Source organism: Roseicyclus salinarum (assembly GCF_029624655.1).
Classification (GTDB): Bacteria; Pseudomonadota; Alphaproteobacteria; order Rhodobacterales; family Rhodobacteraceae; genus Roseibacterium; species Roseibacterium salinarum.
Genome location: NZ_JARRSA010000003.1, coordinates 54096 through 110849, shown reverse-complemented (window position 1 = coordinate 110849; position 56754 = coordinate 54096). Strand labels below are relative to the sequence as shown.

General features: G+C 70.0%; 53 protein-coding genes (2 of these 53 running past the window's edge). 39 read left to right on the top strand and 14 right to left on the bottom strand.

All coding sequences use genetic code 11. The features are described 5' to 3' along the window. The 4 genes from ileS to P6F26_RS02955 all read left to right on the top strand — a co-directional run. Positions 1-2030, top strand: the 3' portion of a protein-coding gene (gene ileS / locus P6F26_RS02970) for an isoleucine--tRNA ligase (protein ID WP_278027154.1). Its footprint begins 895 nt before the window's first position; 2030 of the gene's 2925 nt are visible here — the last part of the coding sequence; the start codon falls outside the window, past its left edge; its stop codon occupies positions 2028-2030. A gap of 187 nt (positions 2031-2217) precedes the next feature. Continuing rightward, positions 2218-3285, top strand: a complete 1068-nt coding sequence (locus tag P6F26_RS02965; protein WP_278027153.1) for a sodium-dependent bicarbonate transport family permease — start codon at positions 2218-2220, stop codon at positions 3283-3285. Positions 3286-3415: 130 nt separating this feature from the next. Then, a complete protein-coding gene (gene yghU / locus P6F26_RS02960; RefSeq protein WP_278027152.1) occupies positions 3416-4285 on the top strand; it encodes a glutathione-dependent disulfide-bond oxidoreductase in 870 nt (289 codons plus the stop codon). Next, positions 4282-4518, top strand: a complete 237-nt coding sequence (locus P6F26_RS02955) for a DUF3253 domain-containing protein (protein WP_278027151.1) — start codon at positions 4282-4284, stop codon at positions 4516-4518. The genes yghU and P6F26_RS02955 overlap by 4 nt, the downstream gene beginning before the upstream one ends. Before the next feature lie 23 nt (positions 4519-4541). Here the strand turns inward: P6F26_RS02955 and ygfZ are convergent, their stop codons facing one another. Further along, positions 4542-5309, bottom strand: a complete 768-nt coding sequence (gene ygfZ / locus P6F26_RS02950; protein WP_278027150.1) for a CAF17-like 4Fe-4S cluster assembly/insertion protein YgfZ — start codon at positions 5307-5309, stop codon at positions 4542-4544. A 130-nt stretch (positions 5310-5439) separates the two neighbouring features. Here ygfZ and P6F26_RS02945 point away from each other — a divergent pair, with 130 nt between their 5' ends. Next, positions 5440-6639 (top strand): pyridoxal-phosphate-dependent aminotransferase family protein, encoded by a 1200-nt coding sequence (locus P6F26_RS02945; protein WP_278027149.1) that lies wholly within the window; start codon positions 5440-5442, stop codon positions 6637-6639. A 9-nt stretch (positions 6640-6648) separates the two neighbouring features. On the opposite strand, the gene P6F26_RS02940 is transcribed toward P6F26_RS02945, so the two are convergent. Further along, positions 6649-7767, bottom strand: coding sequence for a pyridoxal phosphate-dependent aminotransferase (locus P6F26_RS02940; protein WP_278027148.1), 1119 nt, complete (start codon positions 7765-7767; stop codon positions 6649-6651). Positions 7768-7859: 92 nt separating this feature from the next. Between P6F26_RS02940 and P6F26_RS02935 the strand changes: the two genes are divergently transcribed. Continuing rightward, on the top strand, positions 7860-9143 hold the full coding sequence (locus P6F26_RS02935; protein WP_278027147.1) for a cation:proton antiporter domain-containing protein: 1284 nt from the start codon (positions 7860-7862) through the stop codon (positions 9141-9143). Here P6F26_RS02935 and P6F26_RS02930 read toward each other — a convergent pair. From P6F26_RS02930 to P6F26_RS02915, 4 genes are all read right to left on the bottom strand, one after another. After that, positions 9059-9286: a DnaJ family domain-containing protein gene (locus P6F26_RS02930; RefSeq protein ID WP_278027146.1), complete on the bottom strand. Its 228-nt coding sequence runs from the start codon at positions 9284-9286 to the stop codon at positions 9059-9061. The two genes, P6F26_RS02935 and P6F26_RS02930, sit on opposite strands and share 85 nt — an antisense overlap. Positions 9287-9349: 63 nt before the next feature. Next, on the bottom strand, positions 9350-12484 hold the full coding sequence (locus tag P6F26_RS02925; protein ID WP_278027145.1) for a valine--tRNA ligase: 3135 nt from the start codon (positions 12482-12484) through the stop codon (positions 9350-9352). Positions 12485-12760: 276 nt separating this feature from the next. Next, entirely contained in the window at positions 12761-13828 is a 1068-nt protein-coding gene (gene mnmH / locus P6F26_RS02920) for a tRNA 2-selenouridine(34) synthase MnmH (RefSeq protein WP_278027144.1), read from the bottom strand. Between the two features lie 7 nt (positions 13829-13835). Then, positions 13836-14720 (bottom strand): NAD(P)-dependent oxidoreductase, encoded by an 885-nt coding sequence (locus P6F26_RS02915; RefSeq protein ID WP_278027143.1) that lies wholly within the window; start codon positions 14718-14720, stop codon positions 13836-13838. 162 nt (positions 14721-14882) lie between these two features. Between P6F26_RS02915 and P6F26_RS02910 the strand changes: the two genes are divergently transcribed. Continuing rightward, positions 14883-16532: a tetratricopeptide repeat protein gene (locus P6F26_RS02910; protein WP_278027142.1), complete on the top strand. Its 1650-nt coding sequence runs from the start codon at positions 14883-14885 to the stop codon at positions 16530-16532. Positions 16533-16572: 40 nt separating this feature from the next. Here the strand turns inward: P6F26_RS02910 and P6F26_RS02905 are convergent, their stop codons facing one another. Continuing rightward, positions 16573-17154 (bottom strand): VOC family protein, encoded by a 582-nt coding sequence (locus tag P6F26_RS02905; RefSeq protein ID WP_278027242.1) that lies wholly within the window; start codon positions 17152-17154, stop codon positions 16573-16575. A gap of 193 nt (positions 17155-17347) precedes the next feature. Here P6F26_RS02905 and P6F26_RS02900 point away from each other — a divergent pair, with 193 nt between their 5' ends. Continuing rightward, a complete protein-coding gene (locus P6F26_RS02900) occupies positions 17348-18193 on the top strand; it encodes a fumarylacetoacetate hydrolase family protein (RefSeq protein ID WP_278027141.1) in 846 nt (281 codons plus the stop codon). Between the two features lie 47 nt (positions 18194-18240). Here the strand turns inward: P6F26_RS02900 and P6F26_RS02895 are convergent, their stop codons facing one another. Next, positions 18241-21864 (bottom strand): hydantoinase B/oxoprolinase family protein, encoded by a 3624-nt coding sequence (locus P6F26_RS02895; RefSeq protein ID WP_278027140.1) that lies wholly within the window; start codon positions 21862-21864, stop codon positions 18241-18243. A 203-nt stretch (positions 21865-22067) separates the two neighbouring features. Between P6F26_RS02895 and P6F26_RS02890 the strand changes: the two genes are divergently transcribed. The 5 genes from P6F26_RS02890 to P6F26_RS02870 all read left to right on the top strand — a co-directional run bounded on the left by P6F26_RS02890 (position 22068) and on the right by P6F26_RS02870 (position 26457). Then, entirely contained in the window at positions 22068-23048 is a 981-nt protein-coding gene (locus P6F26_RS02890; RefSeq protein WP_278027139.1) for a TRAP transporter substrate-binding protein, read from the top strand. A gap of 79 nt (positions 23049-23127) precedes the next feature. Continuing rightward, positions 23128-23688 carry a TRAP transporter small permease gene (locus tag P6F26_RS02885; RefSeq protein ID WP_278027138.1) on the top strand — a complete coding sequence of 187 codons (561 nt, stop codon included), beginning with the start codon at positions 23128-23130 and terminating at the stop codon, positions 23686-23688. 1 nt (position 23689) lies between these two features. Continuing rightward, a complete protein-coding gene (locus P6F26_RS02880) occupies positions 23690-24994 on the top strand; it encodes a TRAP transporter large permease (protein ID WP_278027137.1) in 1305 nt (434 codons plus the stop codon). Between the two features lie 6 nt (positions 24995-25000). Next, a complete protein-coding gene (locus P6F26_RS02875) occupies positions 25001-25531 on the top strand; it encodes a winged helix DNA-binding protein (protein WP_278027136.1) in 531 nt (176 codons plus the stop codon). Continuing rightward, positions 25531-26457 carry a hypothetical protein gene (locus tag P6F26_RS02870; protein WP_278027135.1) on the top strand — a complete coding sequence of 309 codons (927 nt, stop codon included), beginning with the start codon at positions 25531-25533 and terminating at the stop codon, positions 26455-26457. The genes P6F26_RS02875 and P6F26_RS02870 overlap by 1 nt, the downstream gene beginning before the upstream one ends. On the opposite strand, the gene modC is transcribed toward P6F26_RS02870, so the two are convergent. The 4 genes from modC to P6F26_RS02850 all read right to left on the bottom strand — a co-directional run bounded on the left by modC (position 26437) and on the right by P6F26_RS02850 (position 29493). Beyond that, a complete protein-coding gene (gene modC / locus P6F26_RS02865) occupies positions 26437-27534 on the bottom strand; it encodes a molybdenum ABC transporter ATP-binding protein (RefSeq protein WP_278027134.1) in 1098 nt (365 codons plus the stop codon). The two genes, P6F26_RS02870 and modC, sit on opposite strands and share 21 nt — an antisense overlap. After that, positions 27534-28226 (bottom strand): molybdate ABC transporter permease subunit, encoded by a 693-nt coding sequence (gene modB / locus P6F26_RS02860; protein WP_278027133.1) that lies wholly within the window; start codon positions 28224-28226, stop codon positions 27534-27536. Before modB ends, modC begins: the two co-directional genes overlap by 1 nt. Before the next feature lie 9 nt (positions 28227-28235). Beyond that, the gene (gene modA / locus P6F26_RS02855) at positions 28236-29033 is read right to left on the bottom strand and encodes a molybdate ABC transporter substrate-binding protein (RefSeq protein ID WP_430736714.1); all 798 of its coding nucleotides are present in this window, start codon (positions 29031-29033) and stop codon (positions 28236-28238) included. 76 nt (positions 29034-29109) lie between these two features. Beyond that, complete coding sequence (locus P6F26_RS02850) at positions 29110-29493, bottom strand: winged helix-turn-helix domain-containing protein (RefSeq protein ID WP_278027132.1); 384 nt, start codon at positions 29491-29493, stop codon at positions 29110-29112. Between the two features lie 110 nt (positions 29494-29603). Here P6F26_RS02850 and P6F26_RS02845 point away from each other — a divergent pair, with 110 nt between their 5' ends. The 10 genes from P6F26_RS02845 to P6F26_RS02800 all read left to right on the top strand — a co-directional run bounded on the left by P6F26_RS02845 (position 29604) and on the right by P6F26_RS02800 (position 39686). Further along, positions 29604-30152, top strand: coding sequence for an RNA polymerase sigma factor (locus P6F26_RS02845; RefSeq protein WP_278027131.1), 549 nt, complete (start codon positions 29604-29606; stop codon positions 30150-30152). After that, complete coding sequence (locus P6F26_RS02840) at positions 30149-30715, top strand: anti-sigma factor family protein (RefSeq protein ID WP_278027130.1); 567 nt, start codon at positions 30149-30151, stop codon at positions 30713-30715. Before P6F26_RS02845 ends, P6F26_RS02840 begins: the two co-directional genes overlap by 4 nt. 7 nt (positions 30716-30722) lie before the next feature. Next, positions 30723-32006 (top strand): S8 family serine peptidase, encoded by a 1284-nt coding sequence (locus P6F26_RS02835; RefSeq protein ID WP_278027129.1) that lies wholly within the window; start codon positions 30723-30725, stop codon positions 32004-32006. A gap of 144 nt (positions 32007-32150) precedes the next feature. After that, complete coding sequence (locus P6F26_RS02830) at positions 32151-32618, top strand: hypothetical protein (RefSeq protein ID WP_278027128.1); 468 nt, start codon at positions 32151-32153, stop codon at positions 32616-32618. A gap of 144 nt (positions 32619-32762) precedes the next feature. Further along, a complete protein-coding gene (locus P6F26_RS02825) occupies positions 32763-33749 on the top strand; it encodes an aldo/keto reductase (protein WP_278027127.1) in 987 nt (328 codons plus the stop codon). A 167-nt stretch (positions 33750-33916) separates the two neighbouring features. Next, a complete protein-coding gene (gene argE / locus P6F26_RS02820; protein WP_278027126.1) occupies positions 33917-35095 on the top strand; it encodes an acetylornithine deacetylase in 1179 nt (392 codons plus the stop codon). Positions 35096-35257: 162 nt separating this feature from the next. Further along, positions 35258-36445, top strand: coding sequence for an ABC transporter substrate-binding protein (locus tag P6F26_RS02815; RefSeq protein ID WP_278027125.1), 1188 nt, complete (start codon positions 35258-35260; stop codon positions 36443-36445). Beyond that, the gene (locus P6F26_RS02810) at positions 36442-38157 is read left to right on the top strand and encodes an ABC transporter permease (protein ID WP_278027124.1); all 1716 of its coding nucleotides are present in this window, start codon (positions 36442-36444) and stop codon (positions 38155-38157) included. The genes P6F26_RS02815 and P6F26_RS02810 overlap by 4 nt, the downstream gene beginning before the upstream one ends. Continuing rightward, positions 38154-38816: an ATP-binding cassette domain-containing protein gene (locus P6F26_RS02805; protein WP_278027123.1), complete on the top strand. Its 663-nt coding sequence runs from the start codon at positions 38154-38156 to the stop codon at positions 38814-38816. Before P6F26_RS02810 ends, P6F26_RS02805 begins: the two co-directional genes overlap by 4 nt. Positions 38817-39470: 654 nt before the next feature. Then, positions 39471-39686 (top strand): hypothetical protein, encoded by a 216-nt coding sequence (locus P6F26_RS02800; protein WP_278027122.1) that lies wholly within the window; start codon positions 39471-39473, stop codon positions 39684-39686. Between the two features lie 139 nt (positions 39687-39825). Here the strand turns inward: P6F26_RS02800 and P6F26_RS02795 are convergent, their stop codons facing one another. Both P6F26_RS02795 and P6F26_RS02790 read right to left on the bottom strand, forming a co-directional pair. Further along, the gene (locus tag P6F26_RS02795) at positions 39826-41001 is read right to left on the bottom strand and encodes a sensor histidine kinase (protein ID WP_278027121.1); all 1176 of its coding nucleotides are present in this window, start codon (positions 40999-41001) and stop codon (positions 39826-39828) included. Then, positions 40998-41723, bottom strand: coding sequence for a response regulator (locus P6F26_RS02790; RefSeq protein WP_278027120.1), 726 nt, complete (start codon positions 41721-41723; stop codon positions 40998-41000). Before P6F26_RS02790 ends, P6F26_RS02795 begins: the two co-directional genes overlap by 4 nt. A 241-nt stretch (positions 41724-41964) precedes the next feature. On the opposite strand from P6F26_RS02790, the gene P6F26_RS02785 reads away from it, so the two are divergent. The 16 genes from P6F26_RS02785 to P6F26_RS02710 form a co-directional block, all read left to right on the top strand. Then, positions 41965-43410, top strand: coding sequence for a sensor histidine kinase (locus tag P6F26_RS02785; protein ID WP_278027119.1), 1446 nt, complete (start codon positions 41965-41967; stop codon positions 43408-43410). Positions 43411-43463: 53 nt separating this feature from the next. Then, on the top strand, positions 43464-43883 hold the full coding sequence (locus P6F26_RS02780; protein ID WP_278027118.1) for a response regulator: 420 nt from the start codon (positions 43464-43466) through the stop codon (positions 43881-43883). An 849-nt stretch (positions 43884-44732) separates the two neighbouring features. Next, positions 44733-45263, top strand: a complete 531-nt coding sequence (locus P6F26_RS02775; RefSeq protein WP_278027117.1) for a universal stress protein — start codon at positions 44733-44735, stop codon at positions 45261-45263. A gap of 306 nt (positions 45264-45569) precedes the next feature. Then, positions 45570-45983 carry a universal stress protein gene (locus tag P6F26_RS02770; RefSeq protein WP_278027116.1) on the top strand — a complete coding sequence of 138 codons (414 nt, stop codon included), beginning with the start codon at positions 45570-45572 and terminating at the stop codon, positions 45981-45983. Positions 45984-46146: 163 nt separating this feature from the next. Beyond that, complete coding sequence (locus P6F26_RS02765) at positions 46147-46368, top strand: YjiS-like domain-containing protein (RefSeq protein ID WP_278027115.1); 222 nt, start codon at positions 46147-46149, stop codon at positions 46366-46368. A gap of 496 nt (positions 46369-46864) precedes the next feature. Then, the gene (locus P6F26_RS02760) at positions 46865-47086 is read left to right on the top strand and encodes a Flp family type IVb pilin (protein WP_278027114.1); all 222 of its coding nucleotides are present in this window, start codon (positions 46865-46867) and stop codon (positions 47084-47086) included. Between the two features lie 138 nt (positions 47087-47224). Beyond that, on the top strand, positions 47225-48043 hold the full coding sequence (gene cpaB / locus P6F26_RS02755) for a Flp pilus assembly protein CpaB (protein ID WP_278027113.1): 819 nt from the start codon (positions 47225-47227) through the stop codon (positions 48041-48043). 33 nt (positions 48044-48076) lie between these two features. Further along, the gene (locus tag P6F26_RS02750) at positions 48077-49561 is read left to right on the top strand and encodes a pilus assembly protein TadG-related protein (protein ID WP_278027112.1); all 1485 of its coding nucleotides are present in this window, start codon (positions 48077-48079) and stop codon (positions 49559-49561) included. An 11-nt stretch (positions 49562-49572) separates the two neighbouring features. Further along, a complete protein-coding gene (locus P6F26_RS02745; protein WP_278027111.1) occupies positions 49573-50067 on the top strand; it encodes a TadE/TadG family type IV pilus assembly protein in 495 nt (164 codons plus the stop codon). Further along, the gene (locus tag P6F26_RS02740; RefSeq protein WP_278027110.1) at positions 50064-50708 is read left to right on the top strand and encodes a TadE/TadG family type IV pilus assembly protein; all 645 of its coding nucleotides are present in this window, start codon (positions 50064-50066) and stop codon (positions 50706-50708) included. The genes P6F26_RS02745 and P6F26_RS02740 overlap by 4 nt, the downstream gene beginning before the upstream one ends. Positions 50709-50730: 22 nt before the next feature. Further along, on the top strand, positions 50731-51933 hold the full coding sequence (locus P6F26_RS02735) for a CpaE/TadZ family protein (protein ID WP_278027109.1): 1203 nt from the start codon (positions 50731-50733) through the stop codon (positions 51931-51933). 10 nt (positions 51934-51943) lie between these two features. After that, positions 51944-53338 (top strand): TadA family conjugal transfer-associated ATPase, encoded by a 1395-nt coding sequence (locus tag P6F26_RS02730; RefSeq protein ID WP_278027108.1) that lies wholly within the window; start codon positions 51944-51946, stop codon positions 53336-53338. A 4-nt stretch (positions 53339-53342) separates the two neighbouring features. Then, a complete protein-coding gene (locus tag P6F26_RS02725; RefSeq protein ID WP_278027107.1) occupies positions 53343-54317 on the top strand; it encodes a type II secretion system F family protein in 975 nt (324 codons plus the stop codon). Between the two features lie 18 nt (positions 54318-54335). Next, positions 54336-55334, top strand: coding sequence for a type II secretion system F family protein (locus tag P6F26_RS02720; protein ID WP_278027106.1), 999 nt, complete (start codon positions 54336-54338; stop codon positions 55332-55334). A 412-nt stretch (positions 55335-55746) separates the two neighbouring features. Then, entirely contained in the window at positions 55747-56457 is a 711-nt protein-coding gene (locus P6F26_RS02715) for a helix-turn-helix transcriptional regulator (RefSeq protein ID WP_278027105.1), read from the top strand. 7 nt (positions 56458-56464) lie between these two features. Further along, positions 56465-56754, top strand: the 5' portion of a protein-coding gene (locus tag P6F26_RS02710) for an A24 family peptidase (RefSeq protein ID WP_278027104.1). Its footprint extends 178 nt past the window's final position; only the first 290 of its 468 coding nucleotides appear in the window; the start codon lies at positions 56465-56467; its stop codon lies beyond the right edge, outside the window.

Here is a 56754-nt window from a genome sequence, read left to right as displayed (position 1 = left end):
GCGCGATGCGGCTGGAGCCGTCGATGTACCGCCGCCTTCGCGACGTGACGCCCGACGAGCTTGCCGCGCTGACCTGCGCCCATCCTCTTCGCGGCGCCGAGGGCGCAGGGGCCGAGTGGGACTACGACGTGCCGCTCTTCCCGGGCGATCACGTCACCGACGACGCGGGCACGGGCTTCGTCCACACCGCGCCGTCCCACGGCGACGACGACTACGAGATCGGGCGCAAGCACGGCCTGCCGATGACCCACAACATCCTCGACGACTCGTCCTTCCGCGAGGGCCTGCCCTTCTTCGCGGGCGAGCGGATCATCCGCGAGAACGGCAAGCCCGGAAACGCCAACAAGGCGGTGATCGACAAGCTGGTCGAGCTTGGCGAGCTGCTGGCGCGCCGCCGCATCACCATCTCCGACGCGCATTCCTGGCGCTCGAAGGCCCCGGTGATCCGCCTGAACCGCCCGCAATGGTTCGCGGCGATCGACGTCCCCCTCGGCGACGGGCAGGACGCGCACGGGCGCACGATCCGCGAGCGCGCGCTCAAGTCGATCAACGAACTGGTGAAGTTCACGCCCGTCTCCGGCCAGAACCGCCTGCGCTCGATGATGGAGACGCGGCCCGACTGGGTGCTGTCGCGCCAGCGCGCGTGGGGCGTGCCCCTCACCTGCTTCGTGAAGATCGGCGCGAAGCCGGGCGACGCGGACTTCCTCCTGCGCGACCCCGCCGTCAACGCACGCATCCTCGAGGCCTTCGAGGCCGAGGGCGCGGATGCGTGGTACAAGCAAGGCGCCAAGGCGCGGTTCCTCGCAAACGACCACGACCCCGAGGCCTACGAGCAGGTCTTCGACATCCTCGACGTCTGGTTCGATAGCGGATCGACCCACGCCTTCGTCCTGCGGGACCGCCCCGACGGCACCGAGGACGGCATCGCGGATGTCTACATGGAAGGCACCGACCAGCATCGCGGCTGGTTCCACTCGTCTCTCCTGCAGGCCTGCGGGACCATCGGGCGGGCACCCTACCGCAACGTGGTGACGCACGGCTTCACGCTCGACGAGAAGGGCATGAAGATGTCCAAGTCGATCGGCAACACGGTCGTCCCCCAGGAGGTCGTGGACCAGTATGGCGCGGACATCCTGCGGCTGTGGGTGGCGCAGGCGGATTATACCGCCGACCAGCGGATCGGTCCCGAGATCCTGAAGGGCACCGCCGACAGCTACCGCCGTCTGCGCAACACGATGCGCTTCATGCTGGGGTCGCTGTCGGACTTCACCGAGGCCGACCGGGTCGAGCCTGCGGAGATGCCCGAGCTGGAACGCTGGGTCCTGCATCGCCTCGCCGAGCTGGACGCGCATGTGCGCGAGGGCTACCGCACCTTCGATTTCCAGGGCGTGTTCCAGGCCGTGTTCCAGTTCGCGACCACGGACCTGTCGGCCTTCTACTTCGACGTGCGCAAGGACGTGCTCTATTGCGACGGCGACACGGCCCGGAGGCGCGCGGCGCGCACCGTGCTCGACCTTCTGTTCCACCGGCTGACGACATGGCTTGCGCCGATCCTCGTCTTCACGATGGAAGAGGTCTGGCTGGAGCGGTTTCCCGGCGATGCGTCCTCCGTCCATCTTCAGGACATCCCCCAGACGCCCGCGGAATGGCGCGACGAGGCGCTGGCGGCGAAATGGGCGCGGGTTCGCACGGCCCGGCGCGTCGTGACCGCGGCGCTGGAGGTCCAGCGTCGCGAAAAGGTCATCGGCGCCTCGCTCGAGGCGGCACCGCTCCTGCAGGTCGCGGACCCCGAACTGGCGGAGATCCTCAAGGGTGTCGCGATGGACGACATCTGCATCACCTCGGACCTCACCATCATGGAGGGCGAGCCGCAGGACGACGCCTTCCGCCTCGACGATCCGGGCATAGGAATGGTATTCCATCGCGCGGATGGCGAGAAGTGCCAGCGCTGCTGGAAGATCCTGCCCGACGTGGGAAGCCATGCGCATCCCGGCGTCTGCAAGCGCTGCGACGAGGCGCTTGACGGCTGAACGACAAGGCGCGCGCCGGCGATCGGCGCGCGCGCCTCGCCCGCCCCGTTCGGGCGGGCGCGCGACGGCCCGCGCCGAGGTCAAGAGACGTTCTGTTTAAAGGAACGAAAACCTGCAAAACTTCTATTTTTCTTCGGTCCACAGATAAGCCAGATCCTCCGGCAGAGCAGCCAGAGGAGCGCGCGCCATGGAATTCGCGACCGAAATCGCCACGACGATCGTGGCCCAGCTTCAGAAACCGACGCTGGCCTTCCTGATCGGGGGCATGATGCTGGCCGCGCTCGGCAGCCGGATCGAGGTGCCCGAGCCGGTCTACAAGTTCATCGTCATGCTTCTTCTCCTGAAGGTCGGCCTCGGCGCCGGCATCTCGGTGCGCGAGGCCGACCTCGCCGCGCTGGCCGTGCCCGCCGTCCTCGCCGCGATCGTGGGCGTGGTCATCGTCCTCGGCGGGCGGGCGACGCTGGCGCGGTGGCGCGGGGTGTCGGAGATGGACGGCATGGCCACAGCGGGCCTTTTCGGCGCCGTCTCGGCCTCGACGCTGGCGGCCGGCATGGCGATGCTCGACGCCGAGGGGATCGCATACGAGGGGTTCATCGGCGCGCTCTACCCGTTCATGGACATCGCCGCGCTCGTCACCGCGATCGTGCTCGCGCGGATGTCGGCCGAGCGCAGGGCCGCCAGGACCGTCCAGGGCGGCGGCGCCGCGACGATGACGCTTGGCGGCGGGCGGGACGCGGGCGGCGGCGGCCTCGACGGGGACCTCGTGAAGACGATCCTCGTGGACACTGCGCGCAGCCCGGCGATCTCGGCGCTGCTTCTCGGGCTTGCCATCGGCATACTCGGACGGCCCGAAAGCGTCTACGCGGGCTTCTACGAACCGCTGTTCCGGGGGCTTCTGTCCGTCCTGATGCTGGTGATGGGCATCGAGGCATGGCAGCGGCTGTCCGAGCTGCGGAAGGTCGCCCACGCCTATGTCCTCTACGGCATCGCGGCGCCGCTGGTGCACGGGCTGATCGGCTTCGGCGCGGGGATGGTGGCCCATCACCTCACCGGCTTCTCCGCGGGCGGCGTGGTCCTGCTGTCGGTGATGGCGGCGTCGAGCTCGGACATCTCGGGCCCGCCCACCCTGCGCGGCGCCCTGCCCGAGGCGAACCCCTCGGCCTATGTGGGGACCTCGACGGGCCTGGGAACGCCCGTGGCGATCCTGTCGATCCCGCTCTGGATCGCGCTTGCGGGCGCCGTGATCGGGGTCTGACCGGCGCGGCAGGCCGGGGCGGGTGTGCCCACGGCCCCTGCCCTGTGCGCTGGCGAACAGGTGCGCCGCCTTGGGATTTGCCGGGCGGCGCCCTAGGTGAAAGGCCAAGCGGACAGAACGGAGTATCGTCATGAGCGGAAACGGTGACTACACGCCCCCCAGGGTCTGGACGTGGGAGAAGGACGAGGGGGGCACCTGGGGCAGCCTCAATCGCCCCATCGCCGGGCCGACGCACGAGAAGGAGCTGCCGGTGGGTCGGCATCCCTTCCAGCTCTACAGCCTCGCGACGCCGAACGGCGTGAAGGTCACGGTGATGTTCGAAGAGCTGCTCGCCGCAGGCCACGACGCGGAATACGACGCGTGGCTGATACGGATCGCGGACGGCGACCAGTTCGGATCGGGCTTCGTGAAGCTCAACCCCAACTCCAAGATCCCCGCCCTTCTGGACCGTAGCGGCGACCGGCAGGTCCGGGTGTTCGAATCGGGCGCGATCCTGCTGCACCTCGCCGAGAAGTTCGGCGCGTTCCTCGGCCGCCCCGGGGACCGGCCCGAGCTTCTGTCATGGCTGATGTGGCAGATGGGCGCCGCGCCCTATCTCGGCGGCGGCTTCGGCCATTTCTACGCCTACGCCCCCGAGAAGATGGAATACCCGATCAACCGCTTCGCGATGGAGACCAAGCGCCAGCTCGACGTGCTGAACCGGCATCTCGAGGGGCGGACATGGATGGTGGGCGACGAGATGACGATCGCCGACATCGCGATCTGTCCATGGTATGGCCGCATGGTGATGGGCGAGGGCTACAACGCGGGCGAGTTCCTGTCCGTGCATGAATACACCAACGTCATCGCCTGGGCCGAGCGGTTCTTCGACCGGCCCGCCGTGAAGCGCGGGCGCATGGTCAACCGCACCTATGGCGACCCGGCCAATCAGCTGTGGGAACGCCACGACGCGAGCGACTTCGAGACGAAGACGCAGGACAAGGTGCAGGCGGCCGAGTGATCCCGGACGACGCGCGGATCGCCGAGGTCCTGATGGACATGGCCGAGCGGAGGGGCGTGAGCAAAAGCTTCTGCCCCTCCGAGGCGGCGCGGGCGTTGTCGGACGACTGGCGCCCCCTGATGCCCGCGATCCGCCGCGTCGCCGCTTCGCTTCCGCTGGCGGCCACGCAAGGGGGCCGGCGCGTGGATGCGGTGCGAACGCGGGGCCCGATCAGGCTCTGCCTCGCGCGCTGACAGGCCGGCACGACGCCCCGCGCTCAGGCCGGGACAGCCCCGCTCCACGTCACGACCGCATCGCCCGCGCGCAGGGCTCCGCCCGCCCGGTCGAACCGCAGGTAGGCCAGCGCAAGGCCGCCCGAGCGCGTGTGAAGCGTGCCGACGATGCGCCCGCCCTCGTCCTCGATCGCGGTTCCGGGCGCGGCGTCGCCCGCCACCGTCACGGTGACGAGGCCCTTTCGAAGCTCGGTCTTGTGCTTCATCCGCGCCGTCACCTCCTGCCCGACGTAACAGCCCTTGCGATGATCGACGCCGTGCAGGCGGTCGAACCCCATCTCGAGGATGAAACTGTCGTTGGGGATCAGCTCCTGCCCCGTCTCGGGAATGCAGGCCGCGATGCGGATCGCGTCCCAGTCGATGCGGGGCTCGCCGCCCTCGATCCCGTAGCCGCGCCAGCCGAGCGCGGGATGCCGCGGGTCGGGCCACGCGCCCTCGGGCGCATCGCCTAGACCGCGTGCGACGGGCAGGCCGCTGTCCTCGATCGTCACGTCGGCACGAAGCCTGTACATCGCCAGCCGCTGCGCCAGCCCCTGCGCGAGATCGGACTTCACGTCGAGCAGGATGTCCTCGCCCCGGTTGAGCAGGAAGAAATCGGCAAGATACTTGCCCTGCGGCGTCAGCATCGCCGACCATGCCAGGCCGGTCCCGGCGGGGCCCACGTCGCGCGTGACGAGCCCGTGCAGAAACTTCTCCCGCGCGCTCCCCGAGATGCTCAGAACCGTGCGGCCCTCCGCCCGTTCGCCGTCCATGTTCACCTCCAAGAAACCATTGCTCCACAATTAATCATGGATCCGCCCACCGCCAAGAAGGTCCGCGAGATTGACCTTCCTCGGGCGTCGTTCTAACTCGCGATGGTCCCGTGAGAGGAGCCCCCCCGAGATGAGCCTTGCCAACGGCCGCCACTACCTTGCCATCCCCGGCCCCTCCGTCGTGCCGGACCGCGTGCTGCAGGCGATGCACCGCCCCGCGCCGAACATCTACACGGGCGAACTGGTCGACATGGTGGCCAGCATCGCGCCGGACCTCAAGGCGGTCGCGCGCACCGAGCACAACGTCGCCATGTACATCGCCAACGGCCACGGCGCGTGGGAAGCGGCGCTGACCAACACCCTGAGCAGGGGCGACCGCATCCTCGTCCTGGGGACGGGCCGCTTCTGCCTCGGCTGGGGCGAGATGGCGAAGGCGCTGGGGATCGACGTGCAGGTGATCGACTTCGGACAGCGCAGCGACGTCGACGTGGCGCAGGTGGCCGAGACGCTCGAGGCCGACCGCGAGCACAGGATCAGGGCCGTCCTCGCGGTGCAGGTGGACACCTCGACGAGCGTAAGGAACGACATCGCCGCGCTGCGTGGCGCGCTCGACGCGGCAGGCCATCCCGCGCTTCTCTTCTCGGACAACATCGCCTGCCTCGCGGTGGACGAGTTCCACATGGACGCATGGGGCGTCGACGTGATGGTCACGGGAAGCCAGAAGGGCCTGATGACGCCGCCCGGCATGGCTTTCGTCTTCTTCAACGACCGCGCCGACGCCGCACGCAATGGCGCCGACCTCGTGACGCCCTACTGGGACTGGCGCCCGCGCGCGAACCCGCAGGAATTCTACCGCTACTTCAACGGCACGGCGCCGACGCATCACCTTTACGGCCTGCGCACCGCGCTCGACATGATCCTCCACGAGGAAGGCCTCGAGAACGTCTGGCACCGCCACGCGGTCCTCGCCCGTTCCGTATGGGCGGCGCTGGAGGTCTGGGGACAGGCGGGGCCGGTGCGTCCCAACATCGCCGACCGCAACAAGCGGAGCCATTCGGTGACGACCGTGAATTTCGGCCCCGGCAACGGCAAGCGGATGCGCGACTGGATGACCGCCGAGGCGGGCGTCACGCTGGGCATCCCGCTGGGCGGCGTTGAGGGTCCCGGCGGCAACGCCGATGATTACCTGCGCATCGGCCACATGGGGCATGTCAACGCGCACATGGTTCTGGGCGTGCTGGGGAGCCTGCAGGCGGGCATGTTCGCCCTCGGAATCCCGCATGGCGCGACGGGGATGGAAGCGGCGATGAAGGTGATCGCCGAAGGCTGACGGCCGGGCTCAGCCCGCCTGCCGCCCGCGCGCGTCGTCCAGCGCGCCGGGCAGCGCCGCGGCCAGAAGCGCCATGTCGTCCGGCGTCCCGCAAGACACGCGGATGCAACGGTCCTGCGGCGGCGTGAACGGCATCCTGACGAAGATCCCGCGCGCCACGAGGCCGTTCAGGACCCCGCGCGCGAAGGCGCCGTCCGCACCGCAGTCGATCGTGACGAAGTTCGTCGCCGACGGCAGCGGGATCAGGCCGTTGTCGCGCGCGATCTCGCCGATCCGCACGCGCGAGGCGGCGATCGCGTCCACGGTCCGCACCAGGTGCTCCTGGTCGGCAAGGGCGGCCAGCGCGCCGGCCTGCGCGACGCGGCCCACGCCGAAGTGATTGCGGATGCGGTTGAACGCGGCCGCGAAGTCGGGCGTGGCGATCCCGTAGCCCACGCGCAGGCCCGCAAGCCCGTAGGCCTTCGAGAAGGTCCTCAGCCGGATCACGCGCGGATGCGCGACGTCGATCGCGGGGACGGCACCCGCGGGCGCGGTGTCGGCATAGGCCTCGTCGAGCGCGAGCACCGCGCCCTCGGGCAGGGCGTCGATCATCGCCTGCACGGTCGCGGCGTCGTGCCAGCTTCCCATCGGGTTGTCGGGATTGGCGAAGTAGACCAGCTTGGCATCGACCTCGGCCGCCCTGGCGACAAGCGCCTCGGGGTCTTCGCGGTCGCCGGCATAGGGCACCTTGTGCAACGCGCCACCGAACCCCGAGACATGGTAGTTGAACGTGGGATAGGCCCCGTCCGACGTCACCACCGCATCTCCGGGCGCGACCAGCAGCCGGACGAGGTAGCCCAGAAGGCCGTCGATCCCCTCGCCCACGACGATGTTCCCGGCCTCCACACCGTGATGGGCGGCAAGCGCGTGACGAAGATCGTGCACCTCGGGGTCGCCGTACATCCACGCCTGCGAGGCGGCCTCGGCCATCGCCGAGACGGCTCGCGGGCTGGGTCCGAAGACGCTTTCGTTCGCGCCGAGGCGGGCGGCGAAGCCAGAACCGCGGGCGCGTTCCTGCGTCTCGGGGCCGACGAAGGGCACGGTGGCGGGCAGGCCCGCGACGATGTCTGTGTAACGTGGCGTCATCATGCGGGCGAAATGTCCGATCCTGCGCCATCGCGCAAGAGGCCGCGTGCACGGGCGGGAACAATCCCTCTCCGCTGCCGTTCGCCGATGGCATCATGGAACAGCTCAACGTCACCGTCGCGATCACCGGGGCCGTGGTCCTCTGCCTCGGGCTTCTGTCCACGAGGATAGACCGCGCATCGATGTCCGCGCCGCTGGTCGCGCTCGTGATCGGGATCCTGTGCGGGCCCTTCGGGGCGGGCTGGATCATGCCCGCAAGCTGGCCGAATTCCGAGACCGTCCTGAAGGAGGCCGCGCGCTTCACGCTCGCGATCTCCGTCTTCGGTATCGCGATGAGGACGCCGGTGCAGAGCTACCGCCGCCTCGTGCGGCCCGTGGCGGTGCTGCTGAGCCTCGGCATGGTCACGATGTGGGCTGTGTCGGGCGCCCTCGGCTGGGCGCTGCTGGGACTGCCGCCGCTGGCCGCGATGGCCCTCGGGGCGGCGCTGGCGCCGACCGACCCGGTCGTCGCCTCCTCCATCGTCACGGGCAAGATGGCCGAGCGCGCGCTTCCCGATCGCCTGCGCAGCACGCTGTCGCTGGAATCGGGGGCGAACGACGGCCTCGGCTACCTCCTCGTGCTGCTGCCGGTGCAGTTCACGCGCCACGACCCGGCACGCGCGTGGGAGGCCTGGTTCGTGGACACCCTCGTGATCGGCGTCCTCGCGGCGGTCGCCGCGGGGGCCGTGCTCGGATGGCTCTCGGCGCTTGCGCTGGAGACGGCAGCACGGCGGCGATGGGCCGAGAAGCACTCGCAGCTCAGCATGACCGTCGCGCTGTCGCTCACCGTGCTGGCGGCGGTGAAGCTTCTGGGATCGGACGGCATCCTCGCCGCCTTCGCGGCCGGCGCGGCCTTCAACATGACCGCGAGCCGCCGGCACGAACGCGAGGAGGAAAACGTGCAGGAGGCGATCTCGAAGCTGTTCAACCTGCCCGTCTTCGTCATCCTCGGCGCGGCGCTTCCGGTGGGCGGATGGGTGGCGCTCGGCTGGCAGGGGGTCGCGCTGGCCATCCTGATGCTCGCCCTGCGCCGTCCGGTCGCGCTGATGGTCTGCGGGCCGTTTCTGGGGCCGGGGATCACGCGGGCCGACAGGATCTTTCTCGGCTGGTTCGGCCCCGTCGGCGTCGCCGCCCTCTATTACGCCCTGCACCTTACCGAGCTGACCGGCGAGGTCGCGATCTGGCACGCCGCAAGCCTCGTGATCGTGGCCTCCGTCCTCGCGCACGGGCTGAGCTCGGCGGTGGGCCTGTCGCTCTATCCGACGCCCAGCGACACCCGCACCGCCTTCCTCAGCGCGATCTCCTCGGGCAGCGCGCCGTGCTCGTGCATGATCCGGTAGCCGACCGCCTCGCCGGGATCGACGAAGGCGTCCTCGGGCCGCTCGGGCAAGGGCCGGCCCTCGCCCGCAAGGCCCGAGAGCTTCCCCTCGGCCAGCGCCTTTCGCATCCGACGCTCGGCCAGCCTGTCCCAGCGGTTCGTCATGGCCGCAAGCCTATCACGGCGCGGGGCGGAACGCGCGCGCTTCCCGCCCTGCCGGCGATGGCGTCAGGCGATTTCCTGAAGCCGCGCGAGGGCGGCCTTCAGCTTGCCTTCCTCCTCCTCGCGCTGCGCGAGGTTCTCGCGGGTCTCGTCCACGACCTCCTCGGGCGCGCTCTCGACGAATTTCGGGTTCGACAGCCGACCCTTGAGGCCCCCGATCTCCTTGCCGAGCTTCTGGAGCGTCTTCTCCAGCCGCGCCTTTTCCTCGCCCACGTCGATCAGATCCGCGATGGGCAGGCCGAAGACACCCCCCTCGACGGCCACCGTCACGGCGCCCTTGGGCAGGGCGTCCACCTTCGTCACCTCCGACAGCCGCGCGAGGCGGTCGATCATCGCGCGGTTCCGCTCGAAGGCCCCCTGCCCGGCCGCGTCCAGCTCGGCCTGCATCAGTTGCACCTTCAGGCCCGCCGGGACGTGCATCTGCGCCCGGATCGAGCGGACCTCCTCGATCAGCCCGATGACCCACGACATCTCGCGGTCCGCCGCCTCGTCCACCAGCTCCTCGCCGTAGCCCGGCCAGTCCGCATGGACGAGCATCGTGCCGCGCCGGCCGATCGCGCCCCACAGCTCCTCCGTGATGAAGGGCATCGTGGGATGCAGAAGGATCAGGCACTGGTCGATGACCCAGGCCATCGTCGCGCGGGTCTCGGCGATCACGGCCTCGTCGCCCGAGGCGAACAGGGGCTTGGCGAATTCCAGATACCAGTCGCAGACCTTGTGCCAGACGAAGGCGTAAAGCCCGTTCGCGGCGTCGTTGAAACGGTATTGCGACAGCGCCTCGTCATGCGCGAGCCGCGCGCGCGCCGTCTCGCCCACGATCCACTTGTTGACGGTCTGGGTGACTGATGCGGGCTCGAAGCCCGCCACCGGCCTGCACTCGTTCATCTCGGCGAAGCGCGCGGCGTTCCACAGCTTCGTGCCGAAGTTGCGGTAGCCCTGGATGCGGTCCTTCGACAGCTTCAGGTCGCGCCCCATGGCCGCCATCGAGGTCAGCGTGAAGCGCAGCGCATCCGCGCCGAACTCGTCGATCAGCTCCAGCGGGTCGAGGACGTTGCCCACCGACTTCGACATCTTCCGTCCCTTCTCGTCGCGCACCAGCGCGTGGACGTAGACGTCGCGGAACGGCACCTCGCCCACGACGGCAAGCTGCATCATCATCATCCTGGCCACCCAGAAGAAGATGATGTCGAAGCCCGAGATCAGGACCGACGTGGGAAAGTAACGCTCCAGTTCGGGCGTCTTCTCGGGCCAGCCCAGCGTTCCGATGGGCCAGAGGCCGGACGAGAACCACGTGTCGAGCACGTCGGGATCGCGCCAGACCGGGTAGACGAGCTTCGTCGGGTCCTGGTCGATCTCGTATTGCGCAAGGCTCGCGCCCAGCATGTGCGCCGCCTCGTGGCGGTCTGCGGCCTCGACCACGCGGGCATGGTTCAGGGGCGTCGGCAGGCGGCCCAGCACGTCGGCGAACTGCCCCGAGACCGCCTCGAAATCGGCGGCGCAATGGTGGCGGTCCTCGCCCTCCAGCAACGTCTGCGCGTTGAGAAGCCGCAGCATCTCGACCTCGTCGAGCGCGCCGTCCCCCTCGTCGTCACGGAACCCCTGCCGCTCCAGGTCGAAGCCGTACCAGACCGGGATCTGGTGCCCCCACCACAGCTGGCGCGAGATCGTCCAGGGCTCGATGTTCTCCAGCCAGTGGAAATAGACCTTGCGGTGCTGCTCGGGGACGATGGTGGTCCGCCCGTCGCGCACGGCCTCCAGCGCGGGCCCCACGATCTTCGCGGTGTCGACGAACCACTGGTCGGTCAGCATCGGTTCGATCACCACCTTCGATCGGTCGCCGAAGGGCTGCGTGACGATCTTCTCCTCGACCAGCGGCACGACCGGGTCCGCGCCCTCGGTGCCCTTCGCCACGGCGGCCCTGCCAAGACGGGGATCGTCGCACTCCGTCATCACCGCGAGGCCCTCGGCGGTGATCTCCTCGATCACGCGGTCGCGCGCCTCGAACCGGTCGAGCCCGCGCAGGTGGTCGGGCACGAGGTTCAGAAGGTCGGCCTCCGCCTCGGACAGCGTGCGCCGGCCCTCGGCCACCTCGCGCGCCACGGCGGCGGCCTCGGCATAGGGCAGCCCGTCCTCGCGCATGTGCGCCTTGGTGTCCATCAGCCGGTAGCACGGAATGGAGTTGCGCTTCGCAACGCCGTAGTCGTTGAAATCGTGGGCGCCGGTGATCTTCACCGCGCCCGAGCCGAAGTCGGGATCGGGATACTCGTCGGTGATGATCGGGATGAGCCTGCGGTGCTCCTTCGGCCCGACGGGGATCTCGCACAGCATCCCCACGATCGGCGCATAGCGCGCGTCGGAGGGATGCACCGCCACCGCGCCGTCGCCCAGCATCGTCTCGGGGCGGGTCGTCGCGATGGAGATGTAGTCGCGCTCCTCCTCGAGGATCACGTTCCCGTCTTCATCTTTCTCCAAATACGTGTATGTCGCGCCGCCGGCGAGCGGATACCGGAAGTGCCACATCGCGCCCTCGACGTCGACGTTCTCGACCTCGAGATCGGAAATCGCCGTCTCGAAATGGGGGTCCCAGTTCACCAGCCGCTTGCCGCGGTAGATGTAGCCCTTCTCGTGCATGTCCACGAAGACCTTGATCACGGCGTCGTGGAAGTTGCCGTCCTCGCCCGCGGGCGCGCCCGGCGCGCCGGACATCGTGAAGGCCTCGCGGCTCCAGTCGCACGAGGCGCCGAGGCGCTTGAGCTGCTGGCGGATCGTGCCGCCGGACTTCTGCTTCCACGCCCAGACATGCTCGAGGAATTCCTCGCGGGTCATGTCGCGGCGGGACTTGCCCTCCTTCGCCAGCTCGCGCTCCACGACCATCTGCGTGGCGATGCCCGCGTGGTCCGTGCCCGGCTGCCAGAGCGTGTCGAAGCCGCGCATCCGGTGCCAGCGCGTCAGCACATCCTGAAGCGTGTTGTTGAAGGCGTGGCCGACATGCAGGACACCGGTGACGTTCGGCGGCGGGATCATGATCGAAAACGGTTCGGCCCCCGGCGCTGCGTTGGCGCCGGCCTTGAAACAGCCCGCCCGCTCCCATTCCGAATAGATCCGCGCCTCGGCCTCTGCGGCGTTGAAGGTCTTTTCCATGCGTCTCGCGCCTCATCTCTCGGGTCAGGGACGACCTACCGAAGCCGCGCGGAAAGGCCAAGAGGCGACAAGGACGGAAAGGCCTCTCCGCTCCCCGCGCGGGCCGCATGACGCGCCCCATGACGTGCCGCCATTCTGCGCCCCGCGCTGGCGCCGGGCAACCGCATCGCGCCCATCTGATCGGCGGCTTCCCCGATACGCGCCCCCCCGACGCCCCCGGGGCGCGGATACGCGAAACGCCCGGCGGCCCTGCCCGAAGCAAGGCTGCGACCGGCCTCAGGCCGCGTTGCGGGCCATGCCCGACAGGTGCTCCATGATGCGCCGGGCCGCCGCTGCGCGGGCCCCGGCATCGAGCGCCTCCAACTCCACGCGCGCCACGACGCGGCCCTCGTCGCTCCGGCGCAGCCGACCATAGGCCGGATCGTAGTGCTGCCGGATCAGCGCCTCCGAAAGGTCCTCGAGCCGTCCCTCTCCCAGCATCGCGAGCCAGCCATCCACCGTCTCGTGACCGGCGATGGCGCGCAGGCCGTCCAGCCGCGCGGTCAGGGCCGGCGCGTCGGCGGCGAGGCCGGCGTATTCCCCCGCGAGGAATCGCGCGCGCGCCTCGACGGGCGCCTCCACGACGATCCTCGGGCTGCCCCGCATCGCGACCCACAGCGCGGGCGGAATGCGCAGCCGTCCGATCCGCGCGCTCTCGGCCTCCACCAGCACGGGACGCGCGGGGTCCATGGCGTCGAGGGCCTGCACGAGGGCCGTCTCGAACCCCTTCTGCGCGGGCTGCTCGCCATCGACATCGCCCAGGATCGAGCCGCGGTGCCGCGCCAGACCCTCGAGGTCGATCACCTGCCCGCCCAGCGCCGCGATCTCGGCCAGAAGGGCCGTCTTGGCGGTGCCGGTATAGCCGTCGAGGCGGACGACCCTCAGCTTCAGGTCGACATCGTAGAGCCGCCCGACCACCAGCCGCCGCCAGCTGCGATAGCCGCCCTCCAGCGTCTGCACGCGCCAGCCGATCTGGCCCAGGATCGCCGCGAACGAGCCCGAACGCTGCCCGCCGCGCCAGCAATAGACCAGCGGCCGCCAGCCGCCGTCGCGGTCCATCAGGCCCTCCTCGATGTGGCGGGCGGCATTGCGGGCAACCATCGCCGCGCCGATCTTGCGGGCGCGGAAGGGGCTGTCCTGCGTGTAGATCGTGCCGACCTCGGCGCGCTCGGCGTCGCTGAGCACCGGCATGGAGACCGCGCCCGGAACGTGATCCTCGGCGAACTCGGACGGAGAGCGCACGTCGATGATCGTGTCGAACTCCGCCTGCCTCAGCGCGGCGCTATCTGTGAGGACGAACGGCAAGCGCGTCTCAGACCTCTTCGCCGTGCATCCTGCGGAACCGCTGGATCAGGCTCGACGTGTCCCAGCGCCCGCCGCCAAGCTGCTGCACCTCGGCGTAGAACTGGTCGACCAGCGCCGTGACCGGAAGGCTCAGGCCCATCTCCTTGCCCTGCTGCAGCGCGATGCCGAGGTCCTTGCGCATCCAGTCGACCGCGAAGCCGTGCTCGAAATGGTTGTCGATCATCGTGTCGGCGCGGTTCGCAAGCTGCCAGGATCCGCCCGCCCCCTGCGACACGAGCTTGGCGACCTTCTTGGCGTCGAGCCCGGCGGTCCGCGCGAACCACAGCCCCTCCGAGATCGACTGGACCGCGCCCACGATGCAGATCTGGTTGACCATCTTCGTGATCTGGCCCGCGCCGACGTCGCCGAAGCGTTCGGTCATCTTGGAATAGGCGTCGATCACGGGCGCGGCGGCGGCGAAATGCGCCTCGTCTCCGCCGCACATGACGACGAGCTGTCCGTTCTCGGCCCCGGCCTGTCCGCCCGAGACGGGCGCGTCGACCCAGCCGATGCCCGCCTTGGCGGCCTCGGCGGCCAGTTCGCGCGTCACGATCGCGGACACGGTGGTGTGGTCGACGAAGACCGCGCCCTCGCCCATGCCGGCAAGCGCGCCGTCCTCGCCCAGCACGACCGAGCGAAGGTCATCGTCGTTGCCCACGCAGGCCATGACGAACTCAGCCCCCGCGACCGCCTCGCGCGGGGTGGGCGCGTGCGACCCGCCATGCTCGTCCGCCCAGGCCTCGGCCTTGGACGCGGTGCGGTTGTAGACGGTGACCTCGTGGCCCGCCGCCTTCAGGTGTCCCGCCATCGGGTAGCCCATCACGCCCAAGCCCAGGAATGCCAGTTTCGCCATCGTGCCCTCCGCTGTCTGACCGGTGGCAGAAAGTAACAGCGCGCAGGGCGGTGTCCACAGGGGAAACCGGACGCGCGCCGAATCTGTCCCGACCGACCTGCGGGTGTGCTAGGATATTTCGTGCCGCGGCATCGCGGCGGCGGGGATGGGGGCAACGCCACGATGGACAGCACATTCGATCTCGGGCGCCACGCGCGCCCCGTCACGACATCTTCCGACATCGCCCAGGCGGCGTTCGACCGGGGGCTCGTCTGGCTTTACGGCTACAATCACGAGGCGGCGGCCGAGGCCTTCGCCGAGGCGCTGGAGGCCGACCCCGGCTGCGGCGCCGCGTGCTGGGGCCTCGCCTACGCGATCGGCCCCAACTACAACAGGCCGTGGGAGTTCTTCGCGCCGGAGGAGCGCGTCGAAACGCTGGCCCGCGCGCATCGCACGCTCGACGCCGCGCGGGCCCTGAAGGGCAGTCTGTCCCCGGTCGAGAACGACCTGATCGAGGCCCTCGCGGCGCGCTACCCGACCGACCCCGAGATCGAGGATTACGCTCCGTGGAACGACGCCTTCTGCGACGGGATGCGCAAGGTCTACGCGGCGCATCCCGACGATCTGGACGTCATCGCCATCTTCGCCGAGGCCCTGATGAACCGGACGCCATGGCTTCTGTGGGATCTCAGGACCGACGGTCCGGCGGAAGGCGCCTCGACGCTCGAGGCGCAGGCGGCGCTGGAGCGCGCGTTCGACACCTTCCCGGCCGCGTGGGACCATCCGGGCCTGCTGCACATGTACATCCACCTCATGGAGATGTCGCCGACCCCCGAGAAGGCGCTTCTGCACGGCGACCGCCTGACGGACCTGGTGCCCGACAGCGGGCACCTCGTGCACATGGCCACGCATATCGACGTGCTGTGCGGCGACTACCACAACGTCGTCTCGCGCAACCGCAAGGCCGCCCGGATCGACCGCAAGTACGAGGCGCTGAAGGGGGCGAAGAACTTCTACACCGTCTACCGCATCCACAACGTGCATTTCGAAGCCTACGGCGCGATGTTTCTTGGCCAGCCCGAGGCGGCGCTGGCGGCTTCGGACCGGCTGATCGAGATGCTGCCCGACGACGTGACGGCCTACATGCCCGAGCTGTTCGAAAGCTTCCACGGCAAGAAGGTGCACGTCATGATCCGCTTCGGCATGTGGCGGGAGATCCTCGACCTGCCGATGCCCGCCGATCCCGGCCTCTACCGCTACACGACCTGCGCGATGCACCAGGCGCGCGCCGTGGCGCTGGCGAACCTCGGCCGTCACGACGAGGCGCTGCCGGAGCGGGAGAAGTCCGTCGCCGCGCGCGCCGCGCTGCCTGAGGACTGGATGGTGTTCAACAACACCGCCATCGACGTGCTCGCCGTCGGCGAGGCGATGATGGACGGCGAGATCGCGTTCAAGGCGGGACGGATCGAGGAAGGCCTCGACCACCTGCGCCGCTCGGTCGCGCTGGACGACGACCTGCTCTACGACGAACCGTGGGGCTGGATGCAGCCCGCGCGCCACGCGCTCGGCGCGCTTCTGATGGAGGCCGGACACCACGACGAGGCCGAGGCCGTCTACCGGGCCGATCTGGGTCTGGACGAAACGCTCGCCCGGCCCTGCCAGCACCCGCGCAACGTCTGGAGCCTGCACGGGCTGCACGAATGCCTCGTGCGTCGCGGCGAACGCACCGAGGCGCACCACATCGCGCGGCAACTCGAGCAGGCGACGGCGCGCGCGACCGTGCCGATTCGCGCGTCCTGCTGCTGCAGGAAGCCCGCCGAGGCGGCGGCCTGACCGGCAAGCGGCGGCGGAACGGTCCCGCCCGGTGCGCGCCTCAGTAGGGGTTGCGCGCAGTCCGGTCGGGGGAAAGCGATTGCTGGCGGCGTTCCACCAGGGCCTCGATCGCGTCGGCGAGGTGCACCTTGTCGATGTGGTGGTCGCCGCGCGCGACACGGATGCGATGCGCCTCGATCATGACGTCTGCATGGCGGCAGCCCTCGGGCGGCTCGAACCGGTAGGAGGCAAGCTCGATCCTGAGGCCGAGCGGGTCGCGGAAATAGATCGAATCCATGAAGCCGCGGTCCTTCGGCCCGGAATGCGCCACGCCCCTCGCGTCCAGCCGCTCGGCGATCTGCCAGAACGTCGCCTGGCTGACGTTCAGGGCGAGGTGGTGCAGCGATCCCGTGGCCTCGGGAACCGCGGTGGCGTCGGGTTTGCGCTCCTCGTCGGTGAAGATCGTGATCAACCGGCCATCGCCCGGATCGAAGTAGAGATGCCCTTGACCGGGGTCGTCGAGATTGGGCTGGTCGAAGATGAAGGGCATGCCCAGCACGCCCTCCCAGAAGTCGATGGACGTCTGGCGGTCCGCGCCGATCAGGGTGATGTGATGCACACCCTGGGTCTGGATCTTGCGGATGTCGTTCTGTGGCATGTCTGCACCTCCCCGAACCTCTGGCGGCGAACATAACGTGCCGGGCGGCGTTTGTCCTGTCCATCGGCGCACAGCTCCTGTGTCCGGGTGGCGTCGCCCCCGGCGCGAGAGACGCATTGCAATCCGCCGCCGGCTGGGGTGAGACATGAGCCGGGACACCGCTAGACGAGGAGACGAGATGCGGCTGGTATCTTTCACGCGCCCCGACGGAAGCGCGGGCTACGGAACGACGGACGGCACGCACGTCCTGGACGCGGCGGCGGCGCTGGGGTCGCGCTACCGCGACCTCGTCGAGGTGATCGCGGCGGACGCCATCGGCGAGCTGGAGGGGCTGGGCGAGGCGTTGCCCCTGGCCGACGTGACGCTCCTGCCGCCGGTAACGACACCGGAGAAGATCCTGTGCATCGGGTTGAACTACCTGCCGCACATCCTCGAGACGGGGCGCGCGAAGCCCGAGAAGCCCACGATCTTCACGCGCTACCCGGACTCGCTCGTGGGTCACGGCGAGGCGATCGTGCGCCCTTCGGCGAGCCCCAAGCACGACTACGAGGGCGAGCTTGCGATCATCATCGGCAAGCCCGGCCGCCACATCGCCGAGGCCGACGCCTGGGATCACATCGCGGGCTATTCCTGCTTCAACGACGGCTCGATCCGCGATTACCAGAACCACACGACGCAGTTCTGGCCCGGCAAGAACTTCGAGAAATCGGGGTCTTTCGGACCGTGGATGGTGACGCCTGACGAGGTCGGCGACATCCTCGGCCAGACGATGCGGACCCGCGTCAACGGCAATGTCGAGCAGGAGACGCCGATCAGCGACATGGCGATCGGCATCCCCGAGCTGATCGCCTACGCCTCGACCGTCACGACGCTGAAGCCCGGCGACGTGATCGCCACCGGCACCCCCGGCGGCGTCGGCGCGCACCGCAAGCCGCAGCTGTTCCTCGAGCCCGGCATGACGGTCGAGGTCGAGATCACCGGCGTCGGCACGCTGCGCAACGGCGTGATCGCCGAAGAGGGCTGACCCGGCGGCCGCGCCCCCCCGGCCTGACGTCCGGGGGCGCGGGCCCCCTAGGTCTTTCCGTAGCCGCCCGCGGTCGGCGTGATCACCGTGATCGTCTCGCCCGCGTCCAGCACCGTCTGGTCGCAGGCGTTCAAGACCTCGACACGGCCATCGGCGCGCCCGACCTCGGTGCGCCCGACCTCGCCCGGACCGCCGCCCGCGATGCCGTTGGGCGGAGCGGCGCGGTGCGAGGACAGGATCGCGCAGTCCATGCGCTCGAGGAAGCGGATGCGCCGCTCGGTCCCGTCGCCCGCGGGGAAGGCGCCCTTGCCGCCCGACCCCTCGCGCAGGCCGAAATGCTCCAAGAGCACCGGAAAGCGCATCTCGAGCACCTCGGGATCGGTCAGGCGCGAATTCGTCATGTGGACGTGGACGCCCGAGGTGCCCCCGAACCCGCGCCCCGAATTCATCACGCCTGCGGGCGAGCCCGAGCAGATCGTCTCGTAGTACTGGTAGGTGTCGTTGCCGAAGGTCAGGTTGTTCATCGTGCCCTGGCTGTTGGCGATGGCCCCCAGCGCGCCGAAGATGCAGTTGGTGACATGCTGCGAGGTCTCGACGTTGCCCGCCACCACGGCGCGCGGATATGCCGGCTTCAGCATGGAGCCCTCGGGGATGACGATGCGGATGGGGCGCAGGCAGCCTGCGTTCATCGGGATCGGCGCTTCGACCATGACGCGGAAACAGTAGAGGACGGCGGCCCGTGTCACCGGCTCGGGCGCGTTGAAGTTGTTGTCGGTGGCCTCGGACGTGCCGGTGAAATCCACCGTCGCCTCGCGCGCGTCGCGGTCCACGGTGATCTTCACGCGGATCACCTGGCCCGTGTCGGTCGGATATTGGTAGTCGCAATCCTCGAGCCGCCCAAGAAGCCTGCGCACCTCCTCGGCGGCGTTGTCCTGCACATGGCCCATGTAGGCGCGCACGGTGTCGAGGCCGAACTCGGCCACCATGCGCTTCAGCTCGGCCGCGCCGCGCTCGTTGGCGGCGATCTGCGCCTTGAGGTCGGCGATGTTCTGGTCGGGATTGCGCGCCGGATAGGGATGGTCGGTCAAGAGGGTGCGCAGCGCGTCCTCGCGGAAGCTGCCGCGCTCCACGAGGACGAAGTTGTCGAACAGGACCCCCTCCTCGTCCACGGTCTTCGCCAGCGGCGTCATCGATCCCGGCGCCGTGCCGCCGACATCGGCGTGATGCCCGCGCGAGGCGACCCAGAACAGGATCTCGGCGCCATCGTCGTCGAAGACGGGCGAGACCACGGTGATGTCGGGCAGGTGCGTTCCGCCGTTGTAGGGCGCGTTCAGCGCGAAGACGTCGCCGGGCCGGATGTGGCCCGCGTTGAGGCGGATCACCGTCTCCACGCTGCGATCCATCGAGCCGAGGTGCACTGGCATGTGCGGCGCGTTCGCGACCAGCGCGCCGTCGCGGTCGAACACGGCGCAGGAGAAGTCGAGCCGTTCCTTGATGTTGACGGAATGCGCGGTGTTCTGAAGCGCCACGCCCATCTGCTCGGCGATGTTCATGAAGAGGTTGTTGAACACCTCAAGGAGGATCGGGTCGGCCTCGGTCGTGCCTGCGGCCGAGGTGCGGGCCATCCTCTCGTGGCGGCGCATGAGGATGTCGTCGCGCGCCGTCAGCTCGGCGGTCCAGCCGGGCTCGATCACGACAGTCTGGTTCGGCTCGATGATCAGCGCGGGGCCCTTGACCCTATCGCCGGCCGAAAGCCCCTCGCGGGTGAAGACCGCGGCCTCCACATGGGCCCCGCCCGAGAAGATCGGAACCGTCCGGTCCGAGGACGCGTCGCGCGCCACGGCCTCGGCCGTCCGGGCCGCGCCGGCCTCGCGGGCGGCCTCGGTCATCTCGACCTCCACGGCCTCCACGGTCACGGGCTTGTCCTCGCTCACGAAGCCGAACTGCGCCTTGTGCGCGGCCTCGAAGGCGGCTCGGGCGGCCTTCGGATCGCCATCCCACGTCACCGGCAGCGCGGTGTCGGTTCCCGCATATCGCAGGTGCAGGCGCGAGACGGCCGAGGCCGCGCCGACGTCCACGCCCTGCTCGGCCAGCTCGGCGGAGACGGCCCTTTCGAGGTCGGCGGTCAGGCGGTTCACCGCCTCGACGCTGTCGGGCCCAAGCTCGCGCACCAGCGCCTGCTGGCGGCTGGCGGAGACGGTCGCCCGCCCGATGCCGTAGGCCGACAAGAGCCCCGAAAGCGGATGGATCAGCACCGCCTCCATGCCCAGCGCGTCGGCCACCAGGCAGGCGTGCTGCCCGGCCGCGCCGCCGAACGCGTTCAGCAGATACTTCGTGACGTCATAGCCGCGCTGGACGGAGATCTTCTTGATCGCGTTGGCCATGTTCTCGACGGCGATGGTCAGGAAACCCTCGGCGACCTCCTCGGGCGACTTGCCTTCCGCATCGGCGATCTCGGCGAATTTCGCGCGCACCACCGCGTCGTCCAGCGCCTCGTCCTGCCCGGGGCCGAAGACGCGGGGGAAGAACTCGGGGCGCAGCTTGCCCAGCATGACGTTCGCGTCCGTCACCGTCAGGGGACCGCCCCGGCGGTAGCAGGCGGGGCCAGGATTGGCGCCCGCGCTGTCGGGGCCGGCGCGGAAGCGGCCCGGATCGGCGTGCAGGATCGAGCCGCCGCCCGCCGCGACCGTGTGGATGCGCATCATCGGCGCGCGAATGCGCACGCCCGCCACCTCGGTGTCGAAGGCGCGCTCGTAATCGCCCGCGTAGTGCGCGACATCCGTCGAGGTGCCGCCCATGTCGAAGCCGATGACCTTGGCGAAGCCCGCGTCCGAGGCCGTCTCGACCATGCCGACGACGCCGCCGGCCGGGCCCGACAGGATCGCGTCCTTCCCCTGGAACTTCTCGGCCGCGGTCATGCCGCCCGATGACATCATGAACTGAAGCGTCGGCCCCGCCTCGCCCGCCGGCGTCGCGCCCAGCGCGTCCGCGACGCGGGCGACGTAGCGGCCGAGGATCGGGGACAGGTAGGCGTCCACCACCGTCGTGTCGCCGCGCCCCACCAGCTTGACCAGCGGGCTGACCTCGTGGCTGACCGAGACCTGCGAGAAACCCATCGACCGGACGAGGCCGGCAAGCGCCGTCTCGTGCGCGGGGTTCTTCCATGCATGCATCAGGACGATGGCGACCGCGTCGATGCCGTCGGCCTTCGCCCGCTCCAGCGCGCCGCGCACCGCTTCGGGATCTGGCGCGCGTTCCACGGTGCCGTCGGCGCGCAGGCGCTCGTCGACCTCGATGACGCGATCATAGAGCTGCTCGGGCAGGACGATCTCCTTGGCGAAGATGTCGGGCCGGGCCTGGTAGGCGATGCGCAGCGCGTCGCGGAACCCCTTTGTGATGACGAGCAGCGTCCGGTCGCCCTTGCGCTCCAGAAGCGCGTTGGTCGCGACCGTGGTGCCCATCTTGACCGTGCCGATCAGCGCGGGATCTATCTCGCCGCCCAGAAGCCTGCGGATGCCCTCGATGGCGGCGTCCTCGTAGGCCTCGGGGTTCTCGGACAGAAGCTTGAGCGGGCGCATCTCGCCGCCGGGGGCGCGGCCCACGACGTCGGTGAAGGTGCCGCCACGGTCGATCCAGAAATCCCATCGCTGCGCCGCGTTCGCGTCTGCCATTCCGGCCTCCCCTGTGGCTCGCCGCCCATTTTCCGGGCAGTGCGAAAGAGCGCCATGCGCCCGCCTTCACCAATCAATCACATTTTGTTGACAAATTGTAGGTGTAGGGTCAAGCTTCATTTACGCCGGGTCAATCAAGAGCCCGGACAGCCCCTCCGGCCCGGCCGCGACGGTCAGGCCACCCAACACGGGAGATACCAGACATGACCCTGACGCTTCGCAGCGCAGCCCTTGCCACCACGGCCCTCGCCCTCGCCCTTCCGGCGGCGGCCCAGACCGCGTGGGACATGCCGACGCCCTATGGCGACGCGGTGTTCCACACGCAGAACATCATGGAATTCGCCGACGACGTGCGCGAAGGCACGGACGGGGCGCTCGACATCACGGTGCACTCCGCCGGCTCGCTCTTCGGCCACCCCGAGATCAAGGACGCCGTGCGCCGCGGCCTCGCGCCCATCGGCGAGATCCTCCTGTCGCGCCTCGCCAACGAGAACCCGGTCTTCGAGGCCGATTCCATCCCCTTCCTCGCCGACAGCTATCCCGACGCGCAGGCGCTCTGGGGCGCCTCCCGGCCCGCCGTCGAAGAGCTTCTGGCCGAGCAGGGCCTGACCCTTCTCTATGCCGTGCCGTGGCCGGGCCAGTCGCTCTACCTGACCGAGGAGGTCACCGACCCGGCCCAGCTGGCCGGCGTCAGCTTCCGCGCCTACAACACCGCGACCGAGCGCCTTGCCGACCTTCTCGACATGACGCCGACGCAGGTCGAGGCCGGCGACATCCCCACCGCCTTCGCCACGGGCCGCGTCTCGGCGATGATGACCTCGCCCTCCACCGGCGTCTCGTCGCAGGCATGGGACTTCACCAACGTCTATGTCGACGTGAACGCGTGGCTTCCCAAGAACGTCGTCTTCGTGAACACCGACGCGTTCAATGCGCTGCCCGAGGATCAGCAGACCGCGCTGATGGAGGCCGCCATGGAGGCCGAGGCGCGCGGCTGGGCGATGTCGGAGGCCGAGACCGCGACGCAGATCGCGACGCTGGAAGAGAACGGCATGACCGTGACCCAGCCCTCGCCCGAACTGGCCGCGGCGCTGGCCGCGGCAGGCGAGACCATGACCAGCGAATGGCTGGAGCGCGCCGGCGACGCGGGCGCCGCGATCGTCGAGGCCTATCAGGCCGCACGCTGATCGTTCCTCGGGGCCGGGCGAGCAGATCGCCCGGCCCTTTCTCCATCCGCACACGCATCTCAATTCCGGAGGCCGCCTCATGCGACGCGCGCTCGACCTCATCTATGCTTCGGCACTCGTCGCGTCGGCCTGCGGGCTGGTGTCGATTGCGGCCCTCGTCTTCATCCAGATCGCCGGGCGCATCCTCGACCGCGCACTCCTCGCGGCGGGGATGGAGACGGTGGGCCTTCAGGTGCCCTCGCTCGCCGAGATCGGCGGCTTCCTCTTCGTCGCGGCCGCGTTCCTCGCGCTTCCAGCGACGCTGCGCGCGGCGGGCCATGTGCGGGTGACGATGCTCGCCCGGGCCCTGCCTGACGCGGGCGCGAGGGCCCTCACCGTCGCCGTGCTCGCCGCCGGGCTCGGGCTCGCGGGCTTCGCAACGTGGCATTCGTGGCTGCAGGCCCTCGACAGCTGGCAGTTCGACTCGGTCTCCTTCGGAATGATCCCGATCCCGCTGTGGATCCCGCAGGGCGCGATGACCCTCGGCCTCGGCATCTTCGCGGTGGCGCTTCTGGACGAGCTTCTGGCCGCGCTCGCAGGACGCACGCCCGCCTTCATCGCCGCCGAGGGCGCGAAATCCATCGACGACGCGGGGCACTGAAATGGACCTTCTGACGCTTTCCCTCATCCTCGTCGCCGTCCTGTTCCTGTGCCTCGCGCTGGGGCTGTGGGTCGGCTTCTCGCTGATCGTCGTGGGCCTCGTGGGCATGACGCTCGCCACGCCCGCCCCCGTCGGCGCGGTCTTCGCGACCAAGGCCTGGGCCTCGCTCAACATCTGGGACCTCACGGCGCTGCCGATGTTCATCTGGATGGGCGAGATCCTGTTCCGGTCGCGATTGTCCTCGGACATGTTCCGGGGCCTCTCGCCCCTCACGCGGCGGCTTCCCGGCGGGCTTCTGCACGTCAACATCATGGGCTGCGCGCTTTTTGCGGCGGTCTCGGGATCCTCGGCCGCGACCACGGCGACCGTGGGCCGCATGTCGCTGCCGGAACTGCGCAAGCGCGGCTACGACGACCGCATGGCCATCGGCACGCTGGCGGGATCGGGCACCTTCGGCTTTCTCATCCCGCCGTCGATCATCCTGATCGTCTACGGCGCGGCCACCGAGCAGTCGATCGCGCGCCTGTTCCTTGCGGGCGTCCTTCCGGGGCTGATGCTGGCGGCGCTGTTCGGCGGCTACACGATGCTCTGGGCGTGGCTCAACCGCGACCGGATGCCCGATCCCGAACCGCCCGTCCCCTTCCTCGAGAAGCTGCGCGCGGCGGCCCTGCTCCTGCCGACGCTTCTGCTGATCGTGGCCGTCATCGGCTCGATCTACGCGGGCCTCGCCTCGCCTACCGAGGCCGCCGTCGTCGGCGTCGTCGGCGCGCTGGTGATCTCTGGCCTCTCGGGCGGGATCGACCGGCAGGGCGCGTGGGACAGCCTGAAGGGCGCGGTCATCACGACCTGCATGATCGCGTTCATCCTCGCGGGCGCGGCCTTCCTGACGGGGGCGATGGGCTATACCGGCATCCCGCGCAGCCTCGCCGCTTGGATCGGCGAGCAGGGCCTGAACCAGTACGCGCTGCTCGCCGCGCTCCTGGTGTTCTTCATCGTGCTGGGCTTCTTCCTCGATGGCATCTCCATCGTGGTGCTGACCGTGTCGGTGATCCTGCCGATGGTGCTGGCGGCGGGGATCGACCCGATCTGGTTCGGCGTCTTCCTCGTGCTCGTCGTGGAGATGAGCCAGATCACCCCGCCCGTGGGCTTCAACCTCTTCGTGCTGCAATCCATCACCGGGCGGGACATCTTCACGGTCGCGCGCTACGCGCTGCCCTTCTTCCTGCTCCTCGTGCTGGCGACTGCGATCCTGACGATCTTCCCCGAGATCGCGCTGTGGCTGCCCTCGACGATGTCCAACAGGTGATCCGCGATGAGTGACGAGAAACGCGCCCTGCCCGATGTCGGTCCGGTCGTCTCCTCCGCCCATCTCGCCCAGAGCGCGCTTCCGGCGCTGTCCGAGGTCGAGTTCGCGGTGACCATGATGAACAACGCCTACCACCGCTGGATGGTGCGCTGCATGACCGCGGCGGGCGGGCCCGCGATGTCGCCGCTGGAGGTCCTGATCCTGCATCTCGTGCATCACAGGGACCGCTCCAAGACGCTGGCCGAGGTCTGCCTGATCCTCAACATCGAGGACACGCACCTCGCCAATTACGCGATCCGCAAGCTGACGCAGGCGGGACTGGTCGAGCCGGGTCGCAAGGGCAAGGAAAAGACGATCCAGATCACCGCGGAGGGCGCGAAGCTCTGCGCGCGCTACAAGGAGGTCCGCGAGGCGCTTCTGGTGCGCGCAGCGCGCCAGCTCGGGCGCGACCCCGACGACATCAGCCGGGTCGCGGCGCTTCTGCGCGCGCTGTCCGGAAGCTACGATCAGGCGGCGCGCGCGGCCGCGGCGCTGTGATGCTCGCCGTCTCCGCCGCGATCGCGGCGCGCGGTCGCTGGGCGCTGATCGCGGGGCTGGCCGTGGGCCTTGGCTCGCCGTCGGCGGCGGTCGCCGTGCGGCCCTTCGTGGGACTGCTCGTCATCGCCGTCCTCTTTCTCGCCTTCCTGCGCATCGGGCCCGCCGGGCTGCGCATCGGGCGCGCGGCGCTTGGCCGGGCTGCGGGAACGGCGCTCGCGTTCCAGTTGGCGCTGCCCTGCGCGGCGGCCCTCGTGCTGCTGGGAGCCGGCCTTCTGTCCGGCCCGCTGGCCCTTGGCACGGTGCTGATCCTCGCGGCGGCGCCGATCACGGGCGCGGCGCCGATCGCGGCGATGGCCGGCGGCGATCCGGCCCCGGCCCTCCGCCAGACCGTGATCGGCACCGTCCTTCTGCCGCTCACGGTGTTGCCCGTCTTCGCGCTGGCGCCGGCATTCGGCGATGCGGGCGCCGTCTTCGGCACGGCCCTGAGGCTTCTGGGGGTGATCGCGCTGGCGGGCGGGGCCGCGTTCATGCTGCGCACCAACGGCGTTGTCCCCGATACCCCCGGCAGCGCGACCGTGCTCGATGCCCTGTCGGCGGTCCTGCTGGGCATCGTCGTGGTGGGCCTGATGTCGGGCGCGGCCTCGGCGCTGCGCGAGGCGCCCAGCGCGCTGTTCGGCACGCTCGCCCTCGTCTCGGCGGTGGCCTTCGGGCTTCAGGCGCTGACCGCGCGCCTGTGGCGAACGCCCGAGGCCGCCGCGCCGATGGCCGTGGTCGCGGGAAACCGCAACGTCGCGCTGTTCCTCGGCGTTCTGCCAGCGCCGCTGATCGACGAGCTGATGCTGGTGATCGGGTGCTACCAGATCCCCATGTACCTGACGCCGCTGGTGCTACCGTGGCTTCTGAGGCTACGCGCCGGCCGCCGGTAGCCCGCCGATGTCGGAGGGCGCGACCGAGACCGTCTTGACGATGGCATGGACGGCGCCCCCCTCGGCAAGGCCCAGCGCCGCAGCCGAGCGGCGGGTGACGCGCGCCAGCACGCGGCCCGCAGGCGTCTCGAGCGCGACGATGACGCCGGGGCCCTCGCCGGACCGGATCCCGCGCACCGTGCCGGGCAGGATGTTCAGCGCCGAAAGCCCCTCGGGGCGGGCGCGCGACAGGATCACGTCATGGGCCGCGATGCGCAGGCGCAGGCGTGCGCCGGGACCCTGCGGGACGCGCGGCAGAAACAGCGGCACGCCGCCCGCCTCCAGCTCGGTCAGGCCGTCGTCGTGATGCGCGACCACGCGCGCGGTCAGGACGGCGCCCGCCTCGCGCGCGCCGGCCGGAAGCACCGCAGGGTCGCCCAGCACATCGGCGGCGGGACCCTGCGCGATCACCCGGCCGTTATCGAGCGCGACGACCGTGGTCGCCAGCCGCGCGACTTCGGAGGCGGCGTGGCTCACATAAAGGATCGGCACCGCCACCTCGTCCCGCAGCCGCTCGAAATAGGGCAGGATCTCGGCCTTGCGCGTCTCGTCGAGGGCCGCCAGCGGCTCGTCCGCGAGGATCAGGCGCGGCGCGGACAGAAGCGCGCGGCCTATGGCGACGCGGCTCTTCTCGCCGCCCGACAGCGCGCCCGGACGCCGGTCCAGCAGATGGCCGATCCCCAGAAGCTCGACGACGTGGCCCTGATCCTCGCGCGGGGCGCCCCTCGGCGCGAACCACGCGCCATAGGCGAGGTTCTGGCGCACGGTCAGGTGCGGGAACAGCCGTCCCTCCTGGAAGATGTAGCCCACGCGCCTGCGGTGCGGCGGGAGGCGAATGTTCCGCGCCGTGTCCAGAAGCACCCAGTCGCCCGAGGCGATCCGCCCCTCGCGCGGCGAGAGCAGGCCCGCGACCGCGTTCACGATCGTCGTCTTGCCCGAGCCCGAGCGCCCGAACAGGACCGTGACCCCGGGCGGCGCGGCGAAGGAGGCGTCGAGCGTGAAGTCGCCGAAGCCATGGCGCAGGGACACCTCCAGCATCAGCGCCCCCCGACCCGCGCGGCCACGCGCCGCCCGACGACCTCGGACAGCAGCAGTGCGGCCATCGCCACCGCGACCGAGACCAGCACCAGCTTCATCGCGGGTCCCTGGCCGCCCGGCACCTGCAGGAAGGCGTAGATCGCCGACGGGATCGTGCGTGTCTCGCCGGGAATGTTCGAGACGAAGGTGATCGTCGCGCCGAACTCGCCCATCGCCTTGGCGAAGGCGAGGATCGCGCCCGCCACGATCCCCGGCAGCGCCATCGGCAGCGTCACGGTCACGAACACCCAGAGGGGCGACGCGCCCAGCGTGGCGCCCGCCTGCTCCAGCTTCGGGTCCGTCGCCTCGATCGACAGCCGTATCGCGCGCACCATCAGCGGAAAGGCCATGATCCCCGCCGCCAGCGCCGCGCCGGTCCAGCGGAAGGCCACGACGATGCCCGCCTCGGCGAGAAGGCCGCCCACCGGCCCCTGCGTGCCGAAGGTCAGCAGAAGAAGGTAGCCCGTCACCACCGGCGGCAGGATCAGGGGCAGATGCACGACCCCGTTCAGAAGCTGCTTGCCCGGAAACTCCCGCCGCGCGAGCGCATGGGCCACGACGATGCCGGGCGGCAGGCTGACGATCGTGGCCCAGAGCGCCACACGCAGGGACAGCGCAACCGCCTGCCATTCCTGGGGTCCGAGCCAGTCCATGCCCGCGCCCTACCCCGCCGCCATGACGAAGCCCTGCCGCTCGAAGGCCTCGCGCGCGCGGGGGCCTCGCAGGAAGTCGAGGAACTGCGCCGCGGCCTCGGTCTTCCCGGCGCGGATGGCGGCCGCGGGATAGACGATGGGCGGATGGGTCCCGGCCGGGAAGGTGCCGATGACGGTGACGCGGTCCTCGGCCACGGCGTCGGTCGCGTAGACGATGCCGAGCGGAGCCTCGCCCGCCGCAACGAAGGCCAGCGCCGCGCGCACGTTGTCGGCCTGCGCGACGCGCGCCCGCACGCCGTCCCACAGCCCGAGGCTCTCGAGCGCGGCCTTCCCGTAGATCCCGGCGGGCACCGCATCGACGAGCGCCATGGCAAGACGCCCCCCCTCCAGCAGGGCGTCGAGGTCGAGGTCGGGCCCGATCTCGACGGCTTGCGCGCCCGCGCCATGCGTCTTGTGCGCCACGAGGACGATGGCGTTGCGCAGAAGATCGAAGCGCGTGCCCTCCGCCAGAAGCCCACCCGCCTCCAGCGCGTCCATCCAGTCGGGGCTGGCGGAGATGAAGACGTCGGCCGGCGCGCCCTGCTGGATCTGCCGCGCGAGCGCCGAGGACCCGGCAAGCGACACGACGAGGTCATGGCCCGTCGCATCCTCGAAGCGCGTCTCGATCTCGGCCATGGCGTCGGTCAAGCTGGCGGCGGCGAAGACCACCACACGCTCGGCCCGCGCAAGCGCCGGGGCGAATGCCGCGCCCGACACGACGAGCGTCACGAGCGCGAGGCGGCGCAAACGGGGGAAACCGGCGGTCACGGGAGCGACTCCTCTGCAATCGATATGTTCACGCGGGAATATCGAGCCATTCGAGGCGCGCCGGCAAGCGTTATCTTCATTCGGGAATATCGCGCAGGAGCGCCGCCAGCCGCCCGATATGCGCCTCGCCCGCGCGCCGGGTCTCGGCCTCGAGGGCGCGATAGGCGTCAAGCACCGCCTCGCCGGTCGGCGTCACCCGCGCCCCGCCGCCCCGCGCGCCCCCCCGCGTGCTTTCCACGACGGGGTCGCGGAACATCGCGTTCAGCGTCTCGACGAGTTGCCAGGCGCGCTTGTAGCTCATGCCCATCTCGCGCCCCGCCGCCGCGATGGAGCCGGTGCGCCCGATGCGCTCAAGCAGCTCGGCCTTGCCCGGGCCCAGCATCCCTCCGGGACCGAAGACCAGCCTGATGCGCACGCTTGGCGCGGCGCTCGCGGAAGGGGTGTCGCTCGGTCCGGTCATGGCGCGAGTGTGGACACGAGAAGCCCCGCCGCGGCAAGCGCGACTTGACGCGGACCGCCGGGGTGGCCCCAATGGCGCGCGCAGACGCATTGTTCCCGGTAGCTCGCCCGATGTCCGACCCGAACGCCGCCCTCATCGACCGCATCGCCAAGGGCGACAAGGGCGCGCTGGCCGACCTCTACCGGGCGCTGGAGCGACCCGTCTACCGCTTCATCCTCTCCAGATTGAACGATCCGCACGAGGCCGCCGACATACTGCAGGACGTGTTCATCGACATCTGGCGGGCAGCCGCCCGCTTCGAAGGGAGAGCGAAAGTGCAGACCTGGGTTTTCGGCATCGCCCACCGCAAGACGATCGACGCGCTTCGGCGCAAGGGACGGATCGACCTGACCGACACCATGCCCGATGAGGCGGACGACGGACCCGACATGGCCACCTGCCTCGTCGCGGCCGAAGAGGCGGGCCATGTCCGCCACTGCCTCGGCACGCTGTCGGACGACCACCGCGCGGTCGTGTCCCTGACCTTCTACGACGACATGAGCGCGCCCGAGATCTCGCGCGTGATCGACGCGCCGGAAGGCACCGTGCGCTCGCGGCTGCATCACGCCAAGCGGCTGCTGATGCGTTGCCTCGAAGGACGCATGGGGAGGCCGGCATGACCCGCGACGAAGCACTCGAACGCCTGCCGTTCCACGTCAACGGCACGCTGGATCCCGCCGAGGCCGCGGAGCTTGCCGTCTGGCTGGACACGGACGAGGGCGTCAGGGCCGAGGCCGACGCCCTCGCCGCGCTGAGGTCGCGGATGCAGGGCGAGCCCGTGGGAAGCCCCGGCGCGGCGGGCCTCGAGCGGCTGATGCGGGCGGTCGACCGGGCCGAGCCCGCGAACCGCCCCGCGCCGCCCCGGATGTGGCAGATCGCGGCCGCCGTCCTGCTGGCGGTCGCTCTGGTGCAAGGTCTTTTCCTGCTCGACCGGGGCGGCGACGATGGCTTTCGCCTCGCCGGGGCCGACGAGGCGGTGTTCCGTGTGACCTTCGACCCCGACGCGACCGAGGCCGCGATCCGCGCCGCCCTGCTGGAGGCCGGGGTGACGATCGTGGACGGTCCGTCGTCGATCGGACTATACGATCTCGCGCCGCTCGAGGGCGTCGACCCGGCCGAGGCCGAGCGCATGCTCCGCCAAGCCGCCGCGGTGGAAAGCGTACAGGGGGCAGCGGCCGAATGAGGGATACATGAGCGCATTCCGCATGATCGGCCTCGCCGCGGCGCTTGCCGCCCTCGTCGGCCTCGCAGGCAGCCCGGCCGCCGCGCAAACGGGCGCCGCCCCGGCACCCGGAGCGGGGCCGGGGGCGGGCGCGGGGCCGGGCGGGACGCCCGGAGGCGGATCGCGCGGCACCACGCGGGACGAGGGCGATCCCGGTCGCCGGGACGCGGCCGCCATGGCCCGCGACGAGGTCGCGCGGTTCGAGGGCCGCCCGGAATTCGTCCTGCACGGCACGCCCGCCTCAGTCGCCGCGGGGAACGCTGCGCTGGTGGGCGCGGGCGCGACGCTTCTTCGCATCCGCCCGCTGCCCGGCCTGTCGCGCGAGATGCGCGTCTACGACCTTGGCCGCCGCCTCGAACCCGCGACGGCGCGCACGCTGCTGGGCGCCGAAGCACCCGGTGCCGCATTCGACGCGAACGCCATCTACCGCTACGCCCAGGCCGCCCCCCCGCGCGTCTACGCCGCAAGCGCGATCGGCGCGGAGGCCGCGTGCCGCCTTCCGCCCTCGGTGACCCTGGGCATCGTCGACGGCCCCGTCGCGGCGGGCCACCCCGCGCTCCGGGGCGCGGATCTGACGGCGGTCTCGGCGCTGCTGCCGGGCGACGTGCCGGTGGACGCCGACCACGGCACGGCGGTCGCGGCGCTGATCGCGGGCGAGGACCCCTCGGGCGGCCTTGGCGGCTTCGCGCCCGGCCTGCGTGTCGTCGCGGTCGGCGCCTTCGCGCGAGAGGGGCGTTCGCCCGGCGCCGACGTCGACCGCATCGCGGGCGCGCTGGACGCGCTGGCGCGGACGCGGGCGGACGTGATCAACATGAGTTTCGCAGGCCCCGCGAACCGCGTGCTCTCAAGCCTTGTCGAGGACGTCGCGGCGACCGGCGCGGTCATGGTCGCGGCGGCCGGCAACCGGCGTGACGCCGACATCCGCCATCCCGCCGGACTGCCGCAGGTCATCGCGGTGACGGCGGTCGATGCGGGCCTGCGCCGGTTCCGCAGCGCCGGCACGGGGACGCATATCGAGTTCGCCGCGCCCGGCGTGGACCTCTACGTCGCGGACGCGGCCGGCGGGCGCTACGCCAGCGGCACCAGCTTCGCCGCCCCAATCGTCGCGGCGATGGCGGCGCGGCTGGTCGCCGAGGGCACGCGGTCGACGGAGGCGATCCGCGCCGCGCTGCGGGCGTCAAGCCGCGATCTTGGCGTTCCGGGACGTGACACGGAAACCGGCTGGGGCCTTCCGCGCGCGCCGGACTGCTGATTTCCCTTTCATTTTCAGTGATTTGCAAGAAAGTTGCGCCCCGGCGCACCTTTTCTTGAACGGTTTCGCCCGGTCGCGCGACCCATGGATGCAACGCGGCGCTGCCGCACTCCATCTCGCTCGGATCCCGGAAAGGACCACACCATGAAACGCATCCTCACCACCACCGCCTTCGCCCTGTCCCTCGGCTCCGCCGTCTCGGCGCCTGCCGCGGCCGAACCGATGTCCTCGCTCGAAGAATGCTACAACACCGTCATCACCTGGTGCACCGAGACCTTCCCCGAACACGCGTCGGAATGCGGCAGCTCCAGCGGCCTCGACGCCTGCGACGAGGTCTTCGGCGACCGCGCCGACGCGCGCGCCGTCCTGCTGGTCACGCCGGGCGATCCGGTCGCCCGTCTCCGCGTCCTGACCAGCGCGCGCCCCGCACCGTCGCAGGGCGACGACGACGGAGACCGCGGCGGGGACGGTGACCGCAACGGCCGCGGCGATGGCGGCAGCAACGGTGGCAGCAACGGCGGCGGCGGCAGCCAGGGCGGCGGCAACGGCGGCGGCAGCCAGGGCGGCGGCGCAGGCTCGGCGTCTTTCGGCGGCGCGGTCGCGCGGCGCTGATCCACCGCCGGCACGCGCGGATGGGCCCCGGTCGAGGACCGGGGCCTTTTGCGTTGCGCCGCCGCGCCGCGCGGCCAAGCCCCTTTCGCTTCGTCCCGGGCGCGGTATCCTCGGGGCGCAGGGACGGCAACCGGAGGAGCGAAGATGGAAAAGCGCGAGGTGGGCCGGACCGGCCTGAAGATCGACGTGCTGGGATTGGGCGGCGCGCCGCTGGGCGGCAACTTCGCCGATCTCGACTACGCGCAGGCGGCCGAACTGGTCAGGGCCGCGCGCGAGGCGGGGATCGGCTATTTCGACACCGCGCCGTGGTATGGGTTCGGCCGCTCGGAACGGGTGATCGGCGACATGCTGCGCGGCCACGACTACATCCTGTCGGACAAGGTCGGGCGGCTTCTGCGGCCCGGCGCGGTCGAGAACCCGATGGACTTCGGCATGATCGACCCGCTGCCGTTCACCGTGGTCTACGACTACGGCTATGACGGCATCATGCGCGCCTACGAGGACGACCTCCAGCGCCTCGGCCTGGACCGCATCGACATCCTGCTCGCCCACGACATCGGCGAGATGCAGCACGGACCGGAGAACGCACGCCACTTCGCCGACCTCGCCGAGGGGGGATACCGCGCGATGGACGAGCTGCGCCGCAGCGGCGCCGTGCGGGCGATCGGCCTTGGCGTGAACGAGAACAAGGTCTGCCTCGACGCCCTTGGCATCGGCGACTGGGACGTGTTCCTGCTGGCGGGGCGCTACACGCTACTGGAGCAGACGCCGCTGTCGGAGCTGTTCCCGGCCTGCCGCGAGGCGGGCACCACGATCATCTGCGGCGGGCCGTTCAATTCCGGCATCCTGGTGGGGCGCGCTACGTGGAACTACGCCAAGGCCCCGGCGGAGGTGGTCGACCGGGCCCGCGCGCTCGGCTCGGCGGCGGACGATTTCGGCGTCCCCCTGCCCGCGGCCGCCCTGCAGTTCCCGCTGGGCCACGACCTGGTCACGTCGGTCATTCCCGGACCGCGCAGCAAGGCAGAGCTGGACCAGATCCTCGACTGGTTCGGCACGGCCATCCCGGCGGAGTTCTGGCAGGCGCTGCGATCGAGGGGCCTTCTGGCCGAGGACGCGCCGCTGCCCGGCTGACGGCACCGGGCGGCGCATTCCGCGCAATCTCCGGGCAATGCGCGCGCGGGGGCGCCGCGCAACGGGCCGGCGCGGGTTTCGCCGGGCCTTCGCGCGCATCCGCATTGACCCGCGGGCCGGGCGCGGCTACCCGCGAAGGCAGGCGTCGATGCGAGGGGTGGGACACGTTGGACAGACTGGCCCGGACCAAGGCGATCCTTGGCGATCTCATCGCGTTCCCCACCGTGTCCGCCGATCCCAACCTCGAGATGATCGCCTACCTCGCCGATCTTCTCGGGCAGGCGGGCGCGCATGTGGAGCTTCAGCGCGACGACACCGGCCACAAGGCCAACCTTTTCGCCACGCTCGGGCCCGAGGTAAGCGGCGGCGTCGTGCTGTCGGGCCATAGCGACGTGGTGCCGGTGGCGGAACAGCCGTGGACCCTCGATCCCTTCGCCATGACCGAGCGCGACGGACGGCTCTACGGGCGGGGCGCGTGCGACATGAAGGGCTTCATCGCGGCCGCCCTCGCCATGGCACCCGAGTTCGCCTCCGCCGACCGGGCCCGGCCGATCCACTTCGCCTTCACCTACGACGAGGAGGTCGGATGCCTCGGGGCGCGGGCGCTGATGCGGCTTCTGGAGGACAAGCCCTACCGTCCCGCGATCGCCATCATCGGCGAACCGACGGAGATGCGCATCATCGAGGGCCACAAGGGCTGCTACGAATACACGACCCGCTTCGAGGGGCTGGCGGGCCACGGTTCGGCGCCCGAGCGCGGCGTCAACGCGGTGGAATTCGCGGTGCGCTACGTCGCGCGGCTGCTGGAGCTGAAGGACGAGCTGCGCCGCAGCGCGCCTGAGGGCAGCCGCTTCGACCCGCCGTGGACCACCGTGAACGTCGGCGCCCTGCAGGGCGGCTCGGCGCACAACGTGATCGCCGGCCGCGCCCATGTCGACTGGGAGATGCGCCCGGCGGCCGAGGCGGATGCAGACTACGTCAAGACGCAGCTCGCGCTTTATTGCAGCCAGCGCCTTCTGCCCGAGATGCGCGCGGTCTGGCCCGAGGCGAGCATCGAGACCGAAGTGATCGGCGAGGTCGCGGGCCTCGTGCCCACCGACGCCAACCTCGCGCGGCGGATCGTGGCCGAGTTGACCGGCGCGAACGGGGCGGATTGCGTGCCCTTCGGCACCGAGGCGGGGCTTTTCCAGGCGCTCGGGATGGACGTGGTCGTCTGCGGGCCGGGATCGATCGAGCAGGCGCACAAGGCGGACGAATACCTCGAGGTGGCGCAGCTGTCTCGCTGCCTCGACATGCTGTCCGGCCTCGCGGAGCGCCGCCTCGGCCCCGAGGACGCGAAGGGCTGAGGGTCGGCGGGCAACCGGCGCGGGCCGTTGCCCCCCCAGCGCCCGGTCACGTTTTCGCGCCCGGGGTGGACCGCCCGCGCTTCGCGCCACATTATCCGGGGCGATGCAGGGGCGGCGGCGCACGCGGTCCTTCGCGGCCCGAACGCCAGGCAGGAAACCACGATGCGACCGACCGCCACGATCACCCTTATCGCCGCCCTTCTCGCGCAGCCCGCCCTCGCCGATTGGGAGGACACGCTTGCGGCGGCGCGGGGCCAGACAGTCTACTGGAACGCCTGGGGCGGGGACGCGCGCACCAACGCCTTCATCGACTGGGTCGGCGAGCAGACCGAGGCGCGGTACGGCGTGGCGGTCGAGCATGTCCGACTGACCGACACGGCCGAGGCCGTCACGCGCGTGATCTCGGAACGCGCGGCGGGGCGGGACGCGGACGGATCGGTCGATCTCATCTGGATCAACGGGCCCAACTTCCTCGCCATGAAGGAACAGGACCTCCTGTTCGGGCCCTTCGTCGCGGACCTGCCGAACGCGCGCTACCTCGACCTTTCGCCGGGCGCGCCCGCGGCGATGGACTTCACCGTGCCGGTCGAGGGCATGGAAAGCCCGTGGCGGCTTGCCAAGTTCGTGTTCTCCTACGACAGCGCCCGCGTGGAGGCCCCGCCGCGCGACATGGCGAGCTTCGTGGACTGGGCCGAGGCCAACCCGGGCCGCGTCACGCATCCAGACCCGTCGAACTTCATGGGGGCCACCTTCCTCAAGCAGGCCCTGATCGAGCTTGCGCCCGACCCTGCCGCCCTGCTCGAGCCCGTCACCGACGCGGCCTTCGCGGAACAGACCGCGCCGCTCTGGGCGTGGTATGACGCGCTGCGCCCCAACATGTGGCGCGGAGGCGAGGCCTTCCCCGAGAACGAAAGCGTCCAGCAGCAGCTTCTGAACGACGGCGAGGTGGATATCGCCATGTCCTTCGACCCGGCCTCGACCGCTGCGGCCATCGCGCAGGGCCTTCTGCCGCCGACCGCGCGCGTCTTCGTGCCCGAGGGCGGGACCATCGGCAACGTCAGTTTCGTCGCGATCCCCTACAACGCCGCCAGCGCCGAAGGTGCGCAGGTCGTGGCGAACTTCCTGCTGGCCCCCGAGGTCCAGGCGAGGATGCAGGACATCGAGGTGATGGGATCGTTCTCGGTACTCGACCCCGAACGCCTCGACGCCGAGGCGCGCGCGGCCTTCGACGCGCTGCCGGCCGCACCCGCGCTGCCGACGCTGGAGGAGCTCGGTCCGACCCTGCCCGAGCCGCATCCCAGCTGGATGACGCGGCTGACCGAGGACTGGGCGCGGCGCTACACGCGGTGATCGCGACCTCGAAGGACGGCCGCGCGCTGCGGGTCGCGGTCCTTGTCGCGGTGGTGGCGGGCGTGCTTGCGCCGATCCTTGCGGGGCTTTGGGAAACCGCATGTGCGGCCTTCGGCCTGCTGCCCGCCATCGGCGCGACGAAGCCCTCGCTGGCGCCATGGTCGGCGCTGGCCGGCCTGCCGGGCATGGCCACGAGCCTTCGGCTGACGCTTGTGACGGGCATCGGCGCGACTGCGCTGTCGCTCCTGCTCGCCGTTGGTTTCTGTGCCGGTGTGCATGGCCGCCTCAGCCGCCGGGCGTCGGGCCGCGTCCTGACGCCCTTCCTCGCCGCGCCGCATGCGGCCATGGCGATCGGACTTGCCTTCCTGCTTTCGCCGTCTGGATGGATCGCGCGCGCCCTCGCGCCCTTGGCTGGCCTCGACCGCCCGCCCGCGCTGGCCACCGTGAACGACCCCTGGGGTCTCGCGCTGATCGTGGCGCTGACGGTCAAGGAGGTGCCGTTCCTGCTGCTCGTGATCCTGTCCGCGCTCAGCCAGGTCCCGGTGCGCGCGCACCTGACGGCGGGACGCTCGCTTGGCTACGGGCGCGGCATCGTGTGGATCAAGGTGATCATGCCGCAGGTCTGGCCGCTGATCCGGCTGCCGGTCATGGTCGTGCTGGCCTATTCGCTGTCGGTCGTGGACATGGCGCTGATCCTGGGGCCGTCGAACCCGCCCACGCTGGCGGTCATGCTGCTGCGGCTGTTCTCGGCGCCCGACACGGCCCTGCTCCTGCCGGCTTCGGCGGGCGCGCTCTTGCAGGGCGCGTTGGTGGCCGCCGCCTTCGCCGGGCTTCTGGCGCTGGAGCGCGCGGGCCGCGCGGTCGGGCTGTGGTGGATCCGCCGCGGCGGGCGCGGGCTTTCGGCCGAGCCGGGGCTGGCGCTGGCGACGGCGGCGACCACGGCCCTGATGGCACTGGGGGCGCTTGCGATGGCCTCGCTGGTGCTGTGGTCGCTCGCGTGGCGATGGCCCTGGCCGGACCTCCTGCCCGAGACATGGTCCCTGCGCGCCTGGGGCAGTCCGGGGGCGGGATGGCGCGACGCGCTCGTGGCGACGACGGGCCTGGCCGCGGCCAGCACGGGCGCCGCCCTCGTTCTGGCGCTGGCCTGGCTCGAGGGCGAGGACCGCGCGCGGCGCACCCGCGCCCGCTGGGCCGAGGCCCTGATCTACCTGCCGCTTCTCGTGCCGCAGATCGCGTTCCTCTACGGGCTGAACGTCGTGTTCCTGCGGCTGGGGGTGTCCGGCGGGTCCTTCGCGGTGATCTGGGCGCACGCCCTTTTCGTCTTTCCCTACGTCATGATCGCGTTGTCGGACCCCTGGCGCGCGCAGGACCCGCGCCTTGCCCGCGCGGCGGGATCGCTGGGCGCAGGGCCGTGGCGGCGGCTGTTCCGGGTGAAGCTGCCGGTCCTCCTGACGCCGATCCTGACCGCGGCGGCCATCGGGGTGGCCGTCTCGGTGGCGCAATACCTGCCGACGCTGTTCATGGGCGGGGGCCGGGTCGCCACGCTGACGACCGAGGCGGTGACGCTTGCCTCGTCCTCGGACCGGCGCATCGTGGGCGTCTACGCGACCCTGCAGGCGGGGCTGCCCTTCGCCGCCTACGCCGCCGCCTTCGCCATCCCCGCGCTTGTGCATCGCAACAGGCGCGCCCTGTCCGGCGAGGCCGCGGCATGACGCTGAGCCTGATCGACGTGGACATACGCCTTGCCGGGGCCCCACCGCTGTTTCCGCCCCTCTCGCTCGAGGTCGAACCGGGCCGTGTCGCGACCGTCATGGGCCCCTCCGGCGTCGGCAAGTCGACGCTGCTCGACGCGCTCGGCGGGCACCTCGCCCCCGGCTTCTCGATGGCGGGGCGGATCATGCTCAACGGCGCGGACGTCTCGTCGCTTCCGCCCGAGGCGAGGCGCATCGGGCTCGTGTTCCAGGATGCGGTCCTCTTTCCGCACCTTTCGGTCGCGGACAACCTCGCCTTCGGGCTATCGCGGTCCGTGCGCGGGCGGGCCGCGCGTCGCGCCGCGGTCGACGAGGCACTGGCGCTTGCGGGGCTTTCGGGCCTCGGGCGCCGCGACCCCGAGACGCTGTCGGGTGGACAGCGCGCGCGCGCCGCGCTGATGCGCACGCTTCTGGCCGAGCCGCGCGCGCTTCTGCTCGACGAGCCCTTCTCGAGGCTCGACGCCGAACTCAAGGCCGAGATCCGGGCCTTCACGTTCGAGCACATCCGCCAGCGCGACATCCCCGCGCTGATGGTCACGCACGATCCCGCCGACGCCGAGGCCGCCGGGGGGACCGTCATCACGCTTGGCGAGACGAGGCACGGCGCGCGCGGGTCCTGAGCGACCACGCGTCCATCCCGCAGACGCCCGTCCTTCACGGAGCCGTCCGGCAGGGCCGCGCGATGGGTCGAGAGCGGCCGGAAGCACGTCCCGCGAGAGCTGCCAGGGCGCAACCGCGCCGAGGACACCGGCGGAGTGACCATGGTCCGGGCGCATCGCGCGCCGGCAACACGCCCGACCGGCGTCTGGACCTTCGGCGCAGGCCGAGCCAATCCGGGGGCTTCATGGGGCAGGGCAAAGGGCAGCCCGGCCGCGACCACGCGGCCGGGGTCCCGCTCTCCAAGCTTCGTCCATCCGCCCGCGCGGCGCAGATCGAAGGCCGGGCCGAGGGGCGCGGACCGCCTTTCCGCCTGCCCGTCGACATGGCGGCTCCATGCGCGTCATGGCTCCCACCTCGGGATCGACGCGGCGATCCTCCGGCGTTTGTTCGAGGGCCCCCGGCTGCCGGGCGCGCTTGGCCTCCCTTGCGATCGCGTGCGTCATGCCGTTCACGGCGGACGGACATGGCCACCGCTGGACTGTGAAGACACCCTTCCGCGCACCGGGGCCGGCGTTGTGGGGAAAGTCTGGCAAAACCATGCCGGGTCCGCCCAACCCGCACCACAAACGTGCTGCATGTCGAGGTCCACGTCGAACAGACATGCGAGGATCGAGATGAATACCTTGGAGCGGGTCGCCGAGAACGCCTACCTGAAACTCTGCGCGGGACTGGTGCTGCTTTTCACCGCCGCGTGGGAAGTGCTGACCGGCGTCGAAACCGGCCTGCGGGCGGAGCACGGCATCCTCGTCTTTTCGGCCTTCCACATCCTCAAGGTCCTGCCAGAGCTTCGCGCAGGCCTGCACGAGGTCAGCTCGATCAGGACCCACTGAGGTCTCCCCGCACGGCCGCGCCGACCTCGCAACTGGGCCCCGGCGCGGCGCATCGCCGCCGCGCATTCTGACGCGAAGCGCACGTGCCTGGACCCTGCCAAGCCATATGCCGCCGTAACGGTCCCGCACTCCCCCAGACTTACATCGCGGCCCCCGTACGCCCGGCATCGCCGCGCGGCAGCAGAAAGCCGAACAGCGCCCCCTCGGTCCGGGAGGCGTCGCACCAGATCCTTCCGCCGTGACGCCCGACGATCTTCCTGCAGGTTGCAAGCCCGAGGCCCGTGCCCGCCGATGCCCCGCCCGGCACCCTGCGGAACGGCTCGAAGATCCGCTCGCGGTATGCTTCGGGAACGCCGATGCCGCGGTCGCTCACCTTGAAGAGGACGCCACCCACTTCTCCGCGGCACACCGATATCGTGACGTCCGGAGGCCCGGCGCCGGCGTACCTGATCGCGTTCGCGACGAGGTTCTGAAGGACCTGGGCGATCTGGGGCGGATCGCAGTGGACGAGCGGCGGCGCGGTCCCGAGATCGAGCCGGACCCGTGCGCCGCTGTGCGCGACATCCGAGGCGAGAGCGGTCAGGGCGCGATCGACGAGGTCGGCGGGTGCGACGGCGCGATGCTGCTCCTCGTGGTCGAAGCGGATATGCTCGGCCAGGCTCGCGATCAGGTCCAGCATCTGCCTGGAGGTCTTTCGCAGGAGCCGGACGCCGTCCCGCACGTCCTCCATCGCGCCCCCGGACAGGTCCGCGCCAAGCTGCTCGCTGAGATGGGCCATCGCGCGCGCGGGCGCTCGAAAATCGTGAACGAGCACCTCCGAGAACACCTCAAGGTCGCGGTGGACCTCCTGAAGCTTCCATGCGCTGCGCGCGGCCTGCACGCCGATCGTCAGCATGCGCTCCACGGAGGTCGGGCAAAGCGCGCTTTTGGCGATGTAGTCCCATGCACCGTTCTGGATCGCGCACTTCGCCACGGTCTCGTCGCCGCAGGACGTCATCAGGACGATCGCCGCGCGCGGCCAGCCTGCCCTGAGCGCGGCGAGGCATTCGAGGCCGGTGCGACCGGGAAGGATGTTGTCGAGAAGGATCGCGTCGAACGCGATGTCGCGGAACGCGCCCGCCTGCTCGATGGAGGCCGCCTCCGAGACCTCCGCATCGGCGCGGACCGCCGTCACGAGGCGCCGCACCAGCTTGCGGTCGCCGAGGTCGTCGTCGATCACCAGCACGGAAAGCGGCACCATGCCGAACCGGGCCGGCCCTGGCGCAGGGCCGGGATCCAGCACGGAGCCGAGCGCGGGCGTCGCCTCCGGGCTCATTCCCGCGCTGCTCGCGGCAAGGCGCGCGCCGGCGAGCCCTCGACGCCGTCCAGGATGTCGGCGACGCCGGAAAGGAAGGCGAATATCTCGTGGCAATCGTCCTCGAGCGCGCCCAACTTCTCGGCGAAGGGGGGCGTGATCGCCTCGTGCCCGCGCAGCGACCGGGCGTGGCGCAGGGTCGCCGACAGAACGGACCTGATCTCGGGGCCGGAGGTGAAGGCGAAGCGCCTTGCGAGACCCGACAAGGCGTCGCGCGTCCGCTTCGCCTCGGCGAAGGCCGCGAACAGAAGCCGTCGCTCGAAGGCGGAGGTCACGGATTTGCGGATCGCCTCGACGCTGAGCTGCTCCTTGACGAGGTAGTCCGCACAGCCCGAGCGCATCGCCTCCACCGCCACGTCGCAGTTGCCGACGCTCGTGACCATGATCGGCAGCGCGCCGGCCTGATCCTCCCGCGCCGACAGGATCCTCAGCGCGTCGAGGCCCGTGTCCATCTCGAGGTGATAGTCGAGGAACACGAGGTCCATGGACGCGCCGTCCAGGCGGGCGGCAAAGCCCGCGAGGTCGGCGGCCTCGTACAGGGTGAAGTCCAGACCGGCCTCGCGCAGCAGCCGGCGCAGCCGCAGGCGGTCGGTCTCGACATCGTCGAGGATCAGGACGTTCAGCGAGAGGGGCGCGTCGCGCCCGGCCTCGCGGCCCGGGGGAAGCGGTGCCCGGTTTTTCATGCCTTGGTCTCCCTACGACTGATAGCGGCCACCACGCCAAGCTGCCCGATGTCGGAACATGACACGCATCACCTAAGGAAACGTGAACGCTGGCGGATCCGCCCTGTCGCCCTTCGGCAATCATTCCTTAACGCGCCACGCGTTATGGTCAGGGACGGCGCGCCCCGATGCGACCGCAGGTTCAATATGAAAGCGCGCGATGCGAGGCAGGGTCCCGACGTTCAGAACAAGGATGACCCTGATGGCGGCGGCATCGGTGCTGATCACCGCGGCGGCTCTGGACCTCGTTGGCCGGCTCGAGGGCCGCGTCGGCGAAGCCGCTCCGCTCGCCGACCTCGTGCGAGATGCGCCGCCAGGTTCCGTCGGGTTCCTCGGTGCGGGGACGACCGTCGTCCTGGCCGCCCTCGCGGGTCTGTGCGCCGCACGCCTGGCCGCGCCGCTGGCGGACCTTGCGGCGTCGCTCTCCGGCCGGCCCGGCGTCGGGGGCGCGGTCGCGCTGCATCTCGGCGCACCCGGCGAAATCGGGGTGATCGCGCGCGCCTTCCACGCGCTCGGGACGGATCTCTTCGAAAGCACGGCCCGGATCGAGACGATCTACCGGAATGCGCCGGTCGGCATCGTGTCGTGCGACGTGGCGGGCCGGATCGTCGACATGAACCCCAAGGCCGAGGCCATGTTCGGCTTCGGCTCGGGCGGGGCGCTGGGCCGGTCGCTCGACATCCTGATGCCTGCCGAATACCGCCACGGCCATGCAAGCCGCCTGGCCGCGTTCGAGAACCACAAGTCCGACATGAGCGCCGACCGCAACGTCGCGGGGCTGCGCCGGGACGGCACGCGGTTCCCGCTTTCGGTGGCGCTGGGCAGCGTCGACGCAGGCGCGCGCAAGACGGTCATCGGCATCTTGCAGGACGTCTCCGAGCGTCATGCCGCGGAGGACAGGATGGCCTGTCTCCTGCGGGAGCTGGAAGCCTCGAAACGCGAGCTGGAACGCTCCAACGGCGAGCTCGACCAGTTCGCCTACATCGCCTCCCACGACCTGAAAGCGCCCTTGCGGGTGATCGACAACGCATCCCGCTGGCTGTCCGAGGACCTCGAGGGGCACCTGACGGAGGACACGCGCGAAAGCATGGACCTTCTCAGAAGCCGGGTGCGGCGGATGGACCGGCTTCTTGACGATCTGCTCGCCTATTCCCGGGTCGGGCGCGACACCCATTGCGGCGAAACGGTCTGTGGCGAACGCATCTTGCAGGAAGTGATCGCGCTGGCCTCGCCGCCCACTGCGTTCCGCATCGAGATCGGGCCGGGTTTCGACAAAATCGCCCTGCCGAGCGCGCCGATCAGCAGCGTCCTTCTGAACCTCGTCTCCAACGCCATCAAGCACCATGACCGCCTCGATGGGCGCTTGCGCGTGACCGTTGAGGACACGGGCGGGGACTACGCATTCTGCGTGGAGGACGACGGCCCGGGCATCCCCGCCGAATACCACGAGAAGGTGTTCGGCATGTTCCAGGTCCTCAAGCCGCGCGACGTGGTCGAGGGAAGCGGCATGGGCCTCGCCTTCGTGCGAAAGACCGTGGAAAGCGTCGGCGGATCGCTGACCCTGACGTCAGCGGACGGGAAGGGCTGCGCGTTCCGCTTCACATGGCCGAAGCCACCCGGTCCGCCCGACGCGCGGCCCCCTCCGTGAGCGCCCCGAAGCCCCGTCCCCCGCCCGCGACGGACCCGGTCAGGATCCTGCTCGTGGAGGACGACGACGGCGATGCCAAGGCGGTCCGGCGCGCGTTCGACAAGGCCGGGGTCGCCAGCGCCATCGTACGGGCGGTCGACGGCGTCGCGGCGCTGGAATACCTGCGCGATCCTGCGCGCACGGCCGAGGCGCCCGGCCTGGAGGGCCGCATCCTCCTCGTGGACATCAACATGCCACGTCTCGACGGCCACGCCTTCGTGAGGGAGATCCGGGCCGACCCCAAGCTTCGACGCCTTATCGTCTTCATGCTCACGACGTCGCGCGCGCAGGCGGATATCGAAGCCGCCTACGACGCGCATGTCGCTGGCTACGTCGTCAAGCAGAGCGCGGGCGGGGACGTTCTCGAACTGGCCGGCCTGCTGGAGAGATTCTGGCGCGTCGTCGAGATCCCTCGCGCGCAGATGGCGGGCTGAGGCGCGGGCCAGGCCCCCGGCGCAAGGCCCGCCTGCGCGATCGCCCCGCCGCCAGGGTCGCGGTGGGAAGGCGGGCATCCCGCACGCAGGCTACCCGCGCGACGGATCCAGGGCCCGCGCGATGCGGGCCTCGCGCCATCGCGACGGCGTTTCGCGCCCGCCGACCGGCCGCAACCGGACGGTCCTCTGCGGTAAGCGAGGTGGCCCGGTCCGTCCGCGCCCGGCCCGGCCCTGCTCGGCCAATTGACGGTCGGCAACCTTCGCGCAGCAGCGACACCTAGGCGCTCGAAGGGGTCTCGGCGGTCCGACCCGGCTGTGCCCAGCCCGCCGGGCACGACGTCGGCTGGGCCTTATGGCACCAGGCGACCCCGAGAGGTCGTGACAGGACGGTCGACGGTGGGACGCGAGGTGGCCCGGTCCACCCGTTCCTGACCGGCCCGAGCCTTATGGCGCTCCGCGACCTCTGCGCGGCGGCAGCAGGTCGGTGCCTGGAGGTGGCGAGCGCCGCCCGGTCCATCGACCAGCCTGCGCCACATGGCGACCCGCAACCTCCGGGCGGCAGCGACAGGACGATCCGCCCGCGTTCAGCCCGCTTGCGCCCTGCGACTGCTCGTTCCGCCCGCGCACGGTGCGGAACACCGTCGCGAGGACGGGCGGCCCTGCGACCTGCACCGCGCGCGGCGGCATGCCTGCGTCCCTGCGGCCACGGCGTGTCGGGACAGGGCGGCGCGCCGCACGACCCGCCGGTGGCGGGCGCCTTCGCCCGTTCACGGGTTGGGCGTTGACGCCGGTCAATGCCGCCGTCCCGACGCGCTGGAATGCTGGGGGCCACGTCAAGGGAGGAAGGACATGGTCAGGAAAGTGCTCATCGCGACGGACGGTTCGGACACGGCCATGCGCGCGGTGGATGTCGGGGCCGACCTCGCCGCGAAGTCAGGGGTCCCGGTCGTCCTGGTTCACGTCTACCTTCGAGATCACCTGTCGGAGGGCCTGCGCCACATGGCCGAGGTCGAATACGACGCAGCCGAGGGGGGCAATCGCCTGTTTGCGGCCCTCTCCTCGCTGCCCCACGCGCGGTTCCCACAGGCCGATCTCCTGCCCGAGCACGCAACGAGCGAGGACCGCGTCCTGTCGGCGGTGGCCCGCAGCGTGCTCGATGCCGCGGAACGGGCGGCGCACGAGCACGGCGTGCGCGACGTGGAGCGCGTGACGGACGACGGCGATCCTGCGCGCCGCATCGTGGAGGCGGCGGAAGAAACCGGGGCGGACATGATCGTGACCGGCGCGCGGGGCCTGTCCGACCTGAAGTCCGCGGTGTTCGGCAGCGTCTCTCACAAGGTCCAGCACTTGTCGCCTGTGACGGTCGTGACCGTGCGCTAGCGCGCAGGACCCGGGCGAGCCGAAAAGCCCGCGGCGAACAGCCGACCGGGGGCGGTCATGCCCGGTCCTCAACCCCGTTCGATGCGAACGACGCGATGAATGGGCTGCCGGAGGCATTTTCGACGGGATCGGATCGTTCGCGAAAAGCATGATTCCCATTTCGAAAGGGATATCGGGCGCGATCGATCGCGATTGGGGACCGCGATGGCCGGAGCATTGCGGAATGTGCTAGGCATGACCCGCTGTTCCGGCCTGCGCGCCGAATGGGACAGCCGAAACCGAAGCCGAGACATGGAGGGCCGACCGATGCCCCGCGACACCAAGCTGATCCTCTGCCCGCTCAATCTTCGTCATGCGAAGATGGATTACCGCGCCTACGAGGAAGCCGTCGGAATGGCACGAAGGCGTGACGCGAAGCTTCTGGTGGCGACGGTCGCGCCCGAAATGGAGCGCAATCTGAACATCCGCGATTCAGAAGGCTATTGGCGCGAGCAATTGAACAAGTTCGTGAAGGACCATCCGGCGGACGGCGTCGAAATGGAAACCGTCGTCCGAAAGGGCGCGGTGCATCGCCAGATCCTGAAACTGGCCGACGAGCGAAATGTCGATCTGATCGTGATGGAATCGGCCAATCCCAAGGTTCAGGATTATCTTCTGGGAACCACGGCCAGCCATGTCGTCACGCATGCGGAATGCTCGGTCTACGTCGTGCGCGGGTGACGTTGCCGCGGAAGACGCCCCCGCACGGGCGAAGACGCGGCTCCTCAGCGTTGCCTTTGCTGCATGGCAGCAATTCCGGCTTGCGGATTGTGCAGGTGCAGCATGGGCCTATCTTGACGTCTGAAGACGCAATGCGGCGTCAACAGATGGAAGGACACCCACCATGGCCTATGCGCAGATCGGCCTTGCACGGCTCGACAATACCGGACTGAAAGCGCGCTTTCGCCGGATCCGCGACATCCTCGCACAGCGGGCCGCCCGCCGCGCGATCTACCGCCGGACGCGCGACGAGCTGAGCGCGCTCAGCGACCGCAACCTCGCGGAACTCGGGTTCCACCGCAGCGAGATCCCAAGCATCGCCAGAAAGGCCGCCGGACTGGCCTGAGAAGAAGCCTTCCGAGGCTTCTCTTCCTCTCGGCGTGCGCGGGAAGATCCCTTTCCGCGCCGCCCGAGCTTCGGCGCCGCGCCGTCCGGCGCGGTCCCGCTCCGATGGCCGCGGCGGAGCCAGGCCAGCGGGTCCATCCGGGCCGCCGCCCTGACATCGGCCCCGGCTTCGCGTCAGGCGCCCCGCTTCCCTCCCCTTCCCGAATGATCCCCTTCTCGCGTGCGCGCCGCGCCGCGCGCCACCCGGCATGATCCCGTGCAAGGCGCGGGCCATGCCGTCGCGAATCGATCCGGCGATCCACGCGTCCCGCTGACCGTGACCGCCCGTTCGCCGCGCCGTGCGCGCAGAGTTTCAACTCAAGGTTGTATTTCCCGCAGGAAGCGACGGCGTCCCCCTTCGCCGCGCCCGCTAGGCTTGGGTCACAAGGTTCCGACTGGGGCCCTGTTTCCTTCTTCAGCGTGGCGTCCGGCGTCACCTCAATTTCTGGAGTCAAACAATGCTTCGCAAAGTCTTTTCCCGTTTCGTTCGTGACGAGCGCGGGGTCACCCTCGTGGAATACGGCGTCGGCGTCACCCTGGCCGTCGTCGTTGGCATCACCCTGCTGACCGCACTGGGGTCGGGCATCAACGGCAACCTCATCGACGCGGCGGATTCGATGGATGCGTCCGCCTGCGTGACCGCGGACGACGGAACCGTCGACTGCACCCCCCCAGCCTGAGGGGCGCTTTCGAAAGACAGCTCCCAAGGGGTCGGTGGCGCGGCACCCCCATGCCCGCCACCGACCGCCCAAGCCCCCGAAGGCCGCCAGCCCGGCACACGTTCCCGACAACACAGCCCCGATCACGGAGCACGGACAATGAAACTGACTTCCCTTCTCCTGGCCGCAATCGGAACGTCGTTCGCCGGCGGATCGGCCTTCATCGCATACGATTTCATGGAGACGCGCACGACCCGCGTCGCCGCCGAACAGCGCCCGGAACTCGTGGAGATCATGATCGCCGCGCAGGACATCGCGTTCGGCGAAAGCATCGAGGCCCACATGCTGACCGCGCGCCCCTGGCCGCGCGAGGCGCTTCCCGACGGCGCGTTCACGCGGCCCGACGCCCTCCTTGCCGGCAGCGGCCAGGATCCCCGGCGCGCCCGCAGCCCGATCGTGCGCGGACAGCCCGTGCTTGTCTCGCAGGTGTCGGGGTTCGGCGAGAAGGTCACGATCGTCGAGACGCTGAGCGAGAATGGCCGCGCCGTCGCGATCACCGTCAACGCCGAGACGGCCGCCGGCGGCTTCGTCACGCCCGGCGACTATGTCGACGTGATCCTGACGCAAGGCAGCGGCGACTCGCTGCGCGCCGTCACCATCCTTCAGAACATCCGCGTGATCGCCGTGGACCAGGACGCCAACGAGCGGTCCGACGCGCCGCAGGTCTCGCGGACCGTCACCGTCGACGTGACGCCCCAGCAGGGGCAGGCGCTGGCGCTGGCGCAACGCGCGGGACGGCTCAGCCTGATGCTGCGCGATTACAGCACCGAGGACGACCTGCCGATGCGCACGCTTCGCCTGTCTGACGTCCTGCTGGAGGAATCGCCCGTGCCCGAGGAGGTCGTCCGCAGCCGCACCATCACCGTCCGCCGCGGCACCGAAGTGGAAACCGTGGCCGCGCGCGGCAACGGCAGCTGAGACGCCGGCGCCCCAACGTCTGGAACTGGACCCATGAACCCCGCTCCCCATCTCGCAAGGCTGAAGGACGACGAGGACGGCAGCTTCCTCGTGATCTGGGGCATCGGCCTGGCGGTGTTCCTGGGCCTGATCGCCCTGTCCTTCGACCTCGGCCGCGTCGGCATCACGCAGACCGACCTGCAATCCTACGCCGACAGCACCGCGCTTGCGGCCGCCGGTGAGCTGGACGGAAGCGCCGACGCCCTCGACGAAGCCCGCGCGGCGGCGTCCGTCATGGTCGACCGCCAGACCTTCGCACGGGGCGACCGGGCGCTGACCGAAGCGGACGTCACCCTCACGTTCCTGTCGGGCCTGCCGGCCGACGACGGCAGCGGCACGGACGGCTTCGTCACCACGGACCCCGCGCGCGCCCGCTTCGTGCGGGTGGACATCGCCGCCCACACCGTCGGCCTCACCTTCGGCGCCGCGTTCCGCGCGCTTCTGGGACGCCCCGAGGACGCGGTCTCGGTCACGGCCTCGGCGGTGGCGGGGTTCACGACGCTCGCCTGCGACGTCTCGACGATGATGATGTGCCTTCCGCCCGGCTTCGACGCCAACGCCGAAAGCGGGCGCGTGATCCAGCTGCGCGCAGGCGGCCAGGGCGGCGGGTCCTGGGCCCCCGGCAACTTCGGCTTCCTGCTGCCCGAGGACAGCCTTTCGGCCGTGGATCCCGACGGCGCGTGCAGCGCCGACAACTTCAACGGGCCGGTGCCGGACTGGTGCTTCATCGCGGCGCAGTCGCCGGCCACGGTCTGTTTCGAGCAGGACGGCGTCGACACCCGGACCGGGCAGGCCGTGGGCAATTTCGCGGCCGCGCTGAACACCCGCTTCGACATCTACGCGGGCGTGCTCAACAGCTACCGGAACGATCCCCGCTTCGCGCCCGCGCCGAACGTCGTCGACGGAATCGCCGTCACGCGGCAGGGCAACGGGCAATGCAAGCTTGACGAGGCCGACCCCACGGACCCCGCCTACACGATGCCGCTTCCGGTGGACGACTGTTTCTTCTCCGACGGAGGCTGCTCGCTCGCGCGCTTCAGCGACGAGCGGCAGATCTCGGCAGCCCATTACGCGGAGTATCTCGACGTGAACTACGGCCTGACGCCCGGCACTGCGCCCGCGTGGTTCCCGGACTGGCCCACGACGCTCTACGACATCTACATCGCCGAGACCGGCGCGATGGTGAACGGCGCGATCCCCGAACTGGCGGGCCGCCAGGAGACGGGCGGGGCGGTCTGCAATCCTCACGGCCGCGGCGACCCCGAGCGCCGGGTGCTGATCGTGGCGGGCATCGACTGCGTCGGGAACGCCATCAACGGCCAGACCGACGACGTTCCCGTGGACCAGTGGGTGCGCGCCTTCGTCGTGCGTCCGGCCGACACCGTCACCAAGGACGTCTTCGTCGAGATCATCGGCAGCGCCGAACTGGGCAGCGGCGGCAGCGGACAGATCCGCGACGTCGTGCGGCTTTACCGGTGAAGGGGATGGGCATGATCCGCACAGTATCCCGCTCGATCCGCCGGTTCCGCAGGGACCAGCGTGGCGCAGCCCTCGTCGAATTCGCGATGGTGCTACCCATCATGCTGATCTTCTTCGGCACGACCGTCGAGGGCGCCCGGATGATGTGGTCCTACCAGGCCGCGTCCTCGGGGGTTCGCGACGCGTCGCGCTACCTTGCCATGGTCGCCCCGATCGATGCCTGCACCAGCGCCACGGCGGTGGACGGCTTCACGCAGGATCTGGAAAGGATCGTCAGGGTCTCGATCTCCGGCGCGACCGTCTATCCGGGCGACGTCACCGTCAATTCGGTCCTCCCGCGCTGTGTTCAGGGCACCCATACCGGCCTGCATTTCGGCGTGGTCGAGGTCACTGCAAGCATCACGATAGACTTTCCCTTCGGCCGTCTGTTCACGCTCGTCGGCAACCGCGCGCTGCCGGGCCTCACGGCCACCGTGACGGACCAGCACAGGGTGTTCGGAACATGACGCTCCGCGCCGACATGACGCGCCGCGCCCGGAGCTTCGCGCGCGACGAAAGCGGGACGACGCTGGTCGAGTTCGCCATCGTCTTCGTCATCTTCCTCGTGCTGATGTTCGCGCTGGTGGATTTCGGACGGCTCGCCTATCGCTTCGTGGTCGCCGACAAGGCCATGCAGATCGCGTCGCGCGTGGCGACCGTGCGGCCTGCGGCCTGCCCCGGCGTCCCCGATCTCAATTCCCGCGGCACGTCCGAAGCCGATCCACCTTACCGGTTCGGCACGTCGTGCCGCGACGCCGACGGCATCTGCCGCGACCCCGGAACCTTCGTCTGCCCGGGCGACGCGACAAACGCGACCGCGGTGGAGGTCTGGACCAGGGTCCGGCCGCTTCTGCCCGCCGATGCCGACATCGCGAACCTTCAGTTCAGGTACGACTACGACCGCAACCTCGGGTTTCTCGGCGGTCCCTACACGCCGATCGTGACGGTCGAGCTTCAGGGCCTCGACTTCGAATTCATCCATCCGCTCGGCAGCCTGCTCGCGCTGACCGGGGCGACCGCGACCTTCGCGGACGGACTGACCATCCCCTTCCCGACGATGAGCGCTTCGCTGCCCGGCGAAGACCTCGCGCAGGGAACGAACGGATAATGCGAGGCGAAAGGACGGCACCATGACCATGACAGCCAAATCCGACGCGACCATCCCGCAGGCACCGAGGCCCGGAGCGGCCACGGCGCGCCCAAGGAACGTCGCGCCCGTCGCCGAGGGAGCGCCCGCGGCGCTGCCCGCAGCGATCGACGACGCCCAGATCGAGATGGCGCGCGCGAAGGGCGTCCGGGTCGTCCGCGCCGCGCGCCTCGACGAGGCAGAGATCGCCTCGATTCGCGAGATGCGCGAGAAGATGGGCCCAGGCCACCCCCTCGTCGCCATCACCGGCGCCGCAACGTCCCTGGCCGACGTGCGCAGGCTGACCCGCGCCGGCATCACCGAGGTCGTGCCCGACACGATCGCGCCCGAGGAGTTCGCGGACCTGATCGCCGAGATCACCCGACGCGGGACATCGGCGGAAGGCACGCGGCAGCCCGGCCGCGTCATCGCCGTGACCCGCGCGCGGGGCGGCGTCGGGGCCACGACGGTCGCGGTCAATCTCGCCGATGCGCTCCTCGATCGCCGCGGGCGGTTCCGCAAGACGAGCGGCAAGACGGTCGCGCTCGTGGACCTCGACCTGCAGCTCGGCGACGTCGCGAGCTTTCTCGACGTCGACCCCAGCGACGCGCTCTACGAGCTTGCGGTGACCGGAAAGACGCCCGACGAGACCTACCTTCGGCAGGCGATGACGACTCTGCCCACGGGCCTGTCTGTCCTGACCGCGCCGGCCCGTTTCGCGCCGATGGACGCGCTCAAGGCACCGCAGGTCGCCCGGATCATCGACATCCTGCGCAGCACCCACGACTACGTCGTCCTCGACCTGCCGAGCGGCCTTTCGGAGTGGATGGACCCGATCATCGAACAGGCCGACCAGGCGCTGATGGTGACGGATTGCGCGGTGCCGTCGATCCGGCAGGCCCGCCGACTGATGGACTTTTTCGCCGAGGCGAACCCCGGTCTGAATATCGAGATCGTCGTCAATCACGAGACGAAGCCCCTGCTCCTGCGCAGGCATCAGGCCGCCGCCGAGAAGGTGCTCGAGCGCCGGTTCAGGCACTGGGTTCCGGACGATCCGGCGGCCGCGCGCGAGGCGTTGGACCGCGGCGCCCCGCTGTCCCAGACCTCGCCGCGCTCGCGTCTGCGCAGGGCCGTGTCCCGCCTCGCGCGCGACCTGGCGACCGCGTTGCAGGACACCCGGACCAACGGCCGACACGCGGCCCATTGAGGAAGACACCATGTTCAAGCAGTTCTCCAGACGCCCCGGAAACGAAAGCGAAAACATCGTTCCGCTCAACGTGGCGCGCGAGGCCGTCCCTGCGCGGACCGAAAGCCCCGCGCCCGAACCGGCGGCCGAGGATCGCGAGCTGATCGAGTTGCTCGAGCTGAAGGGCCGGCTGCACGACAAGCTTCTCGATCGCCTGAATTTCTCGGTCATCGACAAGATCCTGCCGGACGAGCTTCGGCGCGAGGTCGTGAGCCTCGTCAACGAGGTGCTCGCCGAGGAGAACCGGCCGATGCGCGGCCCCGAGTTCCAGCGCCTCGTGGACGACCTGATGCACGAGGTCCTCGGCCTCGGCCCCCTCGAGCCGCTGCTCGCGGACCCGACGGTCAACGACATCCTCGTGAACGGCCACCGCAACGTCTACGTCGAGCGATCCGGCATCCTGGAGCGCGCACCGGCGCGTTTCCGGGACGAGAAGCACCTTCTGCGGATCATCGACAAGATCGTGTCGCGCATCGGACGGCGGGTGGACGAGTCCGTGCCGTGGGTCGACGCCCGCCTTGAGGACGGCAGCCGCGTGAACGCCATCATCCGCCCCTGCGCCATCGACGGGCCGTCCATCTCGATCCGCAAGTTCGCCCGGATGCCCTACACGATGGAGCGCCTGATCGAGACCGGCGCCTTGACCGAGGAGGCGGCGGGACTTCTTCGCGGACTGGTCGCGGCGCGGTTCAACCTGCTGATCTCGGGGGGCACCGGGTCGGGCAAGACGACGCTTCTGAACGCGATGTCCGCCAGCATCAGCCACCGCGAGCGGATCGTGACGATCGAGGACGCGGCGGAACTGCAACTTCAGCAAAGCCATGTCGTGCGGCTTGAGACGCGGCCGCCCAGCCCCTCGGGCACCGGCGTGGTCACGCAGCGCGACCTGGTGCGCAACGCGCTGCGGATGCGGCCTGACCGGATCATCGTCGGCGAGGCCCGCGGCGCCGAGGCCTTCGACATGCTGCAGGCGATGAACACCGGCCACGATGGGTCGATGACCACCGTCCACGCCAATTCCGCCCGCGACGCGCTGGGGCGGATCGAACAGATGGTCACGATGAACGGCATGGACCTGCCGCTTTCCGCGATCCGCAGCCAGATCGCCTCGGCGCTGCATTTCGTGGTTCAGCTCACGCGGATGTCCGACGGAAAGCGGCGCGTCACGGCCATCTCCGAGATCACCTCGATGGAAGGCGACATCATCACGATGCAGGACATATTCGTCTTCCGCCGCCGCGGGGTGGGCCCCGACGGCGAGGTGCTGGGCGAGTTCACGGCGACGGGCATCCGCCCCCGCTGCTCCGAGGCGCTCGCGGCGGCGGGCGTCGAATTCGCCGAGACGCATTTCATGGTGAAGGAATAGGATCATGCAGATTCCCCCGACGATCTGGAGCCAGGACGCCGTATTCTTCCTGTTCGCCTTCCTCGCGCTCGGCGTCTTCATCGCCTTCACCGGCGTCACGCAGCTTCTGAGCCGGCGGGAAAGCCAGACGGACGCCCGCAACCGGCGGATGAAGATGCTGGCCAAGGGGGCGTCGCAGGCCGAGGTGATGGCCGTCCTGAAACCGCACGAGGCCGCGGGCGCCTCGCGGCTGCCCCTCGTCGGCGCGCTTCCCCGGGTTCTGAGGCAGTCTGGCCTCGGGATCGGGGTGCGGCAGTTCCTGCTTCTTTGCACGCTCCTGGTTCCCAGCGTCGGCTTGCTGGCCTACCAGTTCGTGCCCCTCGCGCAGGCGATCGCTGCGGGCGTCGTGGCGGGCTACGTCATACCCCCCCTCGTCGTGCTTCACATCCGCAAGCGCCGCATCCTCGCGATGATCCACCAGTTGCCCGACGCGCTCGACCTGCTGGCGCGCGGCCTGCGCGTGGGTCATCCGCTGAACACCTCGATCGGGGCCATCGCGCGCGAGATGCAGGACCCCATCGCCTCGGAATTCGGCCTGATCTTCGACCAGGTCAGCTATGGCGACGACCTGCCCGATGCATTCGAGGAATTCGCCGAGCGGGTCGACCTCGAAGACGTGAACTACCTCTCGTCGAGCATCGGCATCCAGCACGGCACCGGCGGCGACCTCGCGCATGTCATCGAGATCCTCTCGCAGGTGGTCCGCAGCCGGATTGCCCTTCGCCGCAAGATCAAGGCGATCTCGGCCGAGGGCCGCCTCACGGCGTGGTTCCTGTCGTCGCTTCCGCTGATCATCCTCGTGATGATGACCGTGTCCTCGCCCGACTATTACGGCGGCGTCTCGGACGATCCGCTGTTCCTGCCGATGGCGGCCGCAGTCGTCGGCTTCACGTTGATCAACGCCCTGATCCTGCGAAAGCTGGTCAATTTCAAAATCTGATCTCGAGGAGTTCCCGTCATGGACCACATGCTCTCGGCGTTTTCCGACCTCTACGCCGCCGCGCCGGAAAAGGTGGTGGCGGGCGTCTTCGGCCTTGGCGCGCTGCTGCTGTTCCTCGCCGCCGCCTCCATGCTGCGCGACAGGAACCCGGCAGCCGCGCGGATGGCGCGCGCCGGCGCGCGGCCCGGCCGCAACCGCGAGGACCGGGGGCTGCTTCTGGGCGACGCCGATCCCACGGGCATCATGAAGGGCTTCATTCCCACCGATCGCGCGCAGCGCACGGCGCTGCAGCGCAAGCTGGCGCAGGCCGGCCATGCCGGATCCGACGCGATCTGGACCTTCACGCTGGTGCGCATCCTTCTGGGGCTGGTGTTGCCGGCGCTCTTTCTCGGGTTGGTCGTCGTCGGGCGGATGCCGGGGGTCGCGCTTCCCCTCGACCTCGGCACGGTGCTGTCGCAACTGAAAAGCCTGCACCTGATGACCATCCTCGCGACGCTCACCGCCTTCGGCTACTACGTCCCCGTGCTGTGGCTGGCCGACCGGGTGCGCGAACGGCAGGAGCGTATCGAGCAGGCGTTCCCCAACGCGCTCGACCTGCTCCAGATCTCCGTCGAGGCGGGCCTCGGGTTCGACACCGCCATGACGCGCGTCGGCAACGAGCTGGTCCGTGTCTCCCCCGACATCGCCTTCGAGTTCCTCAGCGTCCAGCGCCAGGTGCAGGCCGGCAGGGCGCGCGACAGGGCGTTGCACGACATGGCGGACCGGACCGGCGTGGACACCGTCCGGTCCTTCGCGAACGTGGTGCAGCAATCCATGCAGTTCGGCACGAGCATGGGCGAGGCGCTTCAGGCCTACGCCCGCGAGATGCGCGAAATCCGCGAAACGAAGGCCCAGGAGATGGCGAACAAGCTGCCGGTGAAGATGTCGGCCGTCCTTGCATCGCTGATGCTGCCGGCCCTGATCATCCTGACGATCGGCCCGACCGTGATTCGCTACATGCGCTACTTCGCGGGCTGAGACCGTACGGGCGGCCTCGAATTCGCCGTCAGGCTGTCCAAATTGAGACCACTTTCCGGCAGAATTACGGCTGAAAGGCGTCAGATCCGTTCATTTACGAATGATACGTGAACAATAACCAATCCATTGAGATCAATGTTCACGGACATTCGACACAATTCTGCCCACTTGAAAACACATTTCGATTTCGTTAACGTCGAAAACATTAAGTTTTGAATATTTTTGAATTCTCATTTTCAGGCTCGATCCGATTACGGCATCGGCAGCCCTATCAAGGCATGCCTTTATGAACGGTATTGGCGTTTCCAGCATCAATTCTTCCCACCGCGCAGGCGAGATCGGAATGATCGCGGCCATCGCGCAGTGGTGTGAATGTCTCCAGGGGCGGGCGCCCCTTCAGCAGGCTCTCGAAATGCTGGCGGAAAGCGCGGGCGTGGAGGCCATGGCCCTGACGCGCGCATCCCGCGATCCCTCGGGCCGGCTGAGCTCGTTCTTCCACGACACCGCCGCGAAGGGCGGAAAGGGTCCCCACCTCGACCGCTCCTTCGTCCAGTGCGTCCTCGGTCCCTACGTCCGTCAGCCGCGGCCCGGATCGGTCTGGTTCAAGACCCTGACCGAAACCGAGGCCGACCCGGCGCTCGAGCGGTTCCACCGGCAAAGACGCCTGACCGAGCTTGCCGTCGTTCCGCTGTCGGTCGAGGACAAGGCCACGATGTTCCTCGAGATGCATTTCTCGGTGCATCGCGGCACGGGGCAGCACGCGCTGATCAACATGTGCGCCGCGACGCTCGCCGACACCTGGTCGCGCCGCAAGCCGGGACTGATGACCGAGCTTATCCTCGAACGCAGCCGGACCGGCCCCTCGTCCCTGCCCGCGGCCTCGATCCTGAGCGTCGAGAACCCGGCCGGTCTCAGCCGCGCGGAATTCCGGGTCTGCCTGCTGCTCAGCCGCGGATTGAGCGCGAAACGGGCCTGCACCCAGCTCGGCATCTCCGAGTCCACGCTGCGGACGCACCTCAGAAGCATCTACGCCAAGACCGAAACCCACGGCCAGGCCGAGCTTCTGTTCCTGCTACTGTCGGACCACGCGAAGGACCCGGTCCGGATGCGCGGCATAGCGTGAGGCGGCGATGGAACTGACCCCGCTCCTGCTTCTCGCCCCCGCATTGGTCGCCGTGGCCTACTGCGACCTGCGCTACATGAAGATCCCCAATGCGCTCGTGATGGGGGCGCTCGCCCTTTTCGTCGTCACCGCGCCGATGCTGGGCTGGTCCGAACTGGGCGCGAGGGTCGCCGCGGGCGCCTCGGTGCTGGCGGTGGGCTTCGTTCTTTTCGCGATGCGGCTCTTCGGTGGCGGCGACGTGAAGATGATGGCGGCCCTGATGCTGTTCGTGCCGTCGCAGACCTACACGCTGTTCGG

Bases quoted from the DNA above. Each gene is read 5' to 3' on its own strand.
- P6F26_RS02775 (WP_278027117.1), top strand. From the start codon at position 44,733: ATGGTCAGGAAAGTGCTCATCGCGACGGACGGTTCGGACACGGCCATG.
- modB (WP_278027133.1), bottom strand. From the start codon at position 28,226: ATGGACTGGCTCGGACCCCAGGAATGGCAGGCGGTTGCGCTGTCCCTG.
- P6F26_RS02880 (WP_278027137.1), top strand. From the start codon at position 23,690: ATGGACCTTCTGACGCTTTCCCTCATCCTCGTCGCCGTCCTGTTCCTG.
- P6F26_RS02835 (WP_278027129.1), top strand. From the start codon at position 30,723: ATGAGCGCATTCCGCATGATCGGCCTCGCCGCGGCGCTTGCCGCCCTC.
- P6F26_RS02815 (WP_278027125.1), top strand. From the start codon at position 35,258: ATGCGACCGACCGCCACGATCACCCTTATCGCCGCCCTTCTCGCGCAG.
- ygfZ (WP_278027150.1), bottom strand. From the start codon at position 5,309: ATGGACGGCGAACGGGCGGAGGGCCGCACGGTTCTGAGCATCTCGGGG.
- P6F26_RS02940 (WP_278027148.1), bottom strand. From the start codon at position 7,767: ATGATGACGCCACGTTACACAGACATCGTCGCGGGCCTGCCCGCCACC.
- P6F26_RS02785 (WP_278027119.1), top strand. From the start codon at position 41,965: ATGGCGGCGGCATCGGTGCTGATCACCGCGGCGGCTCTGGACCTCGTT.
- P6F26_RS02930 (WP_278027146.1), bottom strand. From the start codon at position 9,286: ATGACGAACCGCTGGGACAGGCTGGCCGAGCGTCGGATGCGAAAGGCG.
- P6F26_RS02805 (WP_278027123.1), top strand. From the start codon at position 38,154: ATGACGCTGAGCCTGATCGACGTGGACATACGCCTTGCCGGGGCCCCA.
- P6F26_RS02890 (WP_278027139.1), top strand. From the start codon at position 22,068: ATGACCCTGACGCTTCGCAGCGCAGCCCTTGCCACCACGGCCCTCGCC.
- P6F26_RS02795 (WP_278027121.1), bottom strand. From the start codon at position 41,001: ATGAGCCCGGAGGCGACGCCCGCGCTCGGCTCCGTGCTGGATCCCGGC.
- P6F26_RS02770 (WP_278027116.1), top strand. From the start codon at position 45,570: ATGCCCCGCGACACCAAGCTGATCCTCTGCCCGCTCAATCTTCGTCAT.
- P6F26_RS02725 (WP_278027107.1), top strand. From the start codon at position 53,343: ATGCAGATTCCCCCGACGATCTGGAGCCAGGACGCCGTATTCTTCCTG.
- P6F26_RS02800 (WP_278027122.1), top strand. From the start codon at position 39,471: ATGAATACCTTGGAGCGGGTCGCCGAGAACGCCTACCTGAAACTCTGC.
- P6F26_RS02790 (WP_278027120.1), bottom strand. From the start codon at position 41,723: ATGAAAAACCGGGCACCGCTTCCCCCGGGCCGCGAGGCCGGGCGCGAC.
- P6F26_RS02915 (WP_278027143.1), bottom strand. From the start codon at position 14,720: ATGGCGAAACTGGCATTCCTGGGCTTGGGCGTGATGGGCTACCCGATG.
- P6F26_RS02735 (WP_278027109.1), top strand. From the start codon at position 50,731: ATGACCATGACAGCCAAATCCGACGCGACCATCCCGCAGGCACCGAGG.
- P6F26_RS02740 (WP_278027110.1), top strand. From the start codon at position 50,064: ATGACGCTCCGCGCCGACATGACGCGCCGCGCCCGGAGCTTCGCGCGC.
- P6F26_RS02910 (WP_278027142.1), top strand. From the start codon at position 14,883: ATGGACAGCACATTCGATCTCGGGCGCCACGCGCGCCCCGTCACGACA.
- P6F26_RS02875 (WP_278027136.1), top strand. From the start codon at position 25,001: ATGAGTGACGAGAAACGCGCCCTGCCCGATGTCGGTCCGGTCGTCTCC.
- modC (WP_278027134.1), bottom strand. From the start codon at position 27,534: ATGCTGGAGGTGTCCCTGCGCCATGGCTTCGGCGACTTCACGCTCGAC.
- P6F26_RS02895 (WP_278027140.1), bottom strand. From the start codon at position 21,864: ATGGCAGACGCGAACGCGGCGCAGCGATGGGATTTCTGGATCGACCGT.
- P6F26_RS02845 (WP_278027131.1), top strand. From the start codon at position 29,604: ATGTCCGACCCGAACGCCGCCCTCATCGACCGCATCGCCAAGGGCGAC.
- P6F26_RS02730 (WP_278027108.1), top strand. From the start codon at position 51,944: ATGTTCAAGCAGTTCTCCAGACGCCCCGGAAACGAAAGCGAAAACATC.
- P6F26_RS02870 (WP_278027135.1), top strand. From the start codon at position 25,531: ATGCTCGCCGTCTCCGCCGCGATCGCGGCGCGCGGTCGCTGGGCGCTG.
- P6F26_RS02840 (WP_278027130.1), top strand. From the start codon at position 30,149: ATGACCCGCGACGAAGCACTCGAACGCCTGCCGTTCCACGTCAACGGC.
- P6F26_RS02750 (WP_278027112.1), top strand. From the start codon at position 48,077: ATGAACCCCGCTCCCCATCTCGCAAGGCTGAAGGACGACGAGGACGGC.
- P6F26_RS02720 (WP_278027106.1), top strand. From the start codon at position 54,336: ATGGACCACATGCTCTCGGCGTTTTCCGACCTCTACGCCGCCGCGCCG.
- P6F26_RS02830 (WP_278027128.1), top strand. From the start codon at position 32,151: ATGAAACGCATCCTCACCACCACCGCCTTCGCCCTGTCCCTCGGCTCC.
- P6F26_RS02900 (WP_278027141.1), top strand. From the start codon at position 17,348: ATGCGGCTGGTATCTTTCACGCGCCCCGACGGAAGCGCGGGCTACGGA.
- P6F26_RS02745 (WP_278027111.1), top strand. From the start codon at position 49,573: ATGATCCGCACAGTATCCCGCTCGATCCGCCGGTTCCGCAGGGACCAG.
- yghU (WP_278027152.1), top strand. From the start codon at position 3,416: ATGAGCGGAAACGGTGACTACACGCCCCCCAGGGTCTGGACGTGGGAG.
- P6F26_RS02935 (WP_278027147.1), top strand. From the start codon at position 7,860: ATGGAACAGCTCAACGTCACCGTCGCGATCACCGGGGCCGTGGTCCTC.
- P6F26_RS02965 (WP_278027153.1), top strand. From the start codon at position 2,218: ATGGAATTCGCGACCGAAATCGCCACGACGATCGTGGCCCAGCTTCAG.
- P6F26_RS02945 (WP_278027149.1), top strand. From the start codon at position 5,440: ATGAGCCTTGCCAACGGCCGCCACTACCTTGCCATCCCCGGCCCCTCC.
- cpaB (WP_278027113.1), top strand. From the start codon at position 47,225: ATGAAACTGACTTCCCTTCTCCTGGCCGCAATCGGAACGTCGTTCGCC.
- P6F26_RS02760 (WP_278027114.1), top strand. From the start codon at position 46,865: ATGCTTCGCAAAGTCTTTTCCCGTTTCGTTCGTGACGAGCGCGGGGTC.
- P6F26_RS02850 (WP_278027132.1), bottom strand. From the start codon at position 29,493: ATGACCGGACCGAGCGACACCCCTTCCGCGAGCGCCGCGCCAAGCGTG.
- P6F26_RS02885 (WP_278027138.1), top strand. From the start codon at position 23,128: ATGCGACGCGCGCTCGACCTCATCTATGCTTCGGCACTCGTCGCGTCG.
- P6F26_RS02715 (WP_278027105.1), top strand. From the start codon at position 55,747: ATGCTGGCGGAAAGCGCGGGCGTGGAGGCCATGGCCCTGACGCGCGCA.
- P6F26_RS02925 (WP_278027145.1), bottom strand. From the start codon at position 12,484: ATGGAAAAGACCTTCAACGCCGCAGAGGCCGAGGCGCGGATCTATTCG.
- P6F26_RS02825 (WP_278027127.1), top strand. From the start codon at position 32,763: ATGGAAAAGCGCGAGGTGGGCCGGACCGGCCTGAAGATCGACGTGCTG.
- P6F26_RS02765 (WP_278027115.1), top strand. From the start codon at position 46,147: ATGGCCTATGCGCAGATCGGCCTTGCACGGCTCGACAATACCGGACTG.